Source organism: Marinomonas gallaica (genome assembly GCF_001639745.1).
GTDB classification, from domain to species: Bacteria; Pseudomonadota; Gammaproteobacteria; order Pseudomonadales; family Marinomonadaceae; genus Marinomonas; species Marinomonas gallaica.
On sequence record NZ_LTAX01000012.1, the window covers coordinates 1 to 57108 of the forward strand.

Here is a 57108-nt window from a genome sequence, read left to right on the forward strand (position 1 = left end):
AAAAATCCGATTAAGAATGCTTAATCGGATTTTCTTGGGCTATTTAACTTAATGCAATCCTTAAGTGAACAGCATTACCCTTTTGGGCCCTCTTTTGACGGTACTGATGGTAGTTTTTAAGGTGTCGCTCATGTTGAATATCCTATGCGAGTGTGGCGAATAAGCTTAGGATAAGAGCAATTGGCGAGGTTAAAAATGACCAGTTTTAAACTATTTAACCAGTCCAGATTGGCAATGTAAAAAAAAGCCCATCCGAAGATGGGCTAACGCTAGGTGGTGTTATCAATAGGTCACATAGGTGACCTGTCTACAGGTTTAGAGCGCTTTTGACAGCGACTAAGCCTGGCTGGCCGGAGGTTGTCGAGACGCCCTCTAACCAACTATCCAAGATGTCTGGATTCTGTTTCAGCCACTGGCTTGCGGCTTCGTTTGGAGATAAGCCTTCATTGGCCATCGCAATGGCGGTGTTTTCCATGTCTAACGTGAATGCCATATTTTTAAGCAACTGAGTGACGTTGGGGCATTCGCTGGCGTAGCCTTTACGGGTGACCGTATGAATGGTGGCGCCACCGTAGTTTGGACCGAAGTAATCGTCGCCACCAGATAGATATTTAAGATCAAAGTTGACGTTCATTGGGTGTGGTTCCCATGCTAGGAAAACAATGCCTTTTTCACGTTTGACTGCGCGCGCTACTTGCGACAGCATGGCTTGTTCGCCGGATTCCACAACGCGCCAGTCTCCTAAGTCAAAATCGTTTTTGTCGATCATATTCATTAGGTTTTGGTTAGCGGGTGAACCTGCGCCAATGCCATAAATACGCGCGCCGAAGTCCTTAGCGAAAGTGTTTAGGTCTTTAAAGTCCTGCACCCCTTTGTCGTACATGTATTCAGGTACCGCTAGCGTGAACTTAACACCGGTTAGGTTGGTACGAATGACATCTAAATTGTCGGCGTACTTTTCAATGAAAGTGCTTTGAGCAGGCATCCAGTTGCCTAAGAAAACATCTATCTCCCCGTTTTTAATACTCTCAAAACCAATTGGAACCGCTAATAATTTGATATCAGTTTTGTAGCCAAGCGCTTCTAATACTGTCGTAGCGAAGCCATTTGTTGCGCTAATGTCGGTCCAGCCAGGATCGGTCATGGTGACCGTTTGGCATTGTTCTGGTACCGCCGCGAAAGCGCCGCTAGCAGTGGTAGAAACAAGCGCTGCTAGCAGCGTTTTTTGTAGGCTTATCTTTTTCATCAGTCGGTTCCTCTGTGATGTTTTTTTATATGAGTCTATCTGCGTTAGGTTTATCGATATTCGGCCTTATGCAAGGGTAGTAATAGAACAAAAACGCGCCCATCAGGGCGCGTTTTTGGATGGCATTAAACGACGCGTGGGTAGCGAGATTTCGCTTCCAAGTCGTCTAAGTCAATATGGTTACGCATGTACATTTCGGTGGCTGGGAAATGTGGCTGATGGTCCCATGCAATGTTTGTTTCGCCTTGGCTTACCGCACGTACGATTAAGCGACGACGACGCTGGCTGATTTTGACGGCCTCTGTAATGGCCTCAGAATCCCAGCGTTGTAGAGCCTCATTGCGGAACGCTTTAACGGTCTCAGCGTGAGCTGGGTCGTTAGCCAAATTAGTCAGCTCTAGCGGATCTTTTTCTAGGTCATATAGCTGGTCTGGATCGATGCAGCAATGTACGTATTTGTACTGACCACGACGGATCATAAACAACGGCGCAATAGCACCTTCGCCGCAATATTCGCCGATCACTTCGTCGTGTCCGCCCGCTTTGCCTTCCACATGAGGCGACAAAGTACGGCCATCAATTGGCATAGCAAACTCTGTGCCTTCGTTGTTAGTCGCCCAATCCACGAAAGTGGGTAGTAAGTCCATCGTGGAGACGGACTCTTTTACTCGCTTAGGTTCGAAACGGTTTGGGGCGCAGACGATCAGTGGGACACGTGCAGAACCTTCAAAATAAGACATCTTGAACCAAAGATTACGTTCACCCAGCATGTCGCCGTGGTCGCCAGAGAAAACAATGATGGTATCGTCTTCTAAGCCACACTCTTTCAAGGCTTTAAGCACGCGGCCTACTTGGTCATCGACGTAGCTGCAAGCACCGTAGTAAGCGTGACGAGCGTTACGAATGTCATCATCGCTGATGTCTTGCGCGTAGTACGCAAACACATCTTGTAAGCGACGAGAATGTGGGTCTTGCTCTGCTTCAGGAATACGAACTTTTGGCAGATCGATTTCATCGTGGTCGTAACGATCCCAATACTCTTTTGTAATGGCATAAGGGTCGTGTGGGTGCGTCATTGAGACGGTTAGACAGAATGGACGATCCTGTTTACCACGTGCGTAGTCGTATAGATAACGCTCAGCGTGAAACACCACTTCGTCATCAAAGTCGAGTTGGTTACTGCGCACACAGGTGCCGGCATCTGTCACGGAAGCCATGTTGTGGTACCACGTTGGGCGCGTGTCTGGATCATCCCAGTTAGGAAACCAGCCATAGTCCGCAGGGTAGATATCGGTGGTTAAACGCTGTTCAAAACCGTGTAGCTGATCTGGACCACAGAAATGCATCTTACCTGTTAACGCCGTGTGGTAACCGTTCTCGCGTAAGTAGTATGGAAATGTGGGAATGTCGGCTGGAAAATCTGCAGCATTATCCCAAGCACCAATGCGCGTTGGTAATTGGCCAGTCATCAAAACATAGCGAGAAGGCGCACAAAGTGGGCTGTTTGTGTAAGCTGAATCAAAGACAACGCCACGCTCAGCCAAAGACGCTAAATGTGGAACTTTAGCTGTTTTGCCACCATAAAATGGCAGTGCAGAGGCGGCCATTTGGTCGGCCATGATGAATAATATATTAGGCTGTTTTTGAGACATTTTGCAAAACTCCAGATGGCTCTTACGAATAAGTTAGGTTAATGTTTATTTCAGCGCTGAAATCCTTATTTATGCTAGATTGAACCTTATTTACTATGCTGTAAACTGACCAAAATTTTATGACTGGGATAAGTTGAACTTATGTTATCTGAAAGCGACATGCCGCCTTTACAAATGCTTGTGGTGTTTGAATCTTCAGCACGCCATCTAAGCTTTACGGCCGCCGCCCGTGAATTGGGCACCACTCAACCAGCCATTAGCCAGCAGGTGAAGGCGCTAGAGCAGTTTCTAAATACGCCACTATTTCGCCGTGTTTATCGCGGGGTTGAATTGACGGATGAGGGTCATATCTTGCTGAAAACGACCCAGTCTAGTTTCAATGAGATCCGCAAAGTGATCAGCTATATCCGCAATAAAAACAAAACGCCGCGAATCAATGTCGCGACCGATTTTGCGTTTGCCGCGTATTGGTTAATGCCGCGATTACCGGATTTTAGACGCCTCTATCCAGACGTAGAAATACGCTTGCAGACCTCGCAAAGTAATGCAGATGTGGCGCTGCAAGATATTGATCTGGCTATTCTTTTCAGTGATGGAAGACACAAAGGGTTTGTGGCTAAAAAGCTGTTCGAAGAGGAAGTGTTTCCGGTGTGTAGTCCGAAGTTGTTAGAAGAGTATGGGCCGTTTAATACGCTTGAGGATCTCACTCGAGCGCCGTTGCTGAAGCTCTATGCGGAACCGGAAGAAAAGTGGATGGTGTGGGAAAAGCTCTTTGAGCAACACAACATGCTGTGGTCGCCGTCACAGACGGTGATGGAATTCGACAACTATACATTGCTTGTACAGGCCGCCATTGCGGGTCAAGGCGTCGCTTTGGGGTGGCGCTCTTTATTGGATGATATGCTTGAATCAGAACTCTTAGTGCCCTTCCCGAGTTTTACGACCCACTCGTCAAATGGTTATTTCTCGGTTGTATCGCCATCAAGGGTGGACGGTTCTGTAGTTGAACAATTTAACGAGTGGCTACATCAGCAGTGCAAATAACAGTGTTTTTGTAGGTTGGCGTGGTCAAAAGGGGCATTAAGCGGTGGATAGCATCAAATGATCGCGAGTCTAACATTAAGCATTGAAGACAATGGCACGCCGCGTTACGAGCAGCTGCGTCAGCAATTGCTCAGTGCGATTGAGCAGGAGCGATTGAAGGTAGGTGATAAGCTGCCATCGAGCCGTGCATTGGCGCAAATGTTGGGTGTGTCGCGCAGTGTCGTGATGCAAACCTACGATCAGTTAATTTCCGAAGGTTTGCTTGTAAGTCAGCCTAAGCGAGGCGTATTTGTTGCGCAACGAGAGTGGCTTTATCCACCCGTTGCGACAGTCGCGGCAAAGCCGACGATGTCGAGCCTGCAGCGCTTTGACTCGGGTGTTGATGTCAGTGTGTTTCCGAACAAAGCGTGGGCAGCAAGCATGCGACGTGCATGGTTGAACCCTGATCCACGCTTGCTCAAAGGTGAGTATGAAGCGGGTTATCCACCCTTACAGCAAGCCACTTGTGACTACTTGTATGCCCTCCGTGGACTTGAGTGTGAACCTGAACAAATCATATTGGTCGCAGGCAATCATGATGCTGTGTCGCTGTTGCAGCATATGTTGTCAGATACGATACAACATTGGTTGTTAGAGAACCCCACGTATCCACCTTTACGAGCCAGTTTTTCTGCCACTCAAACACAGGACTTAGTGATCACAGAACAGGGGGTTCAGCCGCTGTCATTAGCGCAGCCTTGGGCCGCTGTACTGACGCCTAACCGTCAATATCCATTGGGTGTATGTGCCAGCTCTGCGACGCGAGAGGAGTGGTTTTCGGCTTTGTCTGACAGTCATAATTTTGTCATAGAAGACGACTATGATAACGAGTTTGTGTATCAAGGCCAGGTTGCTAAACCGTGGTTTCAAGCGGCCCAGCACCGCCAAGGTGTAAGCGAACAGATATTTTACATTGGTAGCTTTTCGAAAGTGTTGTTTCGAGGGCTGCGGTTAGGGTTTATTGTGGCACCGTTGAGCCAAGTGCCGCGAGTATTAGACAGTCAAAAAACGTTGGGCCTGTTTGCGTCGCAAACATTGCAGCCGGTTGTGACTGACTTTCTCGTCAGCGGGGCTTTTTATCGTCATCTCAATCGCATGAAGCGTCACTATCGCAGCAAACGTGACTATTTGCTCTCGCTGCTGGAGCAATGTCTGTCGCCTTGGTTTACGTGGCAAAAGCCGACAGGCGGAATGCATGTCGTCATATATGTCAAAACGCCCTTTTCTGATGGAGATTGGTGTCGCGAATTGAACCAACATTGTTTAAAAAATGGACTAAGATTGTCTTGGTTACAAGATCATTACGGCGTAGCCAACGCAGCACCAAAGGGACTGGTGTTAGGTTTTACCGGCCCAACGGAACTGCAGTTAGACGCTTGGATTAAGCAATTGGCGGATGCGTGCCAAATCTTGGCACCTAAACGGTCAATTTAAAAAATCCAAGTAGCGCATAGACATACCTAAATGATAATTGTTATTATTTGTGTGGACTGAATTTCTTGGGAGATATCCGATGGAAAGTTGGAAGCAATACATTGTTGCGGGTGATCAAGCATTTCAGCACTGTGAAAACCGTGCGGCCATTAGTTGTTATAAGCAGGCCTCTGCCTGTGCGCGTCAGCATTTAGGTTGTTGGTATGATACGCAAGCGGTTTTGTCGGCCTTAGTCTCTAGTGATTTAAAAGTCGTGGAAGCGCAATGCCGACTAGAGTGTTTTGAAGAAGCGGTAGAGACCTACTCCTCTTTAAGTTTGGAATTGCGTAAATTTCAATGCCATGTTGAACCTAGTAATCCGATTGCCGTGGTGATCACACAGGCCATTAACCGTGTGAAAGAAGAATTTATCAATCTCACCAAAGTGTATGCTTACGACATATTGTCTGCGTCGAAACGTACGCCGTTATTACTTAAATAACGTAAAAATCGGTAATAGTGTCGCGAAAATAATAAGTTCTAAAGAGCTTTTTCAAGCGGCAGGCGGTGTTATGGTCGTTAATATTCCTAATTAAACCGCTATCCCAAATGGGATATGACGGGCTTTATGCAAAGGTCAAATATAGACAGCACTAATCATCTGCTTAGTGCTGTTGCGTATTTAATTAAAAATCATAAAGCAAATAGGAACTCCCATGAAGACAATAAAAACGTTCAAAAAAGTCCTCCTCGTTTCTCTCCTTCCATGTGCTCTAGCGTCTACACAGAGCATCGCTGCCAATATTGTTGACCCTTTAGTAGCAAATGTTGGTCCTGAATCAGATGTCCCTGTCGCCGTGCAAACGCTGCGTTGGCATATGTTAGACCGAGACGTTAACTCTCTTTCTTTCCGCTCTATGGATACATTATTCGATACGCGACAGGTTGCACGAGCAGGCGATATTTCTAAGCTGGTGAAATCCGAACAGCCGATGGACTTAACCTATGAGTATAACGGCGAGACGTATAGCGCTGATGAGTTCCTAGATCGAACCTATACAAACGCATTGTTGGTGATGAAAGACGGTAAAATCGTCTACGAGAACTATCTTAATAATATGCGCCCTGATACTCGACACATGGGATGGTCAATGACCAAATCCATTACGTCTGTGTTAGTGGGCATTGCTCATGAAGAAGGACGCATCGAATCGTTAGATCAGCCGATTACCGATTACATTCCAGAACTTTCTGACAGTGGTTACGCAGGCGTTACCATTCGCCAAGTCTTAGAGATGACGTCTGGCGTCGATTACGAAGAACGTTATGACTTCGCTAACCCGGGCGTTGCAGCTAAAAACCATATATTAGCCTTAGTTAAAAATGTGGCTCGCTTCGCGGATGCTTCCACCTCTCTTGAACGTAAGTATGAGCCAGGCACTGTTTCCGAGTATAAAACCATTGATACCGCCGTATTAGGTTGGTTGTTAGAGCGTGTATTAGGTGGTGCCAACGTTGCCTCTTATGCGGCTCAAAAACTATGGGAACCGCTGGGTGCGCAGCAAAACGGTTTCTTTATCATGGACGGAGAGCCAGGAGTAGGCCGCGAATTTACTGGGGCTGGTTTTAACGCTACATTGCGCGATTGGGCGCGCTTTGGGCAGATGGTGCTAAACGAAGGTGAATTTAATGGTCACCGTATTGTGAGCGCAGATTACATCAAAAAATCAACTCATCCGGTCTTACCAGAAGATGACAAAATGGGCGGCTATGGTTACCAGTGGTGGACCATGCCGAATTCAAATGCGTTCTCAGCGATTGGTCTGCAAGGGCAGTTTGTCTACATCGATCCAGATACAGATACCGTGATCGTGAAACTGAGTTACTTCCCACAAGAAGAGATGTTCGATCTAGAAGAAGAGACGCTTACTTTCTTTGATAAAGTTTCTAACTGGCAGACTCACTAAGACACCTTTAAGTATCAATAACGGAGACATACGATGGCTATTTCTAAAATATTGAGACTTTGGTGTGCCATGGCGCTGACAGTAACCACTTTTCATGCAGCGGCAGAGGTGGTTCGTCCTACTTTAGACGCTTTACCAAAAGCAGAAACCCCAGAGCTTGAATTGGTGCTTGAAGGCATCGTGGATTTAGGTGAATGGATTGAAGTAGGTGAAACAGCCAAAGGCTTACGCGGTATTGCACCCATTACTGGGGGCGAATTTCAAGGCCGTAACGGCTTCAAAGCGACAGTAAAACCGGGTGGGGCAGATTGGCAGTTAGCTCGAACCGATGGTGTTTGGGAGATCTTTGCTTTGTACTCCATTACCACAGATGACGGTGTCAATATTGTGATTGATAACCGTGGCGTGGCGGTCAATAAGAGTGATGACCCTAAGCTACCGGCTGACGAATGGTATATTGCGACCAATCCAACATTCCTTGCACCTGATGGCAAATACAGCTGGCTTAAACAGTCGCAATTTGCCGGCACAGTAGTCGCTGCAGCGGATGAAAGTTATGTAATTGTGCGAGTCTACGAGATCTTGCAATAGCAATTGAGTGTACATTCAAGCATAACCAAAAGGCTTCCATTGAGAAGCCTTTTTTATGTTTGTAGTAGGCATAAAGCGGGTTTTATGCCTACTGAAAATGGTCTTTGCATTCATCATCAGATAGAAATTAGAGGGTGCTCTTGTTGGCTTTAATGTGTAAGATATTCTTATAAATATATACCTCGGGGTGGGTATTGGTTTTTTACGTTCATAAGGAATAGTCTAACCGTACGAAGTTTGATCAGTCGGGGTGGTTATGCAATACGAAGAAGACAATCAGCTGTTTGCTGATTTATATCGCTGTATCACAGCGCCTTCTCATTGGGTTTCTGTTCTGGATCAGGTGAAAGCCCGTATGAACGTCGCCAGTGTCGTTGTTCAGGTAATCAAAAAACAATACAGCGGAACCGTTGACTTGGAATGGGAAGTACGGGATTCCTTTTCGCTTGAGCACTCAGCATTGCATGACAAGTGGGTGAATAATGCGGATAACCCAAGGTTATTGATAGAAGTTAACCAGCCCCTACAGGTGGTTCGTGATGTCGATGTGTTTGAAGAGGACTGTCCTGTTTTTCGAGGCTTCCAAAAACGACTGGCTCTAGCAGGGCTAGGCAAAGCCATTATGCTCGATATTGCGTTACCAAATGATACCTTGTTGTCACTCATTGCCCATCGACATAGCCATGACGATCAACCTTATGATGCGGATGTTGAGCAATTTTTATATGCTTTGGCGCCGCATCTATCCCAAGCCTTAGAAATATCTCAAGCTTTCAAGAACAGCTTGTGCCAGCAACATTTGTTAGAGAGTATTGTCGACCATATTTCCATGGGGCTCTTATTGATTGATGAAAAAGGCGGCGTTCTTTGGGGAAGTCAAACCGCTGAAAACATGATTCAAAGCAGTGCTGTTATGACATTGCATAACCAACATTTACGCTTTTTAAATAGCAGTGTTAACCACTCATTCCGCGATATCTTATCTCGTTTCACAGATCAGTCCAGTGGCTTTGAGCGCCACATTTTGGTCGTTAGAGAAGAATGTACCAGCACCTTAGAAATTATGCTGACACCTTTCCACAATAAGGGCGAATTGCCTTATGCGTTGGTGTATTTGAAAGATATGCAATCCGCCACGTTAATCGATCCAAAAGAAGTACAAATACTATTCTCCTTAACCCCAGCAGAAGCGAATATCGCCGTGGCTTTAGCGGATGGGTTAACGTTGTCTGAGTATGCGGGAATTAAAGGTATCTCGATTGGTACGACGCGCATCCAGTTGAAAAGTGTGTTTGCTAAAATGGGCATTAATCGCCAAGCTGAGTTGGTCCGAAAACTGTATTCGTCAGTATCTATGCCAATACAATAGCCGCCCATTTGACATGGAAAGAGCTGTTCGGGCGGCGTAACCTTGTCATTGATCAACCCTCTTTGATCGTTAGACGACTTCAATATACCCCATCAAGCCTGTTTTTAGATGCTCAATGACATGACAGTGATACATCCAACGGCCGGGGTTGTCGGCCACAAATGCGATGCGTGCGACTTCATTTTGCCCTAGTAATACCGTGTCAGTATGGAACGGTTCGATGGTTTGTTTGTTCGATTGTAATACCGTGAACGTATGGCCGTGTAGATGAATCGGATGGTGGTATTGGGTCAGATTAGACAACTCAAAGATATAACTTTTGCCACGTTCTAACGTCGCCAATGGCGCCGGGATATTATCGGCCGACATGCCGTCCCATGGTGTGCGGTTGATGGTCCAAAACCGGTAGTTTACCTTGCCGTCTTTTTCGATAGGGTTGATCGATGCGTCCCATTCGAAGGCAAAGCGAATGACTTCGGCAGTGTCTAAGTCCGGTGCTTGGATTGGATTCAATGGCAGCCTTGGTAGCTCGCGGCGTTGCTTGTCCTCGCCAATGGTTTGAAAGGTCATCAAGACCTTATTTTTATGGTACAAGGTGACCGTTTCACCCGCGTTGTTGGGCGCTATGAACCCTAAATCTAAACGCATGCCCGGCCCCATTAAGTGATGATCTAATGGACGCGGCTTAGCAATCGGATTGCCGTCTATAGCGATAATGGTGAGATCCGTTTGCGGGCTGTTAATGTCGTAAGTGAGGGTGTTGTCGATATTGGCCAGACGCGCGCGGATCGCGCCCCCAGCAGGAATGTAATAGGTCGGTGCGGTTTTACCGTTTACCGTCATCAAGCGCCCCGGCGTGCCCATACGAAAGGCATTGCGTGGCGTGGTCAATGCCGTAAACGAGCCATCGTCACGGATGTGCCAATTTTTAAGCCCCATCACCACGTCGGCATCAAATCCTGGATCTTCCGCTTCATCAACGATAAATGCACCAACCAAGCCTTTACCCAGCTGCTCCACACTGTTCATATGCGGGTGATACCAAAATGTGCCAGCGTCAGGTGGCGTGAATTCATAATCGAAGGTTTCCCCTGGCATAATGGGGGGTTGACTCAGAAAGGGAACGCCGTCCATTTCGATGGGAATACGCAAGCCATGCCAGTGGACCGTAGTGGGCTCATCTAGCTGGTTGACCACGCGAATACGTACCGGCTGGTGCTGTTTAGCGCGAATAACTGGCGCAGGAAAGTGACCGTTAAAACACCAAGCAGGCGTATCACCATTGGCGGCGATACGTACGTTAGCAGGTGCCACGATTAACTCATAATCAAATCCCAGACTGGGCGATGCGGCCAAGGTAATGGTTGGCGAACAGCCTAATACTGCAAGCGCTGAACTGATTTTAAGAAACTGGCGACGATCCACGGTGGGCTCCTTTTCTTGATAAGCATGGGATCATTTCACAAATGAAAATAACTCTCAATAAGTGTATTGTAGGGATCGTCAGAGTATTGATCTCTATACAGTGCTATTGTTGTGGCTCAGTAAAAACGACCTAATTTGGTGCAAATCTGGCGTGTTTTGTCCGACTGTTTAATGATGAACTCGGTAGAATCGAACCTTACTATGATCATTGGCGTTAGGAGGGCACATGGAATTCAATATAAAGCTTATTTTTAGTGGCATCGCCATCGCATTGGCGTTGATTGGCTTTGTGCCCTATATCGCCTTGATTTTACGGGGTAAGGTGAAACCTCACGTGTTTTCTTGGGTGATCTGGGGCATTACCACCACCGTGATCTTCTTTGCTCAGCTGGAAGCAGAAGGCGGCGTTGGTGCGTGGCCGATAGGATTGTCGGGCTTTGTGACTATTTTGATCGCCATATTGGCCTACTTAAAGCGCGGGGATGCCACCATTACTCGTGCCGACTGGGGATTCTTGCTCGCAGCGATCGCTTCGCTACCGCTTTGGTATGTTACTGATGATCCACTGTGGACGGTTGTGATTCTAACGACAATCGACATGATCGGCTTTGGCCCGACCTTCCGTAAAGCCTACCACCGACCATTTGAAGACAGCCGTGTGTTCTTCATCATCATGATCCTACGTAACGCGTGCTCTGTCGTAGCGCTTGAAGCCTACTCCGTCACCACCGTATTGTTTCCGTTCTGTTTGGCGGTTGGCTTCTTGATATTGTTGATTATCTTGCAATATCGCCGAGTGGTATTGGCGCAGCAAGCGGTTTAACTTGATTGATGACCAACTGACACAGGTGCTTGAGTTGTGATGCTGCAGATTGGCTATCTATCTCAAGATAGAGCGGCCAACCGCAGTTAATCCGTAGACAATCATTGTAGTCTGGATGGGTGCTAAAGCAGCTACCACGGCGAATATCGATTCCCATCTTACCCAAGTCCTGCGCCAGTTGGTCGCTGTCTAAGTGCGGCACTCTGACCCATAATACTAACCCTCCTTGTGGCGCGCTGATTTGCGCTGATTCGGGTAAATGCTGACTCAGAAACTGTCGGTACTGATGGACTTGCGATTGCAAAATAGGCCGGATCTGATGGATATGGCGGCGGTAGTCCCCGCACAAAATAAACTCAGCAATGCACGCCTGCACCAAACTGTTAACGCCCATACTGGTTTGGCTGTGGTGATGTAAGAATGGCTCAAAGTAGCGGCCCGGTAAACACCACCCCAGTCTAAGGCCCGGTGCCAGTGTCTTGGAAATCGAACTGCACCACAGAATGTAACCTTCCTTATCCCAATATTTTGCTGGCAAGGGTTTGTCTTTGTGGTGGCTTAATTCGAAGTAGACATCGTCTTCAATGATCGGCATCTGATACTGCGCCGCCAGCTGCGCGATGGTTTGTTTTTGCTCCGTTGGCAGCGTGATACCCAGTGGGTTTAAGTGCGTGGTACTAAGTAGGGCAGCAGAAATTTTTTGCTCGGAAAAACAGGTCTCCAGTGCAATCAGGTCGATGCCGTCATGCGTGACGGGGATTTCAATAATACGTCGCTTCAACGTGGTCAAAAGATCCAGCAAACCACTAAAGCAAGGCGAGCACACCGCAATCGTGTCACCTGGTTGGGTGACGCACTCCAACGCAATGCGAACTGAGTCTAAGCAGGAGTTAGTAATTACTAACTCCTGCGCAGTGAAGGCAAAATGGCTCTCTAAGAAGTGCTCCGACAAGGCTTGGCGTAAACTGGCCACGCCTTGCAACTCGGGATAGCTGAAAATCGTTTGGCTGGCACGCCGTGTCACGCGCTTGATGGTACGGCTGAGTTCGACGTCGGGTAAGAGCGCCGGTGCAAGTAACGAAGTTCCGAGCGGTGTAAAGCCCGTTAATCCTGAGTTATAGCCTTGTTTGGGCGCGAATTGACAGGGATCTCGAGAGGTTAAACGAGGCTGTTTGAGTGTTGGAAACTCGGCGACTTCGCTGCGACTGGCAACAAAATAGCCGGCCTGCGGGCGTGCATAAATCCAGCCACCTTCTTGTAAGCAATCATAAGCTTTGCTGGCGGTGGTCAGGCTGACGCCTTGCTGTTGTGCAAGCTGACGTAGAGCAGGCAAACGAGAGCCAATAGGTAAGCGCTCACTTACAATGTCATCTATAAAGGTTTGAGCTAACGATTCGTACAGTGTCATCACGCTTACCTGTTCATTTTATAAATCGATCTTCTAAAATTGTACTCTTATTTTTATTAAAAATTGAATCTGCTATCTTTGCAAGTCTGTCGGCATACTCAGCGCTTACTAACCTGCAAAGAGGGCAAGGACATGACTAGACAAGATAGCCTGTTACTGGTGCTGCTGATGGCGCTTTGGGGCTTTAACTTCAGTGTGATTAAGCTCGGTGTGAACAACATCGATCCATTTTTATTAACGGCATTACGCTTTAGCTTAGCGGTCTTACCATTGATCTTCTTCGTACGCCGGCCCAATGTTCCATGGCGTTACTTGATGGCCTACGGACTGACCTTTGGCGTCGGCGTATGGGGGTTGACCACCTTGTCGGTCAGCGCAGGGTTAAGCAGCGGCTTAGCGTCGTTGCTGCTCGATATGAGCGTTATCAGCAGTTTGTTAGTGGGTCGTTACTTACTCAAAGAACACGTGACCGTCAGCAAAGTACTGGGGTCGGTACTGGCATTGATCGGGTTGGGCTTAATCATTTGGCATCAAGATGCCACCGTCACGCCGCTTGGCATAGCATTAGTACTGAGCGCATCGGTGTTTTGGAGCATCAATGGTTTGATCGTCAAACGCTCGGGAACGCGCGCCGTGTTCGCGTTTAATATCTGGGGCATGGCCTTCGCACCGATCCCACTGTTCGTTCTAGCGTTATGTGTCAGCGGCCCAAGTTCGGTGATGCAATCTATCGCCGACATCAACGGTTCGGTACTGTTCTCGGCCGCCTTCCAAGCCTACCCCACCACGCTGTTAGGGTACTGGTTCTGGAACAAAATGATCGTCAAATACTCCGTTTCCAGCGTCGCCCCGATGACACTGCTGGTCCCCGTCTTTGCCCTCATCGGCGGCTATATCTTCTTCGGAGAAAGTCTTGATGTGGTACAAGCTATTGCTGCCGTCATCATCTTGCTAGGTGTCGCCGTAAGCGAAATTAAGTTACCAGCAAGAAGAGCTGTTATTGCTAAAGCGGGTTAAGTAGAGCAGGGGTCCGATCCCGTATACATCAGGACTTGCGAGCTGCTCTTAGGATCAGACGTTAAAGGGATCTGACCTATGATTCATCAAAGTCTATAGTGTTAGATCTAATTAAGTTAAGGATTTCATCTGGATTAGAAAGCATAGATACTTCAGGTTGTGATTTTAAATATTTAATTTGCCGAGCAAGCCCTTCTAAATCAGACTCAAGAGGTAAAAGGGGTGATGTTGAGGAGTATTTTTGCTGATTCATTATTTTAGGTTCTTGCTGAATTATTTGGCTTATGGTCCCTCCTATATCTTGAATAACCTGAAGCATTTTTAATGATTCATTTAATCGAAAATCATGAACTTTTTCTGATCCTGTGTATGCTTTCATCGCTCTCTGATTCACTGTGAACTTCTCAAGCTCAGGCGCTGTCGTGTAAAGAGCTTCGCCAAATACCAAGCCTGTTAGGGTAAATATTGAGAAAACTTTTTTGTCCAAGCCTCCTGATAACAAGAGGGAGTCAAGGTGAGAGCAAAGCTGCTTTACTCGGCGTAAAGGAAGATGATCTTTGTTCAGTCGACATATTAGGCTTACGGCATATTGAAGCTCTTCTGTTGAACCTATCTTTGGTAAAGTTAACAGCTTGTCAGTATCAACCTTTTCGAACATTCGCTGAGCTTTTATGAATTCAAAGTAATCCGGCTCAGGCAAAGTAAGCCTTTGCTCAAAAAATCGACTTAGGTATTCATGTGAGTCGAAATCTTGGCCATAGACGGCTTTGATGGAATGCTGAAGCTGTTTGGTATCGGTTGAGAAAACAAACACAAAGTTCGGAACATCAAAGAGATGCTTAACGGTCTCTAACATCTCGATGGCGTAGGTCGGACGGCAACGGTCAAGCTCATCAATAAAAACAAAGACTTTCTGACCCTTATCATTTGGCTGTGCGATATCGACTAGCTTACCAACTTCATCTTTGAAGTTTTTGATGAATTGCTTGTGTCGTATATGGGCTCTCGTAGCTTCAAGGCCCAGCTCGCCAATATTTAAGTCAGATTCATACTTTTGAAGCTCAACACCTGACTTAGTAATTGCCTCAACTATACTGCCGATGCTATCTGCGGCATCTTTGCCGAGGAATATACCAATTAAAGCTTTTGCGATAGCTGGTAAGGCGCTTTTTAATTGGACGAGAGCATTAGCTACTTTCTTTTCCTGCTCATGAAATTGAAGGTCGTTACATCGTCCTTCCAGTTGTTCTATGATCTCTGCAATAATGATTGTTAGTGGGTCATCCAGATAGTCTGATTCCCATGCATCAATCTTGATACCAATATGGCCTCGTTCTTCAACCAGCAGCTTCCAGTTATCCACAAAGAAGGTCTTACCTGTGCCCCAAGCGCCATTTAGGTTGACAGGAAAGGCATGCTCTTTCGTATCTCTTGTGTTTAAGTATTGAGTGAAACGCACGGCGAGTTCTTTACGTTTAGTGCCTGTTGCGCATTTTTCAAAGGGGCTTGTCTTGTCAGAAAGCATAATCGATATCCCTATCAAATTAGAGTTTTCAATATGCTAACAGCAAATAAGATGCGCTTCCTGAAATTTAGCAGTACCCATTAAGCTTAAACGCTGTGCCATGCATTTGATTGGCGCTGACGCGTCGAGGCTGAGGAATGAAGCAAGACAATGCGCAAGCCAATTGAATGGTATGGAATGGTGCCGCCAACGTCGTTGCTATAAGCCAACGCAGAAGAGTTAGCGTTTTATGCGTAATAGTGGTCACTATCGTAATGAAAGGAAAAGCGGCTCTGCTGGGCAGAGCCGCTTTTTTTACGTTTGCTTTAACACTTAGTAGTGAATGATGGTGCGAATCGATTCGCCGCTCTTCATGAGGTCAAACGCGGTGTTGATGTCTTCCAATCCCATGTTATGAGTGATGATCGGGTCGATGATGATGTCACCGTTAAGGTATTCATCTACCATGCCGGGCAGTTCGCTACGACCTTTGACGCCACCGAATGCAGTACCTAGCCATTGACGCCCCGTGACCAATTGGAATGGACGGGTTGAGATTTCTTCGCCTTCACCGGCCACACCAACAACGACACTTTTACCCCAGCCTTTGTGAGTACACTCTAGAGCTGAGCGCATGATATCGGTGTTACCGATACACTCGAACGAGTAGTCGGCGCCACCATCGGTCATTTCGATAATCACTTCGGCGATTGGCTTGTCGTAGTTTTTCGGGTTTACAAACTCGGTGCCACCAAATTCTTTGGCTTTTTCCAGTTTGTAGTCGTTAAGATCGACACAGATGATGCGACCCGCTTTGGCTTTCAAAGCGCCTTGCACCACCGACAGACCGATAAAGCCCATGCCGAATACCACTACGGTTGAACCTTCTTCCACTTGCGCTGTGTTCAGTGCCGCACCGATTCCGGTGGTCACGCCACAGCCGAGCAAGCAGACTTTATCCAACGGCGCTTCTTTATCGATTTTAGCCAAGGAAATTTCCGCCACGACGGAATACTCAGAAAATGTCGAGGTGCCCATGTAATGGTAGATTGGCTCGCCTTTGTAGCTAAAGCGTGTTGTGCCATCTGGCATTAGGCCGCGGCCTTGGGTTTCACGGACGGCCTGACATAGGTTGGTTTTGCCAGATAGGCAGTATTTACACTTGCCACACTCTGGAATGTACAGCGGGATCACGTGATCGCCAGGCTTAACACTGGTCACACCTTCCCCCACAGCTTCGACAATGGCACCGCCCTCGTGCCCTAAGACACAAGGGAACACACCCTCAGGGTCTTTGCCTGACAAGGTGAAGTAATCGGTGTGACAAACGCCAGTCGCGACGTTGCGAATCAGGACTTCCCCTGCTTTTGGTTCTTCTAGATCCAGCTCGACGATTTCAAGCGGTTGATTGGGTGCAAAGGCAACGGCAGCACGAGTTTTTATCATGTTAGGTCTCCACTAGACGCTTGATGTTAGGAGGCCGTTATCGACGATAAGGTATGACTGGCATCTGGCCTTAACGTCGATCAACGACTCAGTGGGGCGTAGCTTAGTGCGTTGCACCTAGAATGATAATTAGGGTGTTTTGAAAATGACTTTTACATATATGCAACAATGATTGATTTCTCAGGTCCATGACTTTATTTCTTATAGCGTGCTAATCTCTCGCTCTTGTCTTTTATTGTTGATGGTGAGTAATAATGTTTCATTGGGAAGGGATTGCCGAATTCGTCACGGTGGCAGACGAAGCCAGCTTCACTGCGGCCGCGAAGAGCTTAGATATTTCCACGGCGCAGGTCAGTCGTAAAATCACGGCACTGGAGCAGCGCCTCGGCACCAAACTGGTACTGCGTACCACGCGCCATGTGTCACTAACGGATGTGGGCGTTATTTATTACCAACATTGTAAACAGCTGTTAGAAGGCCTAGAGCAGGCCGATCAGGCCGTGATTAATATGTCGGGCGTGTTAACCGGCCATATTAAAATGACCGCTGCGATCAACTATGGGGAAAAGGTTATTGCGCCACTGATCAATGACTTTATGGGGCAGCATGAGCAGCTCACCATTGATTTAGTATTAAGCAACGAGCGCTTTGACTTGATTCGAGATGGCTTTGACCTGGCTATTCGACTTGGGAAGCTAGAAGACTCCAGTATGGTGGCGAAAAAGCTGGATACCCGTGTACAACACTTGTGTGCGGCGCCCGCTTATTTGGAAAAGTACGGTGTTCCTGAGCAGCTAGCGCAGCTACAACATCATAATTGCTTACTGGGGAGTACCGATTACTGGCGCTTTTGTCATAATGGTAAGCATCACAAGTTGCATCCCAAAGGCTCGATCTCCTGCAATAATGGCAATGCCCTGCTGGATGCGACACTAAAAGGCATGGGTTTAGCGCAACTGCCGGATTACTATGTGCAGCCGTATCTAGAATCAGGAGAACTGATAACGGTGTTAGATAAATATCGTGAGCCAGAAGATGGCATCTGGGCAGTATATCCCCAGCGTCAGTATCCTTCTCCCAAGGTCACGCGACTGGTGGAATTCCTACGGCAAGAAATTCCGAAAAGTCACATAAGCTGTAAATGATTCATCCGTTCTAAGGCCGTCCATACGTGTTGTGATGAACGCTAACGTCAATCGCAGAGCCATAAAAACGCCAGACACTGTCTGGCGTTTTTATGTCGAGGTTAATGCGGCAGTGCGCTAGTTGGCGGTCAGCGCATCATGTTGTGTTAAAGCCTCATCGGCTGGGTTTTTGAGGTAATTGAAAACCATGGCGACAAACAGCGTGAAGGCAAACCCTGTTGCTAAGACAAAGCCATAACGCACGTGGCCGAAGTAATCGCTGATCATCCCCATCAATAATGGCGAGACCGCTGCAGAAAGCGCGGTAAAAAATAAGATCACGCCTGCGACCGCGCCGTGTTGTTGGGTTGCAAAGCACGAGATGCCTTTTGAGTTGAGAGTCGGGTAAATCATAGACATAAATAACCCCGACAAAGGCAACAGCCCAACCGCCCAGTTAACGCCGCCTATTAAGGTAAAGACATAGCACAACGCAATGCCCAAACTGAGACATACCATCACACCTTGCCAGCTAAAACGATTGAGTAACCACACGGCCAAAAAGCGACCCAGAGCACGTAGGATGAAGAACACGGTTAAGGCATAGGTTGCCAGCAGTTGCCAAGGCCCGTCGTAGTCCGCTAGGAGCGTCGGCATCCATACATAGATAGCAACCTCGGTCGCCACATAGAGCGCAATTGCCAGTGAAAACCCTAACGCATAGGGATTTTTGATCATCGATAGGGTGACGGATAAGGATGCGGGTTTGGCGTCGTCGCTCGGTTTCACGGCGGTTGGGTAGTCAATGCGCCACGCACCGATCGCAAGAAGCAGACATAGCCCCCCTGCCATGATGTACAGGTACGTCCAGCTCACCTCTTGGGTCAGTAGAAAGCTCACAAACGCGGGCCCGACAATGGCGCCGACACCAAAGAAGCCTTCCACTTTGTTCATCATCTTGGTGTGTTCGTGGTTGCTATGGGATATATCCCCCAATAGCGCTAGGGCACCGGTTTTAAATAAACCGATCGCCAGACCAATACAACTCAATAGAAATAAGAAGAAACCAAAACTGCGGCTGAAGGCGAATAAAAAACAGCTGATGGCGAAGATGGCTAAGCCCAGCATAATAGTCTTTTTACGACCGATACTGTCGGCTAGGAAGCCTAAAAAGAGGCCACTGAAGGCAATGAGTGCCATGGGCGCGTAATGAAACGCGCTGGCTTGAGTCATGCTCAAGTCAAATTCCTCAATGAGCTGAGGAATGATCATGCCGACGGCATCGGAGGTCATGGCGAACATGAAAAACATCATGTAAGTCAGCCATCGAATGGCGCGCATGGGATCGTTTGAGTGTGAATCTATTGTATTTGTTGTATTCATCTTTGATTCCTCGCAAGCCTAACAACCCATGCGGACATGCGGACATGCGTTCTATAGCGGCTTAGCTGGTGGTTTTAAAGTTATAAAAACTTCTTGAATTTTTTATTGTTGTAATCAAACATATAACTTAATCGATTAAGTTTCAATGTGGTGCGACAATTTATGATGAAAAATAACGTTCAATTAATCACCTACGCTGACCGCATTACGGGTCAAGGCATCGACGCGCTGACCGAGCTGCTCAATGGCCCGTTAAAGCATGTGTTCTCGGGAGTTCATTTATTGCCGTTCTACAATCCGATAGATGGCAGTGATGCAGGTTTTGATCCGATTGATCACAGCGCAGTCGATGAACGGCTGGGAAGCTGGTCCGATGTAAAAACGCTGGGGCAGACATACGATGTCATGGCCGACCTGATTGTGAATCATGTATCAGCTCAATCGTTTCAGTTTCAAGATGTGTTAGCCAAAGGTAAGGCTTCGCCATACTGGGACTTATTTTTGACGCAACAAGACGTCTTCCCAGAAGGGATGTCAGAGGCGGATCAACAAGCCATTTATCGTCCTCGACCAGGCAGTTGCTTTACACCGATGACCTGTGGCGACGGTGAAACCTACGATTTTTGGACCACGTTTACCGACAATCAAATCGATATCAACGTCTATGCCCGTGCTGGACGGGACTATCTAAACGATGTGTTGGAGAAATTTTCTCAAAACAACGTCAACATTATTCGTCTGGATGCGGCGGGGTATGCGATCAAAAAGGCGGGCACCAACTGCTTTATGCTAGAGGAGACCTTTGACTATTTGGATCAACTCTCCGCTCGCGCGAATGAGCTTGGGATGGAGACGATTGCCGAAATTCACAGTCATTTTGAGACGCAGATTGACGTCGCAAAACGCGTAAACATGGTCTATGACTTTGCTTTACCGCCGCTGGTGTTGCACACGTTGTTTACTAATAATGCCGACGCACTACTGAAGTGGCTGGCGATCGCGCCACGAAACTGCCTCACTGTACTGGATACTCACGATGGTATCGGCATCATTGATGCGGGGCCGATGGGTGATAAAGCAGGCTTGTTGGACGCTGAGAAAATCGACAATTTGGTGGAAACCATTCACGACAAGAGTCAGGGTCAAAGCCGTAAAGCGACGGGCGCCGCGGCGAGCAATGTGGATCTGTACCAAGTTAACTGCACCTACTACAACGCCCTAGGCGCGGATGATTTTGATTACCTGTTGGCGCGTGCCATACAGTTCTTTGCTCCTGGGGTGCCGCAAGTGTATTACTCAGGCCTGTTTGCCTGTGAAAACGATATGACATTATTGGCCGCGACACAGGTCGGTCGTGACATTAATCGTCCGTATCTAACCCCTGAGGCGATTACTGATGCGCTGCAAACGCCTGTGGTGAAAGGGCTACTTGAGCTGATTGGGATTCGTAATCAGCATCCGGCGTTTGCGGGCGAGTTTGCTTGTCATGGCGAAGGGGAGTCCTTCACGCTGAGCTGGACGCTTGATGACAGTTCGATCTCGCTGAACGTAGACTTAACCAAACGTGATGCCAACATCGTTTCTTACCAGCAAGCCGAGACGCTTACCACGTCGATTGCAGACCTGCTGAACCCTTCACAAGACTGAGTGTTAGCTGCTTTCGCCGAGCTGAACTTGGTACGCAATCAGCGCCTTCTGGCGCTCTTTTTGAACAAACAAATTGGCCGCTAAGCGGCCTTTTTCTTCACTATTTTGATGAATGGTCGACAGCGTTGGCACGCAGCGCTGGCCTTCATCAATGCCATCAAACCCGACGATGCGCAGTTGCTCGGGAACGTGAACACCTCGTGCTGTCGCCTCGCGCAGTGCCGCCAGCGCAATCAAATCACTCATGCACAGTAACACCTCAGGGCGCGGCACACTGTCCAAAACCTCTTTGGCAAGACGTGGCGCATAGCGCTCACTGCTTTCAGGTACGTTCCAGATTTGATCGTCGGCTAAGGTGATGCCCTTGGCCTTTAGGGCGCGCTGATAACCGCGCAAGCGTTGGTGCGCAATCGACTGGCTGGTATCAAAGTTGGGTTGCGCTTGCACACGGCATAAACGCTCCTCATCAAGCAACCTAAGGCCTAAGATCGCTACGTGATCCTGAGGGGATCGTAGGGCATGCATGGCGATGTCGTAGCTCGCTTGTTCATTATCAATATTGACCGACGTGTTGCGGCCAATATCAAAATCCACTGTCACCACTTGTTTGGTGATGGTTTTCAGCTGCTCGACCAAGCCTTGATTGCGTGGACGGCCGTAACAAATAAAGCCATCGACAAAGTCGACCACGTTATTGAGGTGGTCACTGTTGCCAGAAAAAAGCAGCAAATTAATATTATTGGCTTCTAAAATCGACGAAACGCCACGCATAAAGCTACTGGCGACCGGATCCGATACCATGTACTCAACGCTATCGGCCAATACTAGGGCGACAATATTTGAGGTGCCTTTGCGCAGTGACTGGGCGGCCTTATTAGGGCCGAAATAGCCGCGCTGTTCACAGGCTTTAAGAATCGCTTCGCGACGTGCCTTGGACAATTGGTCGGGGCGATTGAAGGCATTGGAAACAGTGGCATTGGAGACACCCAATTCCGTAGCAATGCTTTTGAGTGTCCAGCTTTTCGGCTTAGTCATAGAAGGCGTATCTACCGTTTTATCAAAGGGCTTATTTCAGCGATACTGACGCGGGAGCGACAATAACAGGACGCAGGATCGTCGATGCTGCGGTATGTCGCAACCGCCAAAAGATACCATAAAGTGGCGCGCTTGAAACGCAGCACGCCTTTTTATGACGCGCTAAGCCCCTTGCAAACAGGCCAGCATATCGTGCTCGATTTGCTGCCAATCCAGTGCTTTAGAGCTGATGATTTCGATGCGTGAGTCGCGGCGGTAGGCGACTTTGTCGAAGTCGTGTTCGTCTTTCACACGGTTAAAGAACACCCAAGCATGGCCGATGCGGATCACGCCTTTGATACGTTCAATGTCATCCAGTTCTGTTAGGATTTTTTCCAGAGCCCAGAAGTCGAAGCAGTCGTCGCGGTGAAAGATCCAGCCGCAGCTAAATAAACCACTGCCGTTACCTGTTTTACGTATCGGTTGGCTCGGTTCCGCGACAGCCTCTGGCGTGGTTTCCTGAGCTGGGTGATGGTCGTGGTGATCATGTGTGTGACCGTGGTCATGATGGTGCGCTTCGGGAAATTGGGCTTTCAATTGGCCGTTGCGGACTAGGTCGAGCAGGGCGGGGTCGATCACGCCTTTAGTAGTCCGTGCAATATGCTGTTTTGGTGGGAACATATTGCTCAAACTGGTTTCAGCGAGTTCGATCAGGTCGGCTTCTGCCACGTCGCATTTATTGATCATGACAACGTCAGCAAGGTTAAGCTGATCATGAAAGGTTTCATTGTTGACCACTTCTTCGAGTTGCAGTGAACGCGGGTCCAATAAGCAAACCGTGGCGCGTAGATCGAGCTTGTCTTTAAAAGCAGGTCCCATCAGCGTGTCGATGATGCCTTCAGGGTGGCCGATGCCGGTGGGCTCGATGATTAATCGATCAGGGTTAGCGTGTTCGATTAACGTTTTTAACGTTGGAATCAGAGACGCACCCAAGGCACAGCAGATACAACCGCCGGCCATTTCTTTGACGTACAGGCCTTCTTCAGTGGGCATCATTTCTTGATCGATACCGACTTGACCAAATTCATTGACCAGCACCGCCCAAGACTCGCCGTCCGGTTTGTTTGCCAAGAGTGCATTAATGGCTGTGGTTTTACCGACACCAAGAAAACCAGAGATGATGTTGGTCGGGATGGCTTTGGGTTGCTCGTTCATAGTTGCTCTTCGATGTTGGAAAATATGTTATATTATAACTATTTGATGTGGTCATCACAGCATAGAAAGATGATACCTAAATAGATCGTCATGACTATCTGGACGATGACGCCTATTCTGATAGAACTCCGTTGCGAGTTCTTCACCTAAAACGCCACTTTAGCGATTCATATCTTACTCTTCAAACACTCCGCCATAGAATCAGTCGCTTTACCTCGTCTCAATCATTATAATCAAATGATAATAATTGAACGTTTAAGGCTGCCTAATGGAAAGCAAAACTGCTCGTTTTACTGTATTGCTCGACCCGCGTAAGAAAAAGGCGTTCGAGAAGCTATGCGCGTCGCAAGACTTAACACCATCCCAAGTGGTACGTCAGTTGATGCGTGGTTATTTAGAAGAACATGACGTGGATTACCTAAACGAAGCGCTAGAAGACGAACCAAAGAAAGGTTAACGTCGTAAAAGCATTATCATGTCATTGTCATTGCGTTATAATGCAGCGCACATTATTCCCTATTCTTATTGAGGTTATTGAAGTATGAGTCTTCCAGAATGTCCTAAATGTGGTTCTGAGTACGTTTACGAAGATCAACCATTGTTGATCTGCCCTGAATGTGCCCACGAGTGGAATCCAAACGAAGAAGTCGTTGACGAAGATGCAATCATCCTGAAAGACTCAAACGGCAACCTACTAGCAGAAGGCGACAAAGTCACTTTGATCAAAGACCTGAAAGTAAAAGGTTCGTCTCAAGTATTGAAAGTGGGCACGAAAGCCACGATCAAACGCTTCGTTGATGGTGACCACGACATCGATTGTAAAGTCGACGGCGCTGGCGACATGATGCTGAAATCTCAGTTCGTTAAGAAAGCGTAATACTACGCTGATCGGACTTAAGAAGGCCCCTAGTGATAGGGGCCTTTTTTATGCCTGCTGTTAAGTGCCCTAGCAAGCGGGTCAAAGGTCGTTTGAGTTGTTGTATACGTCAAATGACGTATACCTATAGTGTGTTTGGCGCATACCGCGTTGTCGTGATTTTTTGGATACTGAATGCACTGATTAAGACAAGCATGGCCGCAGAGCCGAGCACTCTTGATCGGACAATCCAAAAAACATCACAAAGGACGACTCCAATCATGAAACTTAAGACGCTTGCTTCTGCCATTGCACTCTCTGGTGCAACGCTCATCGCGCTGCCTTCTATGGCGGCAGATACCATAAAAGTTGGTGTGTTGCACTCTCTGTCAGGCACCATGGCGATCTCCGAAACGACGCTAAAAGATACCGTGTTGATGATGGTAGAAGAACAAAACAAAAAAGGCGGCCTACTGGGCAAAAAGCTTGAAGCCGTGGTGGTTGACCCTGCATCAAACTGGCCTTTATTTGCAGAGAAAGCCCGTGAGCTGATCACCGAAGAAGACGTGGATGTGATCTTTGGTGGCTGGACATCAGTGTCGCGAAAGTCAGTGCTACCGGTCATTGAAGAGTTAAATGGCTTGATGTTCTACCCAGTACAATACGAGGGAGAGGAGTCGTCTAAAAACGTTTTCTACACAGGCGCTGCGCCAAATCAGCAAGCGATCCCCGCGGTAAATTACTTAAAAGACGAGCTTGGGGTTGAACGTTGGGTGCTTGCGGGGACGGATTATGTTTACCCACGTACCACCAACAAAATCTTAGAAGCCTACCTTAAAGATATGGGTGTGGCGGAAGAAGATATCATGATCAACTACACGCCATTTGGCCATTCTGATTGGCAGTCGATCGTCTCTGACATTGCGAAATTCGGTAGCGCGGGCAAGAAAACCGCTGTGGTATCAACGATCAATGGTGATGCCAATGTGCCCTTCTACAAAGAGTTAGGTAACCAAGGTATTTCTTCAGAAGACATCCCTGTTGTCGCCTTTTCTGTTGGTGAAGAAGAGTTGTCCGGTCTGGATACTGAACCATTGGTGGGTCATTTAGCCGCTTGGAACTACTTTCAAAGTGTTGAAACCGATGCCAACGAAGCGTTCATCACCAAATGGCAAGCGTTCACTAAGAACCCAGAGCGCGTAAGTAATGACCCAATGGAAGCAACCTATATTGGTTTCAATATGTGGGCCAATGCCGTTACCGTAGCGGGCACAACCGATGTCGATGAAGTTGAGCAAGCAATGATCGGTCAAGAGACACCAAACTTAACTGGCGGTATTGCCGTGATGAACAAGAACCACCATTTGAGTAAACCTGTCTTGATTGGCGAAATCCAAGACGATGGACAGTTCGAAACCGTATGGGAAACGGACGGTGTGGTCCCAGGTGATGCTTGGTCTGATTTCCTACCGGGTTCAAAAGATTTGATTGCCGATTGGACTGCTCCAATCAAGTGTGGCAATTACAACACGAAAACCAAATCGTGTTCTGGTCAGAACTACTAATTTAACCGCATCCCAGGGTTAAAGCTTGGCTCCCAGAGAAGATTCTGGGAGCCCTTTCCTCACGCCACTTCTGATCAATCCTGGAGAATTCTTGTGAAACTCTTTCTCTCACTCTGTCTCTTTTTATCCGCCTGTATGACGCCTGCGTTGGCGGCGAGTGCAGAGACAGATGCGTTGTTACAGCAACTAACGCAAACCAAATTATCGAAGATGCCAGCCATGGTGCAGCAGCTTGAAGCAACGGGGGATGAATCCCTATTACCTGTGTTTCGTGCGTGGCTTGCCGGAGATCTACATTACATCCGTGACGACAACACTCTAGTCGTTGAAGTCGACGTTAACGGTGTAGACACTTTTCAAGACCCTTACACTCAAGCGACCATTGCAGGGCTGACCAGCAAGCAGGTGCGCAAAATCAAAGTGAATAACAAGCTACGTGGGTTACTACGTGGCGTGATCGCTCGCATACAACTGACATCCCGCGATGCCGGTGTGCGTGAAAGTGCGGTGCGCGCACTGTTGGCAGACATTGACGATGAAACGTTTGCAACCTTGGAGCGCATTTACCCGACTGAGCCGAACAGTGATGTAAGGTCAACGATGCAAACGGCGTTATCGATCTACACAGCACAAGATCAAAACAGCAGTCAAAGTGCGCGCCTAGCGGCCATTGACGTGTTAGGCGATAGCTTAGAAAACGATGTTCGTAATGTGCTGCTTTCTTTGGAACGCAGCGACAACCCCGTGCTCAGTAGCGCAGCGACTCAAGCGTTAGTGAGTATTAACCGACAAGTAGAGCGTTATGCGCTGGTGGATCAGCTGTTCTTTGGTTTAAGCCTTGGTTCGGTATTGCTGCTGGCCTCGATTGGTTTGGCGATCACCTTTGGTGTGATGGGCGTCATCAATATGGCCCATGGCGAGATGATCATGTTGGGTGCGTACACCACCTATGTGGTGCAGTTGTTGATGCCGAACTACATCGATTATTCCATTTGGGTGGCGATTCCTGCTGCGTTTTTAGTCTCTGGTTTGATGGGCGTGGTGATCGAGCGCTTAGTGATTTGTCGTTTGCATGGGCGACCTTTGGAAACTCTACTGGCGACCTTTGGTATCAGTCTGATTTTACAGCAGCTGGTACGTACCATCTTTTCACCGTTAAACCGCCAAGTATCCACACCAAGCTGGATGAGCGGCTCGTGGGAGATTAACCCTGTGTTATCTCTAACGCTAAACCGTTTGTACATCTTGGCGTTTGCCTTGCTGGTCTTTTTCGCACTGGTAATGATTCTTAAGAAAAGCTCTCTAGGACTAAATGTTCGAGCGGTGTCGCAAAACCGTAGCATGGCAAAAGCCATGGGTGTGAAAACCGAATGGGTCGATGCGATGACCTTTGGCTTAGGTTCCGGCATAGCTGGGATCGCAGGGGTGGCTTTATCGCAGCTGACTAACGTGGGGCCAAACTTGGGTCAAGCGTACATCATTGATTCCTTCATGGTGGTGGTTTTCGGCGGTGTAGGTAACTTACTGGGTACCTTGGTGGCCGCATTTACCTTGGGTATTGCTAACAAATTCCTAGAGCCAACAACCGGTGCGGTACTGGCTGCCATTTTCGTCTTGGTATTCATCATTCTCTTTATTCAGAAGCGTCCTAAAGGACTGTTCCCACAAAAAGGGAGGGCAGCAGAATGAGCAAGCTGATCAATTGGTTTACCGAAGGGCGCTCGTCAGGCCAGTACACTTTGCCGTTTGTGATCCTGTTACTCGGCGTAACGGTGTTGGCGTCTGCCGCGAACTTGCTGTTGCCACAAGATTCCGCACTGTATGTCAGCACCTACAGCATCACCTTGTTAGGCAAGTATTTGTGTTACGCCATGTTGGCGTTGGCGGTGGATATTATTTGGGGCTACTGCGGCATTTTGAGTCTCGGGCATGGCGCATTCTTCGCTTTGGGTGGTTACGCCATGGGCATGTATTTGATGCGCCAAATAGGTGACCGCGGTGTCTATGGTCACCCAGAGTTACCGGACTTTATGGTGTTTTTAGACTGGCAAGAGCTGCCGTGGTTTTGGCTTGGCATGGATCAGTTTTGGTTTGCCATGGTTGTGGCGGTAGTCGTGCCTGGGTTACTGGCATTTGTGTTTGGCTGGTTGGCGTTCCGTTCCCGTGTCACAGGGGTGTATTTGTCGATTATGACGCAGGCGCTGACTTATGCGCTATTGCTGGCTTTCTTCCGCAACGAAATGGGCTTTGGTGGCAACAATGGTTTAACTGACTTCAAAGAAATCCTTGGCTTTGATTTACAAGCTGACAGCACCCGTGTGTCGCTGTTTATTGCCACCGCTGTGATCTTGTCTCTGGTGTTACTGGCGAGCCAGCGAATCCTATCATCTCGTTTGGGTAAGGTGACGCTGGCGGTACGTGATGCCGAGCCGCGTACGCGCTTTATCGGCTACCGTACCGAGCGCTACAAAGTATGGCTATTTGTCTATTCCGCAGTGATTGCCGGGGTCGCTGGGGCGCTGTATGTGCCACAGGTCGGCATTATCAACCCAGGTGAATTTTCCCCCATTAACTCGATTGAGATTGTCATTTGGGTGGCCGTCGGCGGCCGCGGCACACTGATCGGCGCAATCATTGGAGCGTTGCTGGTGAACTATGCCAAGACGCGTTTTACCGCGATCATGCCAGATGGTTGGCTGTTCGCCTTGGGAGCACTGTTTGTTCTTGTGACGTTGTTCTTACCGAAAGGTTTGATGGGGCTTTACGGCCAGTTGCAATCGAAGCGTCGTCAAAGTGCTGAACAGGAGGTGCAATCATGAGTGCGTTAGAAAATTCATTGCAAGGATTACGTGAGACGTTTCGTCGCGATCAAGTCTGGCCTTTTCTAATAGATAAGCAAAGTAAGGTCGACGTATCGAATCAAATGATTCTCTATGTTGAAGGTTTAAATCTAAGTTTTGACGGCTTTAAGGCGTTAAATGACCTGAACTTGTACGTAAATGACGGCGAGCTGCGCTGTTTAATTGGTGCCAATGGCGCTGGTAAAACCACTTTAATGGATGTGATTACCGGCAAATCTAAGCCTGATGCTGGCTCTGTGTACTTTGGGCAAACTCATAATTTGCTAACCAAGGACGAAGCCGACATTGCTCAGCTGGGTATCGGTCGAAAATTCCAGAAGCCAACGGTGTTTGAAGAGCAAACCGTGTTCGACAATTTAGAGCTGTCATTGAAAACCGACAAGCGTGTGATCCAAACCTTGTTTGCGCGGTTGTCGCCAAGCGAAATCGATCGCATTGACGAAGTGTTGGCCATCATTGGTCTAAAGAAACATCGTTTTATGAAAGCAGGCGCCTTGTCCCATGGGCAAAAACAGTGGTTAGAAATTGGCATGCTATTGGCAGCGGATCCACGTTTGTTGCTTATCGATGAGCCTGTTGCGGGTATGACGGCACAAGAGACAGAGCGGACCGCCGAGCTACTGACGTCGCTCGCGGGAGAGCGCACAGTGATCGTCGTTGAGCATGATATGGAGTTCGTACGCAGCATTGCGCGCACCGTTACGGTGCTTCATCAGGGGTCTGTGCTCGCTGAAGGAACCATGGACCAGATTCAGAATAATAAAGACGTGATCGAGGTGTACCTCGGCGAAGAAGCAGCGGAGGCGTAGCCATGATTTCGATTAACAAAGTCAGTCAGCTATACGGTGGTACACAGATTCTTTGGGATTTGGATTTAGACATCGTCCCCGGCTCAATCACTTGCATTATGGGACGTAACGGTGTCGGCAAGACCACCTTGATGAAAACCATTATGGGGTTGTTACCGATCAAAAGCGGTGAAATTCGAATGGGTGAAGATGCCTTGCACAAACAAAGTGCAGAACGTCGCGCCTACGCGGGCATCGGCTATGTGCCACAAGGGCGCGATATCTTTCCAATGCTGACCGTTGAAGAAAACCTGCGTATTGGTTTACCTGTGCGTAAAAGCAAAGAGATTCCTGAAAAGATCTTTGAGTTATTTCCCGTATTAAAAGAGATGCTACACCGCCGTGGTGGTGACTTATCTGGTGGGCAACAGCAGCAATTGGCGATTGGACGCGCATTGGTGCTGGAGCCCAAAGTGCTGATTTTAGATGAGCCAAATGAAGGTATACAGCCGAACATCGTTAAGCAAATCGGTGATGTCATCCTAAAGCTCAATGCCGAAGAGGGTCTGACGGTGATCCTGATTGAGCAAAAGCTGGGCTTTGCGCGCCGCGTCGGCAAAGAATTTCGCCTAATGGAAAAGGGGCGCATTGTGGCAGCAGACAAGATGGAAAACCTGAACGACGACTTGATCAAGCAATACCTCGCGGTGTAACCGCCTGGTCGTGTAAGGAGCAGTATGAGCCAAGTTCTAGACTCTCGTTTATATCAGCCAACCAAAGAAGCCAGCCAGTGGCAGGCTTATCTCAATCTCGGCTTTACCAAGAGTGAGCGCGGTACGGTGCTGAAAACCTGTGATCACAAAGGGCCTTTGTATGTGCAAAAGCCGTTTTATCCAGAGGGCAAAGACACGGCTCATATCTATCTTTTACACCCTCCAGGTGGATTGGTGTCTGGCGATGAATTGGTGATTCAGTCCAATCAGGCCTCTGATACTCATGTACTGATCACCACACCGGGAGCAGGGCGTGTGTACAAAGCCCGTCCTGATCGCACGTTGCAATGTCAAACGACCCATCTGCATGTACCAACAAATGCCAGCATGGAATGGTTACCTCAAGAAACCATTCTTTACCCTGATGCCAATACTCGTTTGCGTAATCACGTCGAATTGCACGGTAATGCGCGTTTTATCGGTTGGGAAATCACCTGCTTTGGCTTACCTGCGAATCGGCTGAATTTTGGTGTGGGCCAAGCCGATCAAAGTTTTCAGGTGCGCATTGATGGCCGTCTTCGCTTACGTGAGCGTTTGCTGGTAGACGAACACAGTCGCGACCTGATGGCTGGCAAAGCAGGGCTTCAAGGGCAACCTGTTAATGGCTTGATGATTGCAGGCCCATTTGTTCAAGACACCGAAGCGCTGATCGATGCCCTGCGAGAATTGTGTCAAGCCGATGACAGCGTAGCGGGAGCAACCGTTGTCGATGAATTTATCGTAATCCGCAGCTTGGGCAACGACAGTGAAAAAATGAAGCGTTTGTTTACACACTGCTGGGGCGTCATTCGCCCCGCCTTAATGGGCAAGCCAGCTTGCGCACCAAGAATTTGGGCAACCTAAGCACTACTGTCCACGGAATCAATTACGCGCTATCGCGACGAATAAAGGGTTTGAACGATGGAATTACTACCAAGAGAAAAGGATAAGCTGCTGGTGTTTACCGCAGCATTGTTAGCCGAGCGACGTTTGAATCGCGGCCTCAAGTTGAATTATCCCGAAGCCATGGCGTTTATCACCATGGAGATCATCGAAGGGGCACGTGATGGTAAAACCGTCGCCGAGCTGATGGCCTTTGGTAAGACGCTATTGAGCGCGGATCAAGTGATGGAAGGCGTCGCCGATTTAATCCACGAAGTACAAGTGGAAGCGACCTTTCCAGACGGCACCAAATTAGTGACCGTGCATAACCCGATTAACTAACCACGGAGGCAGCATGATTCCAGGTGAAATTCAGGTCGCCGAAGGGGTGATCACATTAAACGAAGGCCGCAAAACGCTGACATTGCGCGTTGAAAACACCGGTGATCGTCCGGTTCAGATTGGCTCCCATTATCACTTTTACGAAGTGAATCCAGCATTGGTATTCGAACGTGAGCAAGCCAAGGGCTACCGCTTAAACATCGCTTCAGGCACGGCGGTGCGTTTCGAACCAGGCCAAGGCCGCGAGGTGGAACTAGTGGAATACGCGGGTACGAAAACCATTTATGGTTTCCGTGGCGAGGTCATGGGCACCTTAACAGAGGGAGCAAAATAATGGCGACGATGGACAGACACAGCTATGCACAGATGTTTGGCCCGACCACAGGTGATCGCGTTCGTTTAGGCGATACGGATTTATGGATTCAGGTGGAAAAGGATTTCACCACCTATGGTGATGAGGTCAAATTCGGTGGGGGTAAAGTGATTCGCGATGGCATGGGACAAAGCCAACTGACCAATGACGTCGCCGTGGATTTGGTAATTACCAATGCGCTGGTGCTGGATCATTGGGGCATTGTCAAAGGTGATGTGGGCATCAAAGAAGGTCGCATTTTCAAAGTTGGCAAAGCGGGCAATCCTGATGTGCAGGACAACGTCGATATCGTGGTGGGCCCTGGTACCGAAGTGATTGCAGGGGAAGGTTCTATTCTGACTGCGGGGGGCATCGACGCGCATATTCACTTTATCTGCCCACAGCAAATTGAAGAAGCGCTGACCTCTGGCGTCACCACCATGATCGGTGGCGGTACTGGCCCCGCAACGGGCACCAATGCGACCACCTGTACGTCTGGTCCTTGGTACCTTGGCAAGATGCTGCAAGCAACGGACAGCATGCCGATGAACTTAGGCTTTCTAGGCAAGGGTAATGCGAGTTTACCCGAAGCGCTGGCAGAGCAACTGGAAGCTGGTGCTTGTGGCTTGAAGTTGCATGAAGACTGGGGCACGACACCAGCGTCGATTGATTGCTGCCTTTCTGTCGCGGAAACGTATGATGTACAAGTGGCGATTCACACGGATACTTTAAACGAGTCGGGCTTTGTGGACAGTACCTTGGATGCGTTTAAAGATCGTGTCATTCATACCTACCACACCGAAGGGGCGGGTGGCGGACATGCGCCGGACATTATCCGTGCCGCGGGGCAGACCAATGTCTTGCCTTCGTCCACCAACCCGACCCGTCCGTATACCCATAATACGGTCGATGAGCATTTAGACATGCTGATGGTGTGTCATCACTTAGACAGCAATATTCCTGAAGACGTGGCGTTTGCCGATTCGCGTATTCGCAAAGAAACCATCGCTGCGGAAGACATCTTCCACGATCGTGGAGCGTTCTCCATGATTTCGTCGGACTCCCAAGCCATGGGGCGCGTCGGTGAAGTGGTCACGCGCACTTGGCAAACCGCCCATAAAATGAAGCAGCAATTTGGTCTATTGCCTGAAGACTCTGATTTGGGAGCGGATAACTTCCGTGCCAAACGCTACATCGCCAAGTACACCATCAACCCTGCCATTGCTCACGGCATCAGCCACGAAGTTGGCTCGATTGAGCCGGGTAAATTGGCGGATTTGGTGTTGTGGAAACCGGCATTTTTCGCGGTGAAACCGTCGCTGATCATCAAAGGCGGCATGATTGCCAGCGCGCCAATGGGCGACCCCAATGCGTCCATCCCAACCCCTCAGCCAGTGCATTACCGCCCAATGTTTGGCTCGTTTGGTAAGGCCAGCGCAGCGACTTCGGTGACCTTTGTCTCACAAGCGGCATTAGGCAACGATCTCAAACAAAATCTGGGATTGGAGCGTACCTTAGTCGCCTGTAAAAACACCCGCAATATTGGTAAGTCCGACATGGTTCACAATGCTTGGATGCCGAATATTACCGTCGATCCGCAAACCTATGAGGTACGTGCAGACGGCGAATTATTAACCTGTGAGCCAGCGGAAAGCTTGCCACTGTCGCAGCTTTATAACTTGTTTTAATGCGCGACGTTGACTGGATTAGGAGTTGTCCTATGTTAGACATTTACACTCGCCTCGGAACGCACTGTCACGATGAGGTGTACACCACGGTTATTTTGACCCATGAGCAGCGAGAGCGTGGTCGCTTAAAGCTGGTTGGCGAAAATGGCGAAGACATTCGCGTGTTTTTAGATCGCGGTAAACCGCTGTTAGTCGGCGAATATTTGCGTGCTGAATGCGGTAAAACGATTCAGATTGTTGGTGCGGTTGAAGACATTGCCCATGCCAGTTGTGACGATTGGACGACCTTTGCGAAAGCGTGTTACCACCTCGGTAATCGTCACACTAAAGTGGAAGTGGGAGAGCGTTGGTTACGCATCAAGCCCGATCATGTACTGGAAGAAATGCTGCACTTACTAGGGTTAGTGGTGAGTCACGAACAGGGTGTGTTTAATCCAGAATCGGGGGCGTATAGCCATGGACATCACCACCACTGATCATGGCCTGTTGCGCTTGTTGCAGCTGAGTAGCGTCAGCCTGCCAGTGGGGGGGTATGCCTTTTCCCAAGGCATGGAATACGCCATTGATCGTGGCTGGGTGACTAAGCAAGCACATGTCTTAGATTGGACTCAGTTGCAACTACTTCAATCGTTGGCTCGAGTGGATTTACCTGTATTGCGTCTGGCGATGGCAGCTTGGGCGGAACGTGATGAAGCCCGTCTTGTTGAACTTAATGATCTAGTGCTGGCATGTCGAGAGACGAAAGAGTTACGCCTCAACGATACGGCAATGGGTGAAGCCTTAGCGCGTTTGCTGCGTAGCTTAGAGATTGAGACGCCGTTTGTGCGTTTGGAAGACATTAGTTTTGTGGTGTTGTTCGCCATTGCTGCGACTCATTGGCAAATTGAATTTGATACCGTCGCATTAGGGTTTTCGTGGTCGTGGTTGGAAAACCAAATTGCTGCTGCGACCAAATTGGTGCCATTAGGGCAAACTCAAGCGCAGTTATTGTTAGGTGAATTGCAACCCGTCCTATCCGATGCCATTGCCTTGGCGAAAACACTAGAGGAAGACGATATTGGCGCGGGCCTACCTGCGGTGGCCATCGCCAGTTGTTTACATGAAACCCAATATTCAAGGCTGTTTCGGTCTTAGCCTATTTGGGGCGAGGATTATGGAAATCACTGCGCTCAGACGCGCAGGCGCGAAACCGTTCGCGCACTGACTTCCATAATCCTCAGAGAGAGTAAGTGAGATATAAACCATTGAGGTCTATTTGAGTTTGGTCTGGTGGTTGTGCGTTATGGAGATCACTGCGCTCAGACGCGCAGGCGCGAAATCGTTCGCGCACTGATCTCCATAACCCTCAGATCAGAAGTAGACATAGTGATATCGCAATAGGAGCGAGATATGAGTAAACCAAAACAAACCCTACGAGTTGGTGTAGGTGGCCCAGTTGGTTCGGGCAAGACGGCATTATTGCGCTCTTTGTGTTCGGCAATGCGTGAGCATTACAACATCGCCGTGGTGACCAATGATATTTACACCCAAGAAGACGCTAAGTTTCTGACGCGTCACGAAGCACTGGAGGCGGATCGCATTATTGGTGTGGAGACTGGCGGTTGTCCTCATACAGCGATTCGTGAGGATGCTTCGATGAACCTTGCGGCAATTGATCAGTTGTTGGAACGTCACGGCGAGTTGGATGTGGTGTTTGTGGAGTCGGGAGGGGACAACCTCAGTGCGACGTTTAGTCCGGAGTTATCAGACTTCACGATCTATGTAATTGATGTCTCTGCTGGGGATAAAATTCCGCGCAAAGGTGGCCCAGGGATTACTAAGTCGGACCTGTTGATTATTAACAAGATTGACCTAGCGCCGCTCGTGGGAGCTTCCCTTGAAGTCATGGACGAAGATGCAAAAGCACAGCGTGGCGAGCGTCCGTTTGTGTTTTCGAATTTAAAAGCGGCACAGGGATTAGACGAGATCATTCAGCTGATCGTGTCTGAAGGTATGTTGGAAGCAAAAGAAATCCCACCTGCTAAAGCCGTGGTGTAATGCTAAATCGATGTGTTAAGGGGAATAAAATGCAGTCTGTAATAAAGAAAATTGTACTCGTAAGCGCGTTAGCGGTCAGTTCAAGCGCAGTACTTGCGCATTCGGGTCATGAGCACACGTCGAGCTTTATGTCTGGTTTTAGTCATCCGCTGGGTGGGTTAGATCACTTATTGGCGATGGTGGCAGTAGGACTCTGGGCCGCTAGTTTAGGTGGTCGTGCATTATATGCTGTACCGGTCGCATTTGTGGCTATGATGTTACTAGGGGGTGGCGCGGCAATGGCTGGGTTGAGTGTGCCGTTTGTTGAGCAAGGTATTCTACTGTCGGTCATCGTACTCGGTGCTTTAGTGCTGGGGGCGAAGCGTTTGCCTGTTGTAGCGTGTGCGGCTATTGCTGGTGGCTTTGCAATCTTTCATGGGGTGGCGCACGGTATGGAAATGCCATTGAGTGCATCGGGTGCGCAATACGCACTGGGCTTTGCGTTAGCAACGGCTGTGTTGCATGGCGCGGGCGTTGGCTTTGGTCAATGGATGGCGCGTATCGGAACACCGCTGGTGACACGTGTGGGCGGTTCTGTCATCGCACTGATGGGAATGCTGCTGGCATTGGCCTAGTGAATAATTCGAGTCCGAAAAGGATGAGTAAATCCAGTCAGTGCTGAGCGTGAAAAACGTTCAGCGCTTTGCTGGTTTGAGGTGATATGGCAGCTGCACAAAAGATATTCAAAGTACGACGGCATTATAACAAGTGGGTCGCTGACCAAACCCTAGAAGACTACGCGCTGCGTTATACCGCTAAGCAAGGTCATTCCATGAGCATTGAGCGCGTCGGGCATACTGCGCTGGGTGCAGCTGCGTTTTTGGCATTGGAAGGCTTGGCGGCCGTGATCACACTCAGCTACGGCTTCACGAATGCGGTGGCGGCGATTTTAACGGTGCTGGCAGTGTTCTTTATCACGGGTTTCCCGATCGCTTATTATTCGGCTAAGCATGGCTTGGACATTGATTTGCTGACGCGCGGTGCCGGCTTTGGTTATCTTGGCTCAACGATTACATCGCTTATTTATGCCACGTTCACTTTTATTTTCTTTGCGATAGAAGCGGCGATTTTGGCTTCGGCGCTGGAGGTGTTGCTTGGCATCCCTTTGCCGATTGGCTACGCGCTGTCTGCGTTGTTTGTTATCCCCATCGTGACGCATGGAATCCGCGCGATCAGTCGCTTTCAAAATGGCACTCAATGGATTTGGCTGGTTTTGCAAGTCGCGGCCATTGGCGTGGTGGTGACGCAAGAGTATCAGAGCTTCTACGGTTGGTCCGAATTTGTGCCGAGCCACTTGTCCCAAAATACGGGCTTTGATTGGGTGCTGTTTGGAGCGGCAGCGTCGGTGTTGTTTGCCTTGATGGCGCAGATCGGCGAACAAGTGGACTATTTGCGGTTTTTCCCTACAAAAACTAAACGCAATCGTCGACGTTGGTGGTTTTGGCTGATTCTTGCTGGCCCCGGTTGGGTGTTTATAGGAGCGGTGAAAATGCTGCTAGGATCGTTCCTTGCCTATTTAGCAATTTCCGATGGTGCTACAGCGCTGCAAGCGACAGACCCGACGTATCTTTATCAACGCATTTTCTTATTCTTAACCACATCTCCTACCACGGCATTGATACTTGCGGCGGTATTTGTGTTTATTTGTCAGATGAAAATTAATCTGACAAATGCTTACGCAGGTTCGATTGCGTGGTCAAACTTCTTTTCCCGATTGACACATTCGCACCCAGGGCGAGTCGTATGGCTGGTCTTCAATGTCACTATTGCATTGCTGCTTATGGAGCTTGGGATTTACCAAGCGCTGGGGGCAATTTTAAGTGTATTCGCCATCAGTGCCGTGAGTTGGCTGTCGAGCTTATCCGCGGATTTGTTGATTAATAAACCGCTGGGCTTAAGCCCCGATTATGTCGAATTTAAACGGGCTCATTTGTACGACATTAACCCTGTCGGTACTGGGTCTATGTTGATTGCTACCAGCTTGGGCTTACTCAGTTATTTAGGTCTATTTGGTGAGGTGGCGAAAAGTTTGTCGCACTTTATTTCGATTGGGGCCTGTTTTGTATGTGTCCCCTTGCTTGCATGGCTCACGAAAGGGAAATACTACATCGCGCGCCAAAGCCCTGAGCTACTGCCGTTGATTGATTTAGCGAAGCAGGAGAACCCTAATCATGTCGTTACGTTAACTTGCGGTATCTGTGAAAACGAATTTGAAAGTGAAGATATGAGCTTTTGTTCAGCGTATCAGCAGCCTATTTGTTCGTTGTGTTGTTCGCTGGATGTAAGGTGTCTCGACAGCTGTAAACCACAAGCAAGCATTGCTCAACAGAGCGATTATTTTCTTAAACTGTTTTTGCCAAAGCGCTTGGTACGAGCGATCAGTTCACGCTTGGGTCGCTTTGCCTCGATGCTGGTGGTAATCAACGTTATCAATGCGGCATTAATGATGTTGATTTATCGACAGATGGCACCTGAAACAGTCAATGAGTCAACGTTGCTGCAGGAAGCAATGTTTGCGCTGTTCTTTACCTTATTGATCGTGTCGGGTGTGTTGTCATGGTTATTTTTGTTGGCACATGAAAGCCGAGTCGTCGCTCAGAAAGAGTCGAATCGTCAGACTCGTAAACTGACACGAGAAATCGAAGCCCACAAGGAGACGGACCTGGCATTACAGGGGGCAAAAGAGCAGGCAGAGCATGCAAATGAAGCGAAAAGTCGTTATCTTAGCGGTATTAGTCATGAATTACGTACCCCTTTACAGTCTATTATTGGCTACGCTCAGTTGTTATCAGAAAAAGAAAATACGCCCTCGGGCCATCAAAATGGCTTAGATATCATTCATCGAAGTGGCTTGTATTTGGCTGATTTGATTGAAGGTCTACTGGATATTTCTAAAATTGAAGCAGGGCGGTTTGATCTGTATCGCAATACGGTGGATTTGCCGAAACTGATTGATCAGCTCAATAGCATGTTCTCGATGCAAGCGCGTGCTAAAGGCATCTCGTTCAAGACTAAAATACTGGCTCCGCTGCCCAACCACGTGGTAACCGATGAAAAACGCTTGCGGCAAATATTGATCAATTTACTGTCTAATGCGGTGAAATACACGCCAAAAGGCTCTGTTATGCTCGTTGTGAACTATCGAAATCAAGTGGCAGAGTTTGTTATCCGTGATACGGGTTTGGGTATTAAGGAAGAGCATCTTGAGCGGATCTTTGATCCATTTGAACGAGTGCGTGATGTGACGACGGCTAACCTGCCGGGTACAGGATTAGGCTTGACGATCGTGAAGCTTCTCACTGAACTAATGGGTGGGGATCTGCAAGCTCAGTCTACGATAGGGCAAGGCAGTGAGTTTAAAGTGAGTTTAATGTTGCCTTGGATATCTCAAGGTGATGAGCTTACTCATACATCACGCAAAGTAGTGAGTTATCGTGGTTTTCAACGTACGGTGATGATTGTCGATGATGACCCTGTTGTGCGCGGATTATTTTCCGACATCTTGTCACCCATAGGTTTTAATGTGATCGAAGCGGCTGACGCCCAAGCGTGTTTAGCTGAGCTGAATGCGTGCTCTCCTGATTTGTTCATTTTAGATGTTTCGATGCCCGGAATGGATGGGTTAACGCTCGCGAAAACACTACGTGAGCAAAATTACAGTGTACCTATAGTGATGCTATCGGCTGACGCCCAAGAAAGTCAGCGTCACCCCGATGAGCAAAGTGCTTTCAACCAATACATCGTGAAACCCGTGAAAAACAGTGCTCTATTTGATGCCATTCAACATTGGCTTGTGTTGGAATGGGTGTATCAAGAGATAGACGGTGAAGTGCAACACTCGGCTTCGCCTGTTTCGGAGGTTTCGTTGCTAGATGATAGCGATGGAGGAACTGAGGGAGGGCACTTACCTAAGATTCCGGATCACGAAAGTATTCGAGAGTTAATGGCATTTGCGCAAATGGGCTATAAAAAAGGTGTACGTGGTGTACTTGACCAATTGAGCGACAGCGATGTTTTAGCGCCGGAGCATCGAATGCAATTGGAAGCGCTATACCAAAGTTTCCAGTTCGATGGTATTGAACAATACCTGCAACAACACTCTTCTGAATCGAGTAGCGGACATGATGAATTCCACCAATAAACGCGACATTGTGCTGGTTGTTGATGACTCACCGGATGCCCTGAGCTTAATCCATGACACCCTTGAAGCCGCTGATATGGATGTGCTGGTCGCCCTCGAAGGTCGGCAAGCGTTAACCATCGCGAAGCGTATGCGTCCTGACATCATTTTATTGGATGCGATCATGCCTCACATGGATGGCTTTGAAGCGTGCCAGGCTTTGAAAAATGATCCTAGTCTTTCGAGTATCCCTGTCATCTTTATGACAGGTCTAAGTGAAACCGATGACATAGTGCGCGGGCTAGAAGCAGGCGGTGTGGACTATTTGACCAAGCCGATTCAGCCAAATGAACTGATTGCCCGTATGCGCGTGCATTTATCGAATGCTCGGCTGAGCAACAATGCTCAATTTGCGCTGGATAGTATGGGTCAATATTTACTGACCTTCAGTGAGTTGGGAGGGGTGGCTTGGGCAACACCGCAAGCGTATGCTTTAATGGCGCGAGCGAGATTGACCCCTTTATGGCAGATTGAGCAGCTTGCACCGCAAGTTCGTGAATGGTTGAGGCATCGCCCTGAAGAAGGCAACCGCTTGATCTTAAAAGGGTTAGACTACCCTTTGGCGTTGAAGTTTATTGGTCACACGGAGCAGAAAGAAGCGTTGGTGAAGTTGGAAGATGGAAACTTGCCAACAGGCCCAGAGCGGTTAAAGATGGAATTAGCATTGACTGAGCGCGAGTCCCATGTGCTCTACTGGATTGCCAATGGTAAAACTAACCGCGAAGTGGCAGAGATTCTAGAAATGAGTCCACGAACCGTGAATAAACACTTAGAGCAAATCTTTCCTAAACTTGGCGTTGAGAATCGTACCTCTGCAGCGGGGGTAGCGTTAAGGATCCAAGCGTCTGATTAAGTGTAATGGAATAACATATTGCACAGAGTCATTTGCAGTCTTAGGGCTTCCTCGGTACATTGAACTGTACTATTTAACCTCAAAGGGATGTGATAATGCAGATCGTCAATGTCGAGAAATTCAACGTATCTGGCGTACAAGTACGAACCAAAAATGCCGATGAAATGAACGCTGACAGTGCTAAAATTGGGGGGCTTTGGCAGAAATTTGGCTCGAGCATTGCACCCAGATTGACTTCAGATTCCATCGTTTACGGTGTTTATTGCCACTATGAATCGGATGCCAACGGTGAATTCGATGTGTACGCAGGCAGTAATGTCGTGACCGACCTTGATGGCCTAGAAAGCGTGACTGTCCATGCAGGTGAATACATGGTGTTTTCGCAAAAGGGCGACATGCCACAGTCGGTGATTAATGCGTGGGTAGAAATTTGGCAGTATTTTTCAGAGCTACCAGAGCGTGAACGCGCGTACACCACTGACTTTGAATGCTACAAAGGTGATGACGAGGTTGAGGTGTATATCGCCCTTAAGTAGAACACGCGTCAGTAATGCTTTTTTACCATGGTCCGCGTTATCGTTCGATTCGATTTCGACCATTATTTTTAGCGCAGTATAGCTTGCTGTCTGCCTGTTGAATCAGTTCAAAGGTGGTGGCATTGGTGCCTGAACTGATACCACCGCTGATGCTCACTGAGAAGTCTTGTCCAGGCAGGCGTATTTGCTCGACGCATGTTTTAATCTGCATGGCGATTTCAAACGCTTGTTCTGCGTTGTAATTGGGTAACAAAACCATCATCTCTTCACCACCAAAGCGCCCCACATAACCCTTCGTGCTGACTTCTGTTGCGATGCACTGAGCGATTTTCATCAGTACTTGATCGCCAAATGGGTGACCATAGGTATCGTTGATGCGCTTGAAATGGTCGATGTCTAACATAATAAGCGAGAAGTTTGAGTCGTCCTTTTTGGCTTGTTGCAATAGCGAGTCAAATAACACGTTAATATAGCGTCGATTAAATAAGCCAGTTAATTCATCTTTATGCAGCAGAGTGTTAATTCTCTGAGTGGTATTGTTTGAGGCTTTTGCAAGTTCTTCAAACTCTTGATAGATGACTTTGTCTTCATCTATCAAGGATAACTGAGCTGAGCTGGTTTCCAGATTGCGGGTAAATAGTCTAATACTGGCATTCATTTTTTTGGACACATAGCGGGCTGCTATGACACTTAAAATGAAAATCCCTGCGGCGAGCAGGAGAGCCTTTTGTATGCCGCTAATGAGTTGATAATAAAGCTCATTTTGATGTCGGCTAATGGCATTGTTAAGGTCTTCCATGTTTGCACCAGAGCCAATTGCCCACCCCCAGCTTGGTATGGCTGCGATATAAGTGAGTTTGTTGCTAGTGTTACCATTGCTGAAGTTTGGCCAAAGATGTGTCAGAAATCCGTGATGGGGGGCGGTGCTGGCGATTTCTATTTGGCGATCAATATATTGAACCTTTGGCGACATAGTCATCTCATAGTGGTTCTGTCCAATGAGCTCAGGAAAGCGACCATTTGCTAGCTCATTTCCTTCAAAGTCATGAATAAACACGTACTGCTTGCCGTCGTCACCGTAGCTTAGTTGATTGATGTAGGATTTGATCTCTTCTTGTACTTCGCGGGTTGTGATATCTAGATATTCTCCGGTGCCAAAATACCAATCGTAAGGCGCGAATTTATGCACATAGGTGATTTTTTTATGATCTTTTTGGGTGTCTTCCCCCGGTAGCGTCCAATAGCCTTCAATAAAGCCTTTGCCATGTTTGTTGACCAGTTGGATTTCTTGTTGGAGAGAGTAATTACCGCGCTCATCTTGTAGATAGAATAGATTGCTGCCCTCTGTGCTGGGGGCTACAGGATATAAAATGACGTCACCTTGTAGGGTGTCAATAAAGTAGTAACCACGTCCATCGTTAAAACGCATGCCGCGCACTGCTTCAGTGATGAGCTTTTTAATGTCTGAATCTGGCAGTTTGTCGCGGTTGCTTTCATACAGATATGTCATCAATTCGTTTAGTTCAAGTACACGGCTTTGAATGTTTTTTTGAAGACGAGCTTCAGTGGTTGCTTTACGGTAGTTGATTAAGCTGACGATGGTATCAACACGGTTTTTCAGTTCGTCTTTTACTTCGTTGGTATAATTTTCTTGGATGCGTTGAGCTTCGCGTTGATAGGTTTGGTAGATATTTCCAATCCATAAAAACGAAGTAATAGAGAGCGTAATCGTGCCGATGAGCACAATACTAAAGAAAACATAATATGAAAGGCGCTTCTTCTGCATGGTTTTTACAATCCCTGTTAAACACACTAGTTTGAACGCTGTTATCGAACCAGAGTAAGTCGGTTGTAGAGTGCATCGGATTATGTAGGGCGATTTAACGCCGTTAAAGGCTGCTCGATGAGCTCTGTTATAAAATCGGCTACACTGCGTACCCGCTTACTATGACGTAAATCGTTGTGCAGCACCAGGTAGATGGGTTGGCAGAGTTCCGGCAGAGTTTTCACACAGCGAACCGCTTCATCTGTGGTAACGAGGTCTGGTAGTACGGCGATGCCTAAGCCCGCTTTACAGGCGGCTAGCTGTGTTGCGACAGAGGTGGTGGTCAATGCCGAGGTTTTGCCGTCAAGCACTTGGTTTAGCCACACTGCAGCGGGTAAATCTTGATAGTGACTATCCCAGCCAATGGCGGTTTCTGGTGTGAGCTCGATGGTTGGACCTTCAAGTGCTTGATAAAGCCCATAGCTCAATGTTCCCACTCGACGAAACGACACATGACCTTGTGTGGGCTTGGTCATGCGCAGGGCAATATCCGCGTCATGCCGATGTAAATTCGCGATACGGATATCGGTTACAATTTCAATGCTCAATTCTGGATGCTGTTGCTTTAACTGATTAAGGTTTGGCAATATCAGCTTAGTCGCGAGATTTTCTGCCGTGGCCAGACGCACCGTACCAGAGATCGCCGTATCCAGTGCTTGCTTAGAAAAACCAAGCATGGACGCTTCCATCTGCTCGGCATGGGCAACCAAAGTTAAGCCTTCTTCCGTCAGTTCATAGCCGGTTTGCGAGCGTATGAAAAGCGCGACGCCAAGGGCTCTTTCAAAGCGCTCAATACGACGCGAGAGTGTGGCGATGCCAATGCCGAGTTGTTGCGCGGCGGCGGTTAACGTGCCTGTTCGAGCAAGTGCTAAGAATACTCGAGAATCGTCCCAGTTTAATGTCATGCCCATTTTCCAGTATTGAAAAGTCGTCTTGTTTTATTGGTTAAATATTCTGTTTTTGAGAAATGTCATGCTACGCCTACAAACTGCAAAGAAACAGAGGTGGGCTATGAATTCTGAACGATACAAACTGGGCTGGCAGAAGTTAGCGCAAATTGATGGCGAGCAAGGTGAGAAAGTGATTCAAGCGATGGAAAATATTGCTCCGGACTTTGCGCGCCTGCTGATCGAATTTCCCTTTGGGGATATTTATAGCCGAGAGGCGCTGGATCTTAAATCGAGAGAAATCGCCACGATCGCGGCCTTAGCGGCGATGGGCAACGCCGCGCCACAGTTAAGAGTTCATATCCATGGTGCTCTGAATGTCGGGTGTTCGCCCCAAGAGGTCATCGAAGTGATGATGCAAATGGCGGTCTATGCGGGGTTTCCTGCAGCGCTCAATGGCTTGTTTGCCGTTCAAGATGTCTTGCAAGAGCGCGGCTTAAGTCCAGACTCGGCACCGTTGCCTAGCAAGCAGTCGTTATCGACTCTAGCTGGCGGCTACTTCGCCACGGCTGAGCTTGAAATAACCGATGCTAGTCGAATCGAAGAAACCAAAGCCGCTCTTAAGCAGCTATGTGAGCAAACACGTACGGAACCCGGCTGTCGCTTATTTGAGCTACATGAGAACCCAGATGAGCCGACTCAGCTTTTATTATGGGAATGCTTTGCCACCGAAGTAGACTTCCATAAACATCATGCGATGGACTATACCAAGGCCTACCTAGAACAAGGATTGACCCAAGTAAAACACTTGTATCATAGCGACTTAGTGCGATAAGTGCGCAGATGTTCGACTCCTGACAGAAACTGACAGCGTAATGTTTTATGCTATACCCAACTGTTAAGGAGTCGATGTTATGTCAATGCAGCAAACAAACTCGGATAGGGAAAATGACGCTGCCTCAACGTCACTTTGCTGGGTCGCGGTAGCCAGCGCCGATCATGTGGCACGCGGGTTAAACGGCGAATTTATGCAAGTTTGTCATGGTAAACAGGGTCCTCTAAAGCGAGTAAAGCCCGATGATTTGGTGGTGTATTACTCGCCGACGTTTACCTATCAGAAAAAAGACACCTGCCAATCATTTACCGCACTTGGGCGTGTGATCAGCTCTGAACCTTATCAAGTGGTTATGTCAGATGATTTTATGCCTTACCGCTACGACGTGGCATGGCTTAGGCAGCAATACTGCCCCATACGCCCACTGCTGCAAACCTTAAGCTTTACCCGTGATAACCCACGCTGGGGTTATCAGTTTCGCTAAGGGCTGTTTGAAATCCCCTTCGAGGATATGCAAGTCATCGCACATCAGATGGGCGTGGAGTTCTCAGAGGATCTATTGGAAGACTTGGAATTGGCTGCCATTGTCAAAGAGCGTGAAAACGAGCCATCGGTCAAAGTTGATATTGATGATTTGTAGGAGCTCGGTTCCCGAGCGAAGGTGTTGGTTCTACCCAAAAACTCTGTAAGTCATTACTCTTCCATAAGTTGCTTTTTAAGTAAGTGCCATTCTGTGCCGACTTTCTGATCATTTTCAAATGCAGCGGAGCGTGCGTCTAGGATGACTTTGTGTTCATCATTGATAGGCGCTGACGATTGCTCTTGGTAAGCACTTTCCCAAAGCTCTTCGGCAAGGCGAACTTTTTCTTCTGTGGAAAGGTGATTGATATTCATAACGATAAACCCAGTCAGTGTTCTTTGGTAAGCTGCTAAGCCAAACTATGGATACTGTAAAAATTTTACACGAAGTCTCGATGTTCAGTTATTAATAACTTTGACCTCATTGATCCTTCCTCTGATTTCCTCGCAAGCTTGGTTTATTGATTTCAAAATGTCTTCACAGTTCTTTTTTGCTTCTTCAAAGTACTCCTTTTTACTTCGCTCAATATACTCGAAATCTATGCGCTCATCTCGGCATAGTTTAAGTATATTGCTGAGTGACGCGTAAACACTTGGTGAGTAAAAGGGCTTATTTTTTTCAACTGTACTCAAGAACTTATTAAATGGCTCTATAAATGCAGATACTCTCTCTTGCATTCTGTCTTCTTTAGACTGGGCGGGGTCGATGTAATCAAACACTGGACGTAAATTTAGAGTAGCTGCTTGTAGATCCACTAAATTATTCCAGACATCTCTATAAATTTGAAATTCATAATCAAATTGAGCTTTATCAATATAAATAGCTCTTTGAAGCTCTGCATCAAGCTTTTTATTGGTCTTAGCTAAGTCACTCTGTAAAGCAGCAACCTTTATTTGGAAGTTGTGTTTAATCTCTTCAGTCGCACGAGAAATTAATAGTTTTCCAATAAGCCCAAATAAGGCTGAAAGTACTATAGTAGCACCGCCTAATAAAATTAGAATGTCATTAAAAATTTCGACCATATCAATCTCTAAGTTCTAAATATTTAACAGATTTTGTTTCTTGGCAATCCCACTGATATCAACGCGGTCAAAGCAATAAACCCCGCCGATACCCATAAACACACGGCTAAGCCGTAATCTTGATACAGCCAACCAGACAGTAGGGTGCCGATGAGGCGTCCCATGGCGTTGGCCATGTAGTAAAAGCCCACGTCGAGGGAGACGCCGTCTTTGCCAGCGTAGCTGACGATCAGGTAGCTGTGTAGGGAGGAGTTGATGGCAAACACGGCACCGAAGGCAAGCAAACCTGCGATGACGGCGAATTCAATCTGCCAACCGAAGGTCAGCGCTAAGGCAATCGCCGCAGGGATCACGCCAAGAGCCAAGGCCCAGCCGAGGGCTTGGCGGCCATCGGGGACTTTGCCAGACGCCTTGCCGGTAAAGCGTGGCGCAAAGCCTTGGACGATGCCGTAGGCAATGATCCAAAGTGCTAAGAAGCCACCCACGTACCAATGGTCCCAGCCAAAGGTACTGGCTAAGAAGACAGGCAACGCCACGACAAACCACACATCCCGCGCACCGAATAAGAATAGGCGCGCCGCAGAAAGGTAGTTTACGGCGCTACTTTTCGAGAAGATGTCGCCAAATTTTGGCTTATTCTTGGCTTTTCCGAGATCTTTCTTAAGCGAGATGAGGCTTGCGATCCACACCAAAGTCAGCGCAACGGCCATGCCTAAGATCGCGCCTTTAAAACCAAACAGACTCAGTAGCGCACCGCCAAGAAAAAATCCCACGCCTTTTAGCGCGTTTTTAGAGCCGGTGAGCAGCGCGACCCATTTGTACAGCTGGCCTTGAGCCTCGCTAGGCACTAACAGCTTAATCGAACTTTTCGCGCTCATCTTGTTTAAGTCTTTGGCAATACCCGACAACGCCTGCGCGCCCATGACCCAAGGGACGGTTAAGAAACTCGCGGGAACCAGTAGCATGCTTAACGCCACAATCTGCAAAAACAGCCCGATATTCATGGTACGGTTTAAGCCAAGACGCGCCCCAAGCCAACCGCCGACGAGGTTGGTGATGACGCCAAAAATCTCGTAAAACAAAAACAGCATGGCGATTTCGAGGGGGCTATAACCCAACCCGTAGAAATACAGCACCACCAACATACGCAGCGCGCCATCTGTGAGGGTAAAGGCCCAATAGTTCCCTGTGACCACCATATATTGGCGGATCGCTGGCGAAAGATTAGCTAACAGTGTCATGAAACTTTCCAAACATGATGTGTGATGCTTATTAGAGACGCTTGAGTTATGACAAGCACCTAGCCCATGGATGGGCGATCCGACCGTTATGCACAGGGATGTGCGTCGGTCGGTGCTGTCATAACCAAGTGTCGATACTCAGAGTGACTTATAAAGCAGACAAACCAAATCGTAGGCTGGATTTATCGCAACAGTCGACTATTGGGATGCCTGATCCAAGCGACCAACCATACGCATTAGCTCAGCGGTACGGTTGGCGTAGCCCCATTCGTTGTCGTACCAAGCATACAGCTTCACTTGTGTACCATTGATGACCATGGTTGAAAGGGCATCAATGGTGCTAGAGCGAGGGTCGGTTTTGTAATCCACCGACACCAATGGGCGTTCTTCGTAACCTAAGATGTCTTTTAGCTCGCCTTCCGCCGCATCTTTTAGGAAACCGTTTACTTCCGCTTCAGTGGTGGGGCGGCTGACTTCAAACACACAATCCGTCAAAGAGGCATTTGCTAAGGGCACGCGTACTGCGTGGCCGTTTAGCTTGCCTTTGAGTTCGGGGAAAATATGCGTGATCGCCGTTGCTGAGCCGGTCGTGGTTGGGATTAAGCTCGATCCGCAGGCACGGGCGCGACGTAGGTCTTTGTGCGGTGCATCCAAGATGGTTTGGGTATTAGTGATGTCATGGATGGTAGTCATGGAGCCGTGTTGGATACCCAGCTTTTCATGAATGACTTTGACCACTGGCGCAAGGCAGTTCGTGGTGCAGGATGCGGCGGTGACGATTGGGTGCGTCGCAGGATCGTACAGATCATGATTCACGCCCATCACCACGTTGAGCACGCCGTCTTCTTTCACCGGCGCCGTCACCACAACACGTTTCACACCCTGGTCTAAGTAGGCTTGCAGCAAGGCTTGGGTTTTCATCTTGCCACTGGCTTCGATCACTACATCACAGTTTGACCAATCGGTATCACCGATGGCTTTGTTCTGGGTGCAAGGGATACGCTTACCATTGATGATCATCTCATTGTCTTCAGAAATGGCTTCATGGTGCCAACGGCCGTGAACAGAGTCGAACGTGACGAGATGTGCCAAGGTCGTTGCATCACCGGCAGGATCGTTAATGTGGACAAACTCCACATCGTCCCAATCAAACGCTGCACGAAAAGACAGTCGCCCCATGCGACCAAAGCCATTTATGCCTACTTTAATTGTCATAGTGTTCTCGCTCTAACCTTTAAGAGGGTATGTCATTAGATGGTGGGCGGCGGCTTACGCCGTTAGCCATTCTTTTACTTGATCTGTATGTGGAATAGAGCCTGAGTGTTTCAGTTGCTCGTCAATCACCACAGCTGGTGTGCTCATGACACCGTACTGTAAGAAAGTTTGTGCGTCGGTTTCTTTACTAACGTGCACCTCAACACCTTGTTCAGAGGCAATGCGTTCAATCAGTTCTGCGGTTTTTTGACACTTCGTACAACCATTGCCTAACACTTTGATTTGTTTCATTATGCACCTCACAAAAATGCTGAAAATCCATTAAATAGCCACCCCACAAGGGTGAATGACAGAAGCAGCATGGCAAACACCGTCGCGAGCAAACGCCACTGCATCACTTGCTTCAATAGAATAAACTCTGGGAAACTGGCGGCTACAGTACTCATGCAAAATGCCAGTGTTGTACCAATAGGCAAGCCATTCACGATCAGGCTTTCCATGACCGGAATCACGCCGGTTGCGTTGGAATACAGAGGAATACCTAAAAGAACGGCGGCTGGGACGGACCACCATTGACCGTCGCCCAAGTAATGCTCGATCCAGCCATCGGGCACAAAGCCATGTAAGGCTGCACCTAAACCAACCCCGATGATTACCCATTTCCAAACACGGCCGAAAATTTCCAGCGTTTCGTCTTTGGCAAAGCGATGACGCTCAGTAAAAGACAATTTCTCTTTCTCTTGAGTGGTTTGTAATGGTGCGTTTTGCCCAGCTTCCAGCGCTTTTTTAGCAAACGACTGCAACCAGCGCTCCGCTTTGATCGCATCTAGGAACGCCCCGCCGATAATGCCCACTGTCATACCAACGACGACGTATAAAAGCGTGAATTTCCAGCCCAATAGACTCATTAACAGCAGAATGGCGACTTCGTTGATTAGCGGGGACGTCAACAAGAAAGACATGGTGATGCCAACGGGAATGCCTGCCGAGGTAAAGCCAAGAAAGACAGGGATACTAGAACATGAGCAGAACGGGGTAATGGCTCCAAAGCCAGAGCCCAATATGTAACCAACGCCTTTATTTTTCCCTGCTAAGTAATTACGTACTTGCTCGACGTTTAGGGAGGCGCGGAGCAGTGCGATGAAATAAATCATCACGACGAGCAAAACGTAGATTTTGCTGACATCTTCAATAAAGAAATGCACTGCGTCACCGAACTTTGAGTCCGGTGATAAACTCAGTAGTTCATAAGCCAACCAATCGGCGAATTGTGCGAATACTTCAAACATGGGGCATCCCCTTATGGGCTAACCGAGTACGAAAGTGAATGAAGCCTTGTTATGCACAACAGGTCTTTGCACGTTCTGGGCGGCTTCCCATGTGATCCAATCGAGCGAGGTCTGCTGCGCAGTGCTCAAGATTTTCTGCCGCGGTGACATGAAGGACTAACTTGCTCCAAGCTGGAAGCGCCTCGTTGATACGGTAGAACACCCATTGTCCTTGTCGACGATCGGTGAGTAAGCCGCAATTGCGTAATTGAGCTAAATGACGCGATATCTTTGGCTGACTTTCTTGCAGTGCTTCCATCAGTTCACAGACACACAGCTCGCCTTCGAGCTGAATCAACATAAGGCAGCGTAGTCGAGTCTCGTCGGCTAAGCACTTATAAAACTGTGTTGGGTTGATCTCGATCTCAACAATATCCCCTGACATGACGTATACCCTGTTTTTCGTTAAATATATGGTTATCCGTATATTCTAATTTAAAGATATATGAAATTTCAGATATTTAAAAGTGCTATTTTTCAGGGTAGTTAAGAGTGAACTCTTGAATTAGTTGGCGAACCCAGCGACGTAACGGATCGGCATGGGTACGTTCGTGCCAAACCTGAGTCAGACGAACGCTGGGAATGGATACGGGGGGAGTGTAAACCCGTAAATCTGGATGGTTTCGTTGCGCGGTTATAGCCACACTTTCAAAGCAGCTGGTGATGATTTGAGGGTTTTCGTTAATAATGTGCGCGGGTGCCAGATGGCTCGAAACCCCTGCGACGACATTACGCTTTTTACCTAACTTTTCCAGTTCGAGGTCCACGTCGCCGATTAAATCGCCTGATACAGAAATGACAAGATGCTCACACATAAGATAAGCATCCAGATCCAGCGTGTCAGTGATAAAGGGATTGTCTTTAGAAGCTAAGACTAAATAGTGGCGGTCGCCGATAAACTGCTGACGCATGGTATCGGGCAAACTGGTATAAAAGCCGGCAATGGCAAGATCACATTGGCCATTTTCGAGCTCCGCACGAGGCAACTCACCACGGGTGTTACGAATCACAAAACGCACATTAGGCGCTTGCTCACGCATGATTTTTAAGAGATGTGCCAAGGAACACATTTCAAAATAATCATGAGTATAGATCACAATCTTATCATTGCGTTGGCGAAAGTCTGGTTCAATTTGCGTAGCGTAGAACGCTTCTAAATTGGGCATTAATTCGCTCACTTCTTTCGCCAGCTCATGAGCTTTTGGAGTAGGAGTTAAGCCTCTTGGCGCCTTAATAAACAGAGGATCACGCCATTCGTCGCGTAGCTTGTTGAGTTTGTGACTTAACGCGGGCTGGCTGATGGACAACAGCTTCGCCGCGTGAGATGCATTGCGTTCTTGGTACAGCACGTGAAACAGCAGTAATAAATTTAAATCGCGACGAAAAATATTCATAACTCAGCCTTTAAAGCGAACAACGCGAGAAAAGGCCCGTGTTGTTGGAGGTTGTTTTTTTTGCGAGTTTTACGGCGTTTACAGGTAGCTTTAGTATCGGCGGCGGCGAGCTGGTTCATGGTCGGTAGAAATCGTAGTTTGCTTAAGTTGGCAAGATTGTCTCATGTTGCCGCTTTAATCGCATGTTCCCTAGATTGGCAGATCTGGCCGAACTGTTTTAGGAGTGGGGAAATGATAAATGTATGGTTAACGTAAAATTTAGAGAGTTAGGCGCTTAGCCTTTTCAAATTAATTTGAAAAGTTGTTATGATATTACCCCTTTAGTGAATTTTATATAAATATTTCGCTTTCTTAAGGTTTGGGTTTCAAAAAGGATTTTTAAATGAAATCAAGTTTTTCGTTGCTTTTGGTGGTGTTTTTCGCTGCTTTTAAAGTTCATGCAGGTAGTGTTGAAATTGATCCAACTGATAGTAAGGCGTTTTATCAGTTAATGCCTGTTTTGATATGTCATGATGAGAATTATCTAAGTTGTCAGGGTGATTCTACACCACGTGAATGTATTGAAGAAATGAAGGTTTTTCGAGATTCTTGCTATAAAGGTGATATGAGCACTGAAAAAGAATTAAGAAATGCGATGACATGTGTAGTTAAGAGGCATAGTAAAACGTCAACTATTCAAGAGTTTGGTGAGAAGTGTGGTGGCGGTATAGATCTAAACCTTACGAAGTTAGGTAAATATGTCGAGAAAAATTATACTCAGGAAGAAATTCGTCAAATGTTGGAGTGATTAATTTAAAAATGACTAGTAGAAATTATAAATCGCGAATTCAACTCCGAAGAGCATCACTCTCTAAATTACGCTGCACTTCGTAGTTCATCGAATACGACCGCAGGTTGTCTATATATAGCCAAGGTACATTCTTGGTCTAAGGTTTAGCGACCTTTGCTCCTTCGCAATCTCTTCATCGGCCACCGTTCTGAGGTCCGTTTCCTTAGGGATATATTGCCTCAGCAGGCCGTTAAAGTTTTCATTTAAACCACGCTCCTAAGAGGCGTAGGGATTAGCAAAATATACATCGGTTTTGAGCTTCTGGGCGATACTTTCGTGAGCGCAGAACTCTGTTCCGTTATCTGCGGTAATTGTCTCTTTGCACATAACCATAAATCCATTCATGGCTAACAGGTAATCCTACTAGGCGGCTTACGCCTGATATTTGTTCAGGGCTCCACTTGAGCGATAAGCCAAACTCAACATAGTTGATAGTTTTCTGTGAGATCTGACTTTTAGTTGCGCAGTGTCGTCTATGTTGGGCTCGTCGCTGTGCAACGTTTGGCTCGTAAGTGCCATTGATGGTATGCCGTCTCAACTCTCGGCTGATACTGGAATGGCTAACATTGAGTCGTCTGCCGATCTCTCTATAACTTAAATGTTGGCTCAGATAGGTTTGAATCTGGTATCGTTGTCCTTCTATCAACTGTTTGTAGCTCATGGTAATACTCTAATTGTTTGGCGACGTTAGAATACCACCTATGGGCAGTTGATCTCTCGCCACCTACTCAACCATGAGTGGTGCACTTATTATCTGGATTTGCGGACTATATGGTGGACAGTGCTCAAAGAATTGTAATTAAAACAGCTAACCATGTTATGAGCGATTTGCTAAATTCAGGCAGGAAACTCAAATGAAGATCGAAGAAGAGAAAGCCCCCAGTTTTACCTATTTTCTATGCGCAACGATTGCTCTATTTGCCTTTAGTATATTTGCAATAATAGGATTTTGGGACTTCTTTTATCACGTAATGGATCACCTTATCAACGATACCCCAACGATTATCTTTGATCGAGGTGGGACTTTTGGTCTTGGTTGCTTTATTGGACTATTATCATTGGCTGTGGGTGGGGGCATTGTTGGCGTTCAAGGGAAAACGCTCACAGGAAAAATCCAAAAGGTAATTACTTATGGTCTGGTAATTGGTATCTCGATCATGCTGTTGCTACCTATTATAAGTTCGATCGCGATTAGCGTGTACGCTAACAATATAGGGTATATTTCTTGTGAAGAAGCAGAGTATAAACCCTCTTGGCCGATCTATCGCATTATCTATTACACACAAGATGATGCGACCTGTACTGAGCTGGTTACAGAGCTTGAGGTTGAAAGGCCTGTTCTATAAATAACTGTCTATCATCGTTAGAAATAGCCCCAGTTGGGGCTATTTCTAACGATAAGTGATGGCATCTGTGTAAAGTAAATTAGATTTTTTTGGCTTTTAATGAGCTCCAGGAAACGGTCTTTGACTATATGGTGGACAGTGCACGAAGGATTGCAATTAAAGCGGCTAACCATATTGCCAACGATTTTCTAGGTGCAGGCAGGACACTAAAGTGAAAATTGAAGAAGATAAATCACCTAGTTCCACCTACTTTTTATGCGTAACGATTGCTCTACTTACTCTCAGTATCTGGGTAATCATAATGTTCGTGATGTTCTGTTATCACTTAATGGATCACTTTCTTAATGATACATCAGTTATCATGCTTAACCGAGGTGGCGCTTTTGGCCTTGGTGGTTTTATCGGATTAATATCATTGGCAGTTGGGGGTGGGATTGTTGGCGTATTGGGACAACCCCTCACAGAAAAAATAAAAAATATACTTGCTTATGGAATGGTAATTGGAATCGCGACAATGCTGCTGTTACCTATAATCAGTTCGATAGCCATTAGTGTGTATGCGGATAATAAGGGGTATATCTCCTGTGAAGACGCGGAGTATAAGCCCTCTTGGCCGATTTATCGCATCATCTATTACACAAAAGATGATGCGACCTGCATTGAGCTGGTCGAAGAAGTGGAAAGAGACAGACCGTTTCTATAAACCATAAGCGATGATTACCATAAAAATAGCCCCAGTTGGGGCTATTTTAGACTTAGAGGTTACGTTGTAGAGGTAAATCTATTGATAGAAGTGTTTAAGTAGGTTAGTAGCGTGCTAACCAATAGGCATATGGCGCAGGCAATACAGAAGACGCTTGCTCTTCCTCTAATGCTTTCGCTAGTTGGTAGGTGTAGCGTGGGTTAGCAAGGTAAGCACGGCCGATCAGTACTTGATCCAGTTGCCCTTCTACCACGGCACGTTCGGCGTCTTGTGGTTGATCAAACCCCCACGCAGAGGAAACCGGTAGACCTGTTTCACGACGAACGCGCTCAGCCACGTTGGCGAGCATAGACGCCCCCCAAGGGATTTTGACGTCGGGTGTTGAAAAGCCCACACTGACACTCAATAGGTCAAGTCCATTGTCTTTCAGTTGCTGAGCTAACCAGATAGATTCTTGCAGTGTTTCTTCGTCATGGCCATCGTATTCCAAGACACCAAAACGTGCGGTTAATGGCTGCTCTTGAGGCCAAACAGCGCGAACCGCTTTAAATGTGTCCAAGATAAACTTACTGCGACCTTCTTTGTCGCCGCCGTACTCATCGGTACGCTGGTTTGCATCGCGATTAAAAAAAGACTGAGCCAAGTAGCCATGGGCAAAATGCAGCTCGAGCCACTCAAAGCCTGCGTCTAAGGCACGTTGCGCTGCGGCGACAAAATCTTGTGTGACTCGCTCGATGTCCGCGCGGGTCATTTCTTTAGGTGTTTTTGGTAAGTTGGCACCAAAGGCTACTGCCGATGGCGCAATCGTGTCCCAGCCGCGCGGATCACCCTCAGCAAGATGATCATCACCATCCCACGGGCGGTTGGCGCTGGCTTTGCGGCCTGCATGGGCAATTTGAATGCCTGGTACGCTGCCATTTGCTTTAATGGACTGGGCGATTCTTTTCAGTTCGTTAGCTTGTTCGTCATTCCAAAGACCAAGGCAGTTGGGGGAAATACGGCCTTCGGGTGAGACGGCTGTAGCTTCGACGACGACCAGACCCGCGCCGCCGCGAGCGAGCTCGGCATAGTGCTGCTGATGCCAATCATTGGCAAGGCCGTCTTGATCAGCACTGTATTGGCACATCGGTGGGATACCTATACGGTTTTTTAGGGTAATGTTCTTTAGTTGAAATGGTGTGAATAACTGAGCCATGAAGCTGCTCCTCTTGTAATGGAGATAGCTGGCGAACGTGGGTTAGCCAGTGAGTAAGTGGCTCCTATGATAGGGCGTTATCATTATTCATAAATTGATATTTTTGGATAACAGTCATTTAAAATTCGAATATCTATTAGATGTTAACAAGGTCGGTGTTATGCAAACTTGGATTATTTTATTCGTGGCCATTCTTTCTGAAGTGATTGCCACCTCCGCCTTAAAAGCCAGCGAAGGGTTCTCTAAGTTGGGGCCAAGTGTGTTAGTTGTGGTGGGGTATGCGTTGGCGTTTTACTTTTTGTCGCTGACATTGAAAGTGATGTCGGTCGGCATTGCTTATGCTATCTGGGCAGGGCTTGGCATTGTCTTAACGGCGATTATAGGGTGGTTGATATTCGAACAGAAGCTCGACACCGCGGCTCTTGTAGGGATGGGGTTGATACTTTTGGGCGTAATTGTGATTAATTTGTTTTCAAACGCAAGTGGGCATTAATTCGTCGCAAACAGGATAGTGATTTGACCGACCTCAGCGTAATTTGCCATAAGTCAATTTGGCATATTAGAGGTATTCTATGTTTAGCTTATTAAGCAAATATCAATGCGCAAAAGAATTGGGTTTACCCATTGCTGCATTTATTGCATTGCTGCTATTTAGCGCAATTTTCACTTATTTCTGCCCTGAAAGTGGCTGGTCTACTTTCTTTGCCATTTTACCGCTTATCCCTGCTATTTGGGCGGTTCGCACGACCGTTCGCTTAGTCAAGCAAATGGAAACGATGTTGCAAGAACAGCAGCTTGTTAACTTTGCCACCAGCTTTGTTGTGGTTGGCTTAGTGACGTTCACTTACGGCTTCTTGTCTTGCTTTGCAGATTACCCAAGCCTGCCGCTGATCCTTGTCGCACCGCTGATGGTCGCTGTTTGGGTGGTAACGGATCTGCTAGCGAAGCGTCGCAACAAGTAATTCGTTCGGCGATCCCACTTTTCTTATGGCTGTAAAGCCATGTTTTTTCTGCCAAATTGCATTCCTCCCGGACAATAGGACAGCCTGATATTTGCAATAATCAGGTTGTCCTTGTGCAACAGTTGTAGCAAAGTAATGGCTTTTTAAGGACGATTAAAATGGCCAGCTTACTCAGTCTGTTCGCCCTCGCTGCACTGTGGGGAAGTTCTTTCCTGTTTATGCGTATCGCAGCACTGCCGATGGGCCCAGCGTTGATGATCGAAGCGCGTGTTGGATTGGCGGCTGTAACACTGTTGATCGTTGCTATCATTCTGCGCAAACGTTTATCGTTCTTCTCTCATGTTAAGCATTATTTTATTCTCGGCTTATTCAGTACGGCTTTGCCATTTATTTTGATTGCGTATGCCGCGCAGACGTTAAACGCTTCGACGCTTTCTATTTTGAACTCAACCGCACCAATATGGGGAGCGCTGATAGGTGCTTTCTGGGGACGAAACCCATTGACACGTAGTGTCTTGCTTGGGTTGGCGCTGGGAGTGTTAGGGGTCAGTGTATTGGTTGGAAAAGAGGCGCGATTGGTGGGCATCGATGCAATTGTTCCTATGTGTTGCAGTGTGATGGCAGCGTTTTGCTACGGTATTGCCACGAACTACACAAAAATCGCGCCAAAAGTGCCTTCGTTTAATAA

57 protein-coding genes and 1 pseudogene (1 of these 58 only partly in view) are annotated in these 57108 nt (G+C 47.7%); 37 read left to right on the forward strand and 21 right to left on the reverse strand.

The features are described from left to right. Positions 1–307 precede the first annotated feature (307 nt). Together choX and betC are read right to left on the reverse strand one after the other, a co-directional pair. Positions 308–1246 carry a choline ABC transporter substrate-binding protein gene (gene choX / locus AYW76_RS11925; protein ID WP_067220296.1) on the reverse strand — a complete coding sequence of 313 codons (939 nt, stop codon included), beginning with the start codon at positions 1244–1246 and terminating at the stop codon, positions 308–310. Between the two features lie 125 nt (positions 1247–1371). Beyond that, positions 1372–2898: a choline-sulfatase gene (betC, locus tag AYW76_RS11930; protein ID WP_067220299.1), complete on the reverse strand. Its 1527-nt coding sequence runs from the start codon at positions 2896–2898 to the stop codon at positions 1372–1374. A gap of 141 nt (positions 2899–3039) precedes the next feature. Between betC and AYW76_RS11935 the strand changes: the two genes are divergently transcribed. The 6 genes from AYW76_RS11935 to AYW76_RS11960 all read left to right on the forward strand — a co-directional run bounded on the left by AYW76_RS11935 (position 3040) and on the right by AYW76_RS11960 (position 9321). Beyond that, positions 3040–3942 carry a choline sulfate utilization transcriptional regulator gene (locus AYW76_RS11935; protein ID WP_067220302.1) on the forward strand — a complete coding sequence of 301 codons (903 nt, stop codon included), beginning with the start codon at positions 3040–3042 and terminating at the stop codon, positions 3940–3942. A gap of 57 nt (positions 3943–3999) precedes the next feature. Next, positions 4000–5415 (forward strand): MocR-like pyridoxine biosynthesis transcription factor PdxR, encoded by a 1416-nt coding sequence (pdxR, locus tag AYW76_RS11940; protein ID WP_067220305.1) that lies wholly within the window; start codon positions 4000–4002, stop codon positions 5413–5415. A gap of 79 nt (positions 5416–5494) precedes the next feature. Further along, positions 5495–5896, forward strand: a complete 402-nt coding sequence (locus AYW76_RS11945) for a hypothetical protein (RefSeq protein WP_067220308.1) — start codon at positions 5495–5497, stop codon at positions 5894–5896. Positions 5897–6110: 214 nt separating this feature from the next. After that, positions 6111–7361, forward strand: coding sequence for a serine hydrolase domain-containing protein (locus tag AYW76_RS11950; RefSeq protein WP_067220312.1), 1251 nt, complete (start codon positions 6111–6113; stop codon positions 7359–7361). Positions 7362–7394: 33 nt separating this feature from the next. Further along, positions 7395–7952: a DUF3237 family protein gene (locus AYW76_RS11955; RefSeq protein ID WP_082866208.1), complete on the forward strand. Its 558-nt coding sequence runs from the start codon at positions 7395–7397 to the stop codon at positions 7950–7952. A 256-nt stretch (positions 7953–8208) separates the two neighbouring features. After that, entirely contained in the window at positions 8209–9321 is a 1113-nt protein-coding gene (locus AYW76_RS11960; protein WP_067220316.1) for a helix-turn-helix domain-containing protein, read from the forward strand. A gap of 69 nt (positions 9322–9390) precedes the next feature. Here AYW76_RS11960 and AYW76_RS11965 read toward each other — a convergent pair whose 3' ends face one another. Further along, positions 9391–10746, reverse strand: coding sequence for a multicopper oxidase family protein (locus AYW76_RS11965; RefSeq protein ID WP_067220319.1), 1356 nt, complete (start codon positions 10744–10746; stop codon positions 9391–9393). Positions 10747–10972: 226 nt separating this feature from the next. On the opposite strand from AYW76_RS11965, the gene AYW76_RS11970 reads away from it, so the two are divergent. Then, positions 10973–11569: a hypothetical protein gene (locus tag AYW76_RS11970; RefSeq protein WP_067035109.1), complete on the forward strand. Its 597-nt coding sequence runs from the start codon at positions 10973–10975 to the stop codon at positions 11567–11569. Here AYW76_RS11970 and AYW76_RS11975 read toward each other — a convergent pair. Next, entirely contained in the window at positions 11523–12977 is a 1455-nt protein-coding gene (locus AYW76_RS11975; RefSeq protein WP_067220322.1) for an aminotransferase-like domain-containing protein, read from the reverse strand. The genes AYW76_RS11970 and AYW76_RS11975 overlap by 47 nt on opposite strands. A 132-nt stretch (positions 12978–13109) precedes the next feature. Between AYW76_RS11975 and AYW76_RS11980 the strand changes: the two genes are divergently transcribed. Beyond that, positions 13110–13994, forward strand: coding sequence for an EamA family transporter (locus tag AYW76_RS11980; RefSeq protein ID WP_067220325.1), 885 nt, complete (start codon positions 13110–13112; stop codon positions 13992–13994). Between the two features lie 76 nt (positions 13995–14070). Here AYW76_RS11980 and AYW76_RS11985 read toward each other — a convergent pair whose 3' ends face one another. Then, entirely contained in the window at positions 14071–15519 is a 1449-nt protein-coding gene (locus AYW76_RS11985; RefSeq protein ID WP_067220329.1) for a KAP family P-loop NTPase fold protein, read from the reverse strand. A gap of 312 nt (positions 15520–15831) precedes the next feature. Beyond that, positions 15832–16941 (reverse strand): S-(hydroxymethyl)glutathione dehydrogenase/class III alcohol dehydrogenase, encoded by a 1110-nt coding sequence (locus AYW76_RS11990; RefSeq protein ID WP_456264814.1) that lies wholly within the window; start codon positions 16939–16941, stop codon positions 15832–15834. A gap of 257 nt (positions 16942–17198) precedes the next feature. Here AYW76_RS11990 and AYW76_RS11995 point away from each other — a divergent pair, with 257 nt between their 5' ends. After that, the gene (locus tag AYW76_RS11995; RefSeq protein WP_067220336.1) at positions 17199–18089 is read left to right on the forward strand and encodes a LysR family transcriptional regulator; all 891 of its coding nucleotides are present in this window, start codon (positions 17199–17201) and stop codon (positions 18087–18089) included. A gap of 117 nt (positions 18090–18206) precedes the next feature. Here the strand turns inward: AYW76_RS11995 and AYW76_RS12000 are convergent, their stop codons facing one another. Further along, entirely contained in the window at positions 18207–19451 is a 1245-nt protein-coding gene (locus AYW76_RS12000) for an MFS transporter (RefSeq protein WP_067220340.1), read from the reverse strand. Between the two features lie 162 nt (positions 19452–19613). On the opposite strand from AYW76_RS12000, the gene gtfA reads away from it, so the two are divergent. Further along, entirely contained in the window at positions 19614–21098 is a 1485-nt protein-coding gene (gtfA, locus tag AYW76_RS12005) for a sucrose phosphorylase (protein ID WP_067220345.1), read from the forward strand. Between the two features lie 3 nt (positions 21099–21101). Here gtfA and AYW76_RS12010 read toward each other — a convergent pair whose 3' ends face one another. Both AYW76_RS12010 and AYW76_RS12015 read right to left on the reverse strand, forming a co-directional pair. Continuing rightward, a complete protein-coding gene (locus AYW76_RS12010) occupies positions 21102–22133 on the reverse strand; it encodes a LacI family DNA-binding transcriptional regulator (RefSeq protein ID WP_067220350.1) in 1032 nt (343 codons plus the stop codon). A gap of 162 nt (positions 22134–22295) precedes the next feature. Continuing rightward, positions 22296–23327, reverse strand: a complete 1032-nt coding sequence (locus AYW76_RS12015; RefSeq protein WP_067220353.1) for a CobW family GTP-binding protein — start codon at positions 23325–23327, stop codon at positions 22296–22298. Between the two features lie 268 nt (positions 23328–23595). Here AYW76_RS12015 and AYW76_RS12020 point away from each other — a divergent pair, with 268 nt between their 5' ends. From AYW76_RS12020 to AYW76_RS12105, 18 genes are all read left to right on the forward strand, one after another. Next, positions 23596–23784 carry a CopG family transcriptional regulator gene (locus tag AYW76_RS12020; RefSeq protein WP_067220357.1) on the forward strand — a complete coding sequence of 63 codons (189 nt, stop codon included), beginning with the start codon at positions 23596–23598 and terminating at the stop codon, positions 23782–23784. 84 nt (positions 23785–23868) lie between these two features. Continuing rightward, complete coding sequence (locus tag AYW76_RS12025) at positions 23869–24204, forward strand: zinc ribbon domain-containing protein YjdM (RefSeq protein ID WP_067035089.1); 336 nt, start codon at positions 23869–23871, stop codon at positions 24202–24204. Positions 24205–24464: 260 nt separating this feature from the next. Next, positions 24465–25748, forward strand: a complete 1284-nt coding sequence (urtA, locus tag AYW76_RS12030) for an urea ABC transporter substrate-binding protein (RefSeq protein WP_067220360.1) — start codon at positions 24465–24467, stop codon at positions 25746–25748. A gap of 135 nt (positions 25749–25883) precedes the next feature. Beyond that, the gene (urtB, locus tag AYW76_RS12035) at positions 25884–27437 is read left to right on the forward strand and encodes an urea ABC transporter permease subunit UrtB (protein ID WP_067220605.1); all 1554 of its coding nucleotides are present in this window, start codon (positions 25884–25886) and stop codon (positions 27435–27437) included. Further along, positions 27434–28567 (forward strand): urea ABC transporter permease subunit UrtC, encoded by a 1134-nt coding sequence (gene urtC / locus AYW76_RS12040; protein ID WP_067220363.1) that lies wholly within the window; start codon positions 27434–27436, stop codon positions 28565–28567. Before urtB ends, urtC begins: the two co-directional genes overlap by 4 nt. Continuing rightward, a complete protein-coding gene (gene urtD / locus AYW76_RS12045) occupies positions 28564–29418 on the forward strand; it encodes an urea ABC transporter ATP-binding protein UrtD (protein WP_067035078.1) in 855 nt (284 codons plus the stop codon). Before urtC ends, urtD begins: the two co-directional genes overlap by 4 nt. Positions 29419–29420: 2 nt before the next feature. After that, positions 29421–30110, forward strand: coding sequence for an urea ABC transporter ATP-binding subunit UrtE (urtE, locus tag AYW76_RS12050; RefSeq protein WP_067035075.1), 690 nt, complete (start codon positions 29421–29423; stop codon positions 30108–30110). A 24-nt stretch (positions 30111–30134) separates the two neighbouring features. Beyond that, entirely contained in the window at positions 30135–31013 is an 879-nt protein-coding gene (locus tag AYW76_RS12055) for an urease accessory protein UreD (RefSeq protein WP_067220367.1), read from the forward strand. 57 nt (positions 31014–31070) lie between these two features. Next, a complete protein-coding gene (locus tag AYW76_RS12060) occupies positions 31071–31373 on the forward strand; it encodes an urease subunit gamma (protein WP_067220370.1) in 303 nt (100 codons plus the stop codon). A 13-nt stretch (positions 31374–31386) separates the two neighbouring features. Next, the gene (locus tag AYW76_RS12065) at positions 31387–31707 is read left to right on the forward strand and encodes an urease subunit beta (RefSeq protein ID WP_067220374.1); all 321 of its coding nucleotides are present in this window, start codon (positions 31387–31389) and stop codon (positions 31705–31707) included. Then, the gene (ureC, locus tag AYW76_RS12070; protein WP_067220377.1) at positions 31707–33413 is read left to right on the forward strand and encodes an urease subunit alpha; all 1707 of its coding nucleotides are present in this window, start codon (positions 31707–31709) and stop codon (positions 33411–33413) included. The genes AYW76_RS12065 and ureC overlap by 1 nt, the downstream gene beginning before the upstream one ends. Positions 33414–33445: 32 nt before the next feature. Continuing rightward, positions 33446–33889 carry an urease accessory protein UreE gene (ureE, locus tag AYW76_RS12075; RefSeq protein ID WP_067220381.1) on the forward strand — a complete coding sequence of 148 codons (444 nt, stop codon included), beginning with the start codon at positions 33446–33448 and terminating at the stop codon, positions 33887–33889. Further along, positions 33870–34547, forward strand: coding sequence for an urease accessory protein UreF (locus tag AYW76_RS12080; RefSeq protein ID WP_067220385.1), 678 nt, complete (start codon positions 33870–33872; stop codon positions 34545–34547). Before ureE ends, AYW76_RS12080 begins: the two co-directional genes overlap by 20 nt. A gap of 255 nt (positions 34548–34802) precedes the next feature. Further along, positions 34803–35450 carry an urease accessory protein UreG gene (gene ureG / locus AYW76_RS12085; RefSeq protein ID WP_067035055.1) on the forward strand — a complete coding sequence of 216 codons (648 nt, stop codon included), beginning with the start codon at positions 34803–34805 and terminating at the stop codon, positions 35448–35450. A gap of 29 nt (positions 35451–35479) precedes the next feature. Further along, positions 35480–36064, forward strand: a complete 585-nt coding sequence (locus AYW76_RS12090) for a HupE/UreJ family protein (RefSeq protein WP_067220388.1) — start codon at positions 35480–35482, stop codon at positions 36062–36064. 86 nt (positions 36065–36150) lie between these two features. Continuing rightward, complete coding sequence (locus AYW76_RS12095; RefSeq protein WP_067220391.1) at positions 36151–39630, forward strand: hybrid sensor histidine kinase/response regulator; 3480 nt, start codon at positions 36151–36153, stop codon at positions 39628–39630. Further along, complete coding sequence (locus AYW76_RS12100; protein WP_067220395.1) at positions 39611–40522, forward strand: response regulator transcription factor; 912 nt, start codon at positions 39611–39613, stop codon at positions 40520–40522. The genes AYW76_RS12095 and AYW76_RS12100 overlap by 20 nt, the downstream gene beginning before the upstream one ends. Positions 40523–40617: 95 nt before the next feature. Then, on the forward strand, positions 40618–41058 hold the full coding sequence (locus tag AYW76_RS12105) for a GyrI-like domain-containing protein (RefSeq protein ID WP_067220398.1): 441 nt from the start codon (positions 40618–40620) through the stop codon (positions 41056–41058). A 37-nt stretch (positions 41059–41095) separates the two neighbouring features. Here the strand turns inward: AYW76_RS12105 and AYW76_RS12110 are convergent, their stop codons facing one another. Together AYW76_RS12110 and AYW76_RS12115 are read right to left on the reverse strand one after the other, a co-directional pair. Further along, a complete protein-coding gene (locus tag AYW76_RS12110) occupies positions 41096–42844 on the reverse strand; it encodes a sensor domain-containing diguanylate cyclase (RefSeq protein WP_067220402.1) in 1749 nt (582 codons plus the stop codon). 80 nt (positions 42845–42924) lie between these two features. Continuing rightward, positions 42925–43788 carry a LysR family transcriptional regulator gene (locus AYW76_RS12115; protein ID WP_067220406.1) on the reverse strand — a complete coding sequence of 288 codons (864 nt, stop codon included), beginning with the start codon at positions 43786–43788 and terminating at the stop codon, positions 42925–42927. A gap of 106 nt (positions 43789–43894) precedes the next feature. On the opposite strand from AYW76_RS12115, the gene AYW76_RS19670 reads away from it, so the two are divergent. From AYW76_RS19670 to AYW76_RS19535, 3 genes are all read left to right on the forward strand, one after another. Then, a complete protein-coding gene (locus AYW76_RS19670; protein ID WP_197467814.1) occupies positions 43895–44605 on the forward strand; it encodes a carboxymuconolactone decarboxylase family protein in 711 nt (236 codons plus the stop codon). Between the two features lie 79 nt (positions 44606–44684). Continuing rightward, positions 44685–45089: an EVE domain-containing protein gene (locus AYW76_RS12125; protein ID WP_197467815.1), complete on the forward strand. Its 405-nt coding sequence runs from the start codon at positions 44685–44687 to the stop codon at positions 45087–45089. 27 nt (positions 45090–45116) lie between these two features. After that, positions 45117–45245, forward strand: a complete 129-nt coding sequence (locus AYW76_RS19535; protein ID WP_269448106.1) for a hypothetical protein — start codon at positions 45117–45119, stop codon at positions 45243–45245. Between the two features lie 53 nt (positions 45246–45298). On the opposite strand, the gene AYW76_RS12130 is transcribed toward AYW76_RS19535, so the two are convergent. From AYW76_RS12130 to AYW76_RS12165, 8 genes are all read right to left on the reverse strand, one after another. Then, positions 45299–45499 carry an addiction module protein gene (locus AYW76_RS12130; protein ID WP_067220412.1) on the reverse strand — a complete coding sequence of 67 codons (201 nt, stop codon included), beginning with the start codon at positions 45497–45499 and terminating at the stop codon, positions 45299–45301. An 84-nt stretch (positions 45500–45583) separates the two neighbouring features. Continuing rightward, positions 45584–46207: a hypothetical protein gene (locus tag AYW76_RS12135; RefSeq protein ID WP_067220415.1), complete on the reverse strand. Its 624-nt coding sequence runs from the start codon at positions 46205–46207 to the stop codon at positions 45584–45586. Between the two features lie 23 nt (positions 46208–46230). Further along, a complete protein-coding gene (gene arsJ / locus AYW76_RS12140) occupies positions 46231–47448 on the reverse strand; it encodes an organoarsenical effux MFS transporter ArsJ (protein ID WP_067220419.1) in 1218 nt (405 codons plus the stop codon). Positions 47449–47646: 198 nt separating this feature from the next. Further along, the gene (locus tag AYW76_RS12145; RefSeq protein ID WP_067220423.1) at positions 47647–48663 is read right to left on the reverse strand and encodes an ArsJ-associated glyceraldehyde-3-phosphate dehydrogenase; all 1017 of its coding nucleotides are present in this window, start codon (positions 48661–48663) and stop codon (positions 47647–47649) included. Positions 48664–48717: 54 nt separating this feature from the next. After that, complete coding sequence (locus AYW76_RS12150) at positions 48718–48954, reverse strand: thioredoxin family protein (RefSeq protein WP_067220426.1); 237 nt, start codon at positions 48952–48954, stop codon at positions 48718–48720. An 8-nt stretch (positions 48955–48962) separates the two neighbouring features. After that, on the reverse strand, positions 48963–49952 hold the full coding sequence (locus tag AYW76_RS12155; protein ID WP_067220429.1) for a permease: 990 nt from the start codon (positions 49950–49952) through the stop codon (positions 48963–48965). A 49-nt stretch (positions 49953–50001) separates the two neighbouring features. Beyond that, entirely contained in the window at positions 50002–50376 is a 375-nt protein-coding gene (locus AYW76_RS12160) for a metalloregulator ArsR/SmtB family transcription factor (protein WP_156489072.1), read from the reverse strand. A gap of 85 nt (positions 50377–50461) precedes the next feature. Next, positions 50462–51385, reverse strand: coding sequence for a LysR family transcriptional regulator (locus AYW76_RS12165; protein ID WP_067220433.1), 924 nt, complete (start codon positions 51383–51385; stop codon positions 50462–50464). A 382-nt stretch (positions 51386–51767) separates the two neighbouring features. Here AYW76_RS12165 and AYW76_RS12170 point away from each other — a divergent pair, with 382 nt between their 5' ends. Then, positions 51768–52172: a hypothetical protein gene (locus AYW76_RS12170; RefSeq protein ID WP_067220436.1), complete on the forward strand. Its 405-nt coding sequence runs from the start codon at positions 51768–51770 to the stop codon at positions 52170–52172. Between the two features lie 68 nt (positions 52173–52240). On the opposite strand, the pseudogene AYW76_RS12175 reads toward AYW76_RS12170, so the two are convergent. Then, a pseudogene (locus tag AYW76_RS12175) lies at positions 52241–52875 on the reverse strand (IS30 family transposase). A gap of 193 nt (positions 52876–53068) precedes the next feature. Between AYW76_RS12175 and AYW76_RS12180 the strand changes: the two are divergent. Both AYW76_RS12180 and AYW76_RS12185 read left to right on the forward strand, forming a co-directional pair. Beyond that, positions 53069–53560 (forward strand): hypothetical protein, encoded by a 492-nt coding sequence (locus AYW76_RS12180; RefSeq protein ID WP_067220440.1) that lies wholly within the window; start codon positions 53069–53071, stop codon positions 53558–53560. Positions 53561–53771: 211 nt separating this feature from the next. After that, on the forward strand, positions 53772–54263 hold the full coding sequence (locus tag AYW76_RS12185) for a hypothetical protein (protein WP_067220443.1): 492 nt from the start codon (positions 53772–53774) through the stop codon (positions 54261–54263). A gap of 103 nt (positions 54264–54366) precedes the next feature. Here AYW76_RS12185 and AYW76_RS12190 read toward each other — a convergent pair whose 3' ends face one another. After that, positions 54367–55458 (reverse strand): NADH:flavin oxidoreductase/NADH oxidase, encoded by a 1092-nt coding sequence (locus tag AYW76_RS12190; protein ID WP_067220447.1) that lies wholly within the window; start codon positions 55456–55458, stop codon positions 54367–54369. A gap of 160 nt (positions 55459–55618) precedes the next feature. Here AYW76_RS12190 and AYW76_RS12195 point away from each other — a divergent pair, with 160 nt between their 5' ends. The 3 genes from AYW76_RS12195 to AYW76_RS12205 form a co-directional block, all read left to right on the forward strand. Beyond that, complete coding sequence (locus AYW76_RS12195; protein ID WP_067220451.1) at positions 55619–55951, forward strand: DMT family transporter; 333 nt, start codon at positions 55619–55621, stop codon at positions 55949–55951. A gap of 79 nt (positions 55952–56030) precedes the next feature. Beyond that, positions 56031–56420, forward strand: coding sequence for a hypothetical protein (locus AYW76_RS12200; RefSeq protein WP_067220455.1), 390 nt, complete (start codon positions 56031–56033; stop codon positions 56418–56420). A gap of 158 nt (positions 56421–56578) precedes the next feature. Next, positions 56579–57108: the 5' portion of a DMT family transporter gene (locus AYW76_RS12205; RefSeq protein WP_067220458.1), read on the forward strand. The gene runs 358 nt beyond the window's last position; the window shows 530 of its 888 coding nt (coding positions 1–530); its start codon is at positions 56579–56581; its stop codon lies off the right edge, out of view.

Excerpts from the sequence above, each read along its gene's own strand:
- AYW76_RS12110 (WP_067220402.1), bottom strand. The coding sequence starts at position 42,844 with ATGCAGAAGAAGCGCCTTTCATATTATGTTTTCTTTAGTATTGTGCTC.
- AYW76_RS12200 (WP_067220455.1), top strand. The coding sequence starts at position 56,031 with ATGTTTAGCTTATTAAGCAAATATCAATGCGCAAAAGAATTGGGTTTA.
- AYW76_RS12020 (WP_067220357.1), top strand. The coding sequence starts at position 23,596 with ATGGAAAGCAAAACTGCTCGTTTTACTGTATTGCTCGACCCGCGTAAG.
- AYW76_RS12010 (WP_067220350.1), bottom strand. The coding sequence starts at position 22,133 with ATGACTAAGCCGAAAAGCTGGACACTCAAAAGCATTGCTACGGAATTG.
- AYW76_RS12160 (WP_156489072.1), bottom strand. The coding sequence starts at position 50,376 with ATGTCAGGGGATATTGTTGAGATCGAGATCAACCCAACACAGTTTTAT.
- AYW76_RS12130 (WP_067220412.1), bottom strand. The coding sequence starts at position 45,499 with ATGAATATCAATCACCTTTCCACAGAAGAAAAAGTTCGCCTTGCCGAA.
- urtC (WP_067220363.1), top strand. The coding sequence starts at position 27,434 with ATGAGCAAGCTGATCAATTGGTTTACCGAAGGGCGCTCGTCAGGCCAG.
- choX (WP_067220296.1), bottom strand. The coding sequence starts at position 1,246 with ATGAAAAAGATAAGCCTACAAAAAACGCTGCTAGCAGCGCTTGTTTCT.
- AYW76_RS11975 (WP_067220322.1), bottom strand. The coding sequence starts at position 12,977 with ATGACACTGTACGAATCGTTAGCTCAAACCTTTATAGATGACATTGTA.
- AYW76_RS12100 (WP_067220395.1), top strand. The coding sequence starts at position 39,611 with ATGATGAATTCCACCAATAAACGCGACATTGTGCTGGTTGTTGATGAC.
- AYW76_RS11960 (WP_067220316.1), top strand. The coding sequence starts at position 8,209 with ATGCAATACGAAGAAGACAATCAGCTGTTTGCTGATTTATATCGCTGT.
- AYW76_RS12065 (WP_067220374.1), top strand. The coding sequence starts at position 31,387 with ATGATTCCAGGTGAAATTCAGGTCGCCGAAGGGGTGATCACATTAAAC.
- AYW76_RS12000 (WP_067220340.1), bottom strand. The coding sequence starts at position 19,451 with ATGAATACAACAAATACAATAGATTCACACTCAAACGATCCCATGCGC.
- AYW76_RS12015 (WP_067220353.1), bottom strand. The coding sequence starts at position 23,327 with ATGAACGAGCAACCCAAAGCCATCCCGACCAACATCATCTCTGGTTTT.
- AYW76_RS12125 (WP_197467815.1), top strand. The coding sequence starts at position 44,685 with ATGTCAATGCAGCAAACAAACTCGGATAGGGAAAATGACGCTGCCTCA.
- AYW76_RS11995 (WP_067220336.1), top strand. The coding sequence starts at position 17,199 with ATGTTTCATTGGGAAGGGATTGCCGAATTCGTCACGGTGGCAGACGAA.
- AYW76_RS12095 (WP_067220391.1), top strand. The coding sequence starts at position 36,151 with ATGGCAGCTGCACAAAAGATATTCAAAGTACGACGGCATTATAACAAG.
- AYW76_RS12105 (WP_067220398.1), top strand. The coding sequence starts at position 40,618 with ATGCAGATCGTCAATGTCGAGAAATTCAACGTATCTGGCGTACAAGTA.
- AYW76_RS11955 (WP_082866208.1), top strand. The coding sequence starts at position 7,395 with ATGGCTATTTCTAAAATATTGAGACTTTGGTGTGCCATGGCGCTGACA.
- pdxR (WP_067220305.1), top strand. The coding sequence starts at position 4,000 with ATGATCGCGAGTCTAACATTAAGCATTGAAGACAATGGCACGCCGCGT.
- AYW76_RS12155 (WP_067220429.1), bottom strand. The coding sequence starts at position 49,952 with ATGTTTGAAGTATTCGCACAATTCGCCGATTGGTTGGCTTATGAACTA.
- AYW76_RS12115 (WP_067220406.1), bottom strand. The coding sequence starts at position 43,788 with ATGACATTAAACTGGGACGATTCTCGAGTATTCTTAGCACTTGCTCGA.
- AYW76_RS12190 (WP_067220447.1), bottom strand. The coding sequence starts at position 55,458 with ATGGCTCAGTTATTCACACCATTTCAACTAAAGAACATTACCCTAAAA.
- AYW76_RS12055 (WP_067220367.1), top strand. The coding sequence starts at position 30,135 with ATGAGCCAAGTTCTAGACTCTCGTTTATATCAGCCAACCAAAGAAGCC.
- ureG (WP_067035055.1), top strand. The coding sequence starts at position 34,803 with ATGAGTAAACCAAAACAAACCCTACGAGTTGGTGTAGGTGGCCCAGTT.
- urtD (WP_067035078.1), top strand. The coding sequence starts at position 28,564 with ATGAGTGCGTTAGAAAATTCATTGCAAGGATTACGTGAGACGTTTCGT.
- AYW76_RS12060 (WP_067220370.1), top strand. The coding sequence starts at position 31,071 with ATGGAATTACTACCAAGAGAAAAGGATAAGCTGCTGGTGTTTACCGCA.
- AYW76_RS12165 (WP_067220433.1), bottom strand. The coding sequence starts at position 51,385 with ATGAATATTTTTCGTCGCGATTTAAATTTATTACTGCTGTTTCACGTG.
- AYW76_RS19670 (WP_197467814.1), top strand. The coding sequence starts at position 43,895 with ATGAATTCTGAACGATACAAACTGGGCTGGCAGAAGTTAGCGCAAATT.
- AYW76_RS11970 (WP_067035109.1), top strand. The coding sequence starts at position 10,973 with ATGGAATTCAATATAAAGCTTATTTTTAGTGGCATCGCCATCGCATTG.
- urtE (WP_067035075.1), top strand. The coding sequence starts at position 29,421 with ATGATTTCGATTAACAAAGTCAGTCAGCTATACGGTGGTACACAGATT.
- AYW76_RS12025 (WP_067035089.1), top strand. The coding sequence starts at position 23,869 with ATGAGTCTTCCAGAATGTCCTAAATGTGGTTCTGAGTACGTTTACGAA.
- ureE (WP_067220381.1), top strand. The coding sequence starts at position 33,446 with ATGTTAGACATTTACACTCGCCTCGGAACGCACTGTCACGATGAGGTG.
- AYW76_RS11980 (WP_067220325.1), top strand. The coding sequence starts at position 13,110 with ATGACTAGACAAGATAGCCTGTTACTGGTGCTGCTGATGGCGCTTTGG.
- gtfA (WP_067220345.1), top strand. The coding sequence starts at position 19,614 with ATGATGAAAAATAACGTTCAATTAATCACCTACGCTGACCGCATTACG.
- AYW76_RS12135 (WP_067220415.1), bottom strand. The coding sequence starts at position 46,207 with ATGGTCGAAATTTTTAATGACATTCTAATTTTATTAGGCGGTGCTACT.
- AYW76_RS12080 (WP_067220385.1), top strand. The coding sequence starts at position 33,870 with ATGGACATCACCACCACTGATCATGGCCTGTTGCGCTTGTTGCAGCTG.
- AYW76_RS12090 (WP_067220388.1), top strand. The coding sequence starts at position 35,480 with ATGCAGTCTGTAATAAAGAAAATTGTACTCGTAAGCGCGTTAGCGGTC.
- AYW76_RS12145 (WP_067220423.1), bottom strand. The coding sequence starts at position 48,663 with ATGACAATTAAAGTAGGCATAAATGGCTTTGGTCGCATGGGGCGACTG.
- AYW76_RS11985 (WP_067220329.1), bottom strand. The coding sequence starts at position 15,519 with ATGCTTTCTGACAAGACAAGCCCCTTTGAAAAATGCGCAACAGGCACT.
- AYW76_RS11945 (WP_067220308.1), top strand. The coding sequence starts at position 5,495 with ATGGAAAGTTGGAAGCAATACATTGTTGCGGGTGATCAAGCATTTCAG.
- AYW76_RS12170 (WP_067220436.1), top strand. The coding sequence starts at position 51,768 with ATGAAATCAAGTTTTTCGTTGCTTTTGGTGGTGTTTTTCGCTGCTTTT.
- AYW76_RS12150 (WP_067220426.1), bottom strand. The coding sequence starts at position 48,954 with ATGAAACAAATCAAAGTGTTAGGCAATGGTTGTACGAAGTGTCAAAAA.
- AYW76_RS12180 (WP_067220440.1), top strand. The coding sequence starts at position 53,069 with ATGAAGATCGAAGAAGAGAAAGCCCCCAGTTTTACCTATTTTCTATGC.
- arsJ (WP_067220419.1), bottom strand. The coding sequence starts at position 47,448 with ATGACACTGTTAGCTAATCTTTCGCCAGCGATCCGCCAATATATGGTG.
- betC (WP_067220299.1), bottom strand. The coding sequence starts at position 2,898 with ATGTCTCAAAAACAGCCTAATATATTATTCATCATGGCCGACCAAATG.
- AYW76_RS11950 (WP_067220312.1), top strand. The coding sequence starts at position 6,111 with ATGAAGACAATAAAAACGTTCAAAAAAGTCCTCCTCGTTTCTCTCCTT.
- AYW76_RS12195 (WP_067220451.1), top strand. The coding sequence starts at position 55,619 with ATGCAAACTTGGATTATTTTATTCGTGGCCATTCTTTCTGAAGTGATT.
- AYW76_RS11935 (WP_067220302.1), top strand. The coding sequence starts at position 3,040 with ATGTTATCTGAAAGCGACATGCCGCCTTTACAAATGCTTGTGGTGTTT.
- AYW76_RS19535 (WP_269448106.1), top strand. The coding sequence starts at position 45,117 with ATGCAAGTCATCGCACATCAGATGGGCGTGGAGTTCTCAGAGGATCTA.
- ureC (WP_067220377.1), top strand. The coding sequence starts at position 31,707 with ATGGCGACGATGGACAGACACAGCTATGCACAGATGTTTGGCCCGACC.
- urtB (WP_067220605.1), top strand. The coding sequence starts at position 25,884 with ATGACGCCTGCGTTGGCGGCGAGTGCAGAGACAGATGCGTTGTTACAG.
- urtA (WP_067220360.1), top strand. The coding sequence starts at position 24,465 with ATGAAACTTAAGACGCTTGCTTCTGCCATTGCACTCTCTGGTGCAACG.